This window comes from Bradyrhizobium sp. AZCC 1678 (assembly GCF_036924765.1).
GTDB classification, from domain to species: domain Bacteria; phylum Pseudomonadota; class Alphaproteobacteria; order Rhizobiales; family Xanthobacteraceae; genus Bradyrhizobium; species Bradyrhizobium algeriense.
In genome coordinates, this window is record NZ_JAZHSE010000001.1 from 3526486 (window position 1) to 3580434 (window position 53949).

Below are 53949 nucleotides of genomic sequence, written 5' to 3' on the forward strand. Positions count from 1 at the left end.
GCCGGCGTTCTGCTCGTGGCGGAACGACAGCACGCGAATACCCTCGGCCTGCATCATGCGGCCGAGGTCCGTGATCGGGATGCCCGGCACACCATAGATGGTGTTGATGCCGTTGAGCTTGAGCGCGTCGATGACGAGATGAAAGCCATCCGTCAGCTCTTGCTCGGTGCCCGGTGCTTCGGACTTGGTCGCGGTATTCAGCATGGGCTTCATCTCCCTGATCGTTTTGGTTCGGACGATTTTTCGTCGTCTTCTGGTGCGAAGTTGCGTCTAGGTAAATAGTTCCTGGCCGTGCGCCTCGACGTAGGCGGCAAGGCCCAGCGTGTGGTCGCGTGCGCGTTTCTCGGCGAGTTCGGTGTCGCGTGCTTCCAGCGCTTCGATGATGCCGAGATGCTCGGGCAGGGAGGTCGCGGTGCGATCCTTCCGCCCGATGGTCAATTGCCGGTAGCCGCGCACATGCAGCAGGAGGTCGTTGGTCAAATCGACCAGCACCGGCGATTCGGAAAGCGAGATTAGAGCCTGATGGAACGCGATGTTGGCTTTGGAGTATTCCTCGACATGATCCTGCGGCAGGCGATCTTTGCCAAAATCCTTGAAGAAATCGCGCAGCGCCGTGATGTCCTTCTTGCGCGCGGTGGTCGTGATCAGGCGCGCGGCCATGCTTTCGAGCGCAGCCCAGGCGCGGATCATGTCGACGATCTCGGTCTTGGTGCGGCGAACCACGACGATGCCGCGGCGCGGAACGGTTTTGACGAAGCCATCTTGTTCAAGCATCGCGATGGCTTCGCGAATAGGGGTGCGGCTGACGCCGAGGCGTTCGGACAGCGCGCGCTCGTCGAGCATCACCTGCTCGGGCGTCGCGTAGATGTCCATCTTGAGAATAGCTTCCTTCAAGGCCTCGTAGGCCTTGTTCTTGAAGCTCGTCTCGGGAGCAATCCGGACGATTGCAATATCTGCCTCAGCCATGACAGGCGGCGCCTTGGTTTGTTTTGGTGCGGGCACGACTCGTCTCCTCCCTGTGTTGGAGACGTCTTCTTAGCAGAAGAAACACTCGAATATTTTTGGCATACCAAATACCAGTATGTCAAGATGCCCGTGTTTTCGCTGTTTCTGCGCGATAGTTTGTCTTGACAATCGGATCTCTGGCATACCAAATGCCATAAAATTAGCCCCAGGAGGAAGCCAATGTCAAATTCTGCAGATGCGGCCCGCAAGATCGCCGAGCCCAGCGCCCACCAGGCTGTCCGCCGGGTGCTCGATGCGGTGAAAGCCGACAAGCGCACCAGCCTCACCGCGCCGGAAGGCAAGCTGGTGTGCGACGCCTACGGCATCCCGGTTCCGAAGGAAGGCGTGGCCAAGTCTGCCGCCGAGGCCGCCAAGCTCGCAACGGGCATGGGTTTCCCGGTGGTGATGAAGATCGTCTCGCCGGACATTCTCCACAAGACCGAAGCCGGCGGCGTCGTGGTCGGCGTCAAGACCGCGGCGGATGCGGAAAAGACCTACGAGACCATCCTTGCCAATGCCAAGAAGTATAAGGCTGACGCCAAGATCGAGGGCATCCAGGTCCAGCAGATGCTGGCCGGCGGCACCGAGGTCATCGTCGGCTCCATCACCGACGGCTCGTTCGGCAAGCTGGTGGCGTTCGGCCTCGGCGGCGTGCTGGTCGAAGTGCTGAAGGACATCACCTTCCGTCTCGCACCCGCGACCAGGGACGATGCGCTGTCGATGCTCGACGGCATCCAGGCCCATGACATGCTCAAGGGCGTGCGCGGCGGCGATCCGGTCTCTCGCGAGGCGCTGGCTGATGTCATTGTCAAAGTGTCGCAGCTCGTCAGCGACTTCCCCGAAATCGTCGAACTCGATCTCAACCCGGTGTTCGCCACCAAGAAGGACGCGATTGCCGCCGACGTGCGCATCGTCGTCGACTTCGACTACAAGCCGCGCCCGGCGCCGCGCCCGACCGAAGAAATCGTCACGGCGATGAACCGCATCATGCAGCCGAAGGGCGTTGCCGTGATCGGCGCCTCCGCCGAAGACGGCAAGATCGGCAACTCCGTGATGAAGAACCTGATCAACGGCGGCTACAAGGGCGAGATCTATCCGATCCACCCGAAGGCCGCGGAGATCCTGGGCTACAAGGCCTACAAGAGCGTCAAGGACGTCCCCGGCGTGATCGACACGGCGGTGTTTGCGATCCCCGCGAAGTTCGTCGCCGGTGCGCTGGCCGAATGCGGCGAGAAGAAAATTCCAGGTGCGGTTCTGATTCCGTCGGGCTTTGCCGAAGCGGGCGCGCCTGAATTGCAGGCCGAGATCGTCGAAGTCGGCAAGAAGTACAACATCCGCCTGATGGGGCCGAACATCTACGGCTTCTATTATACGCCGGCCAATCTCTGCGCCACGTTCTGCACCGCCTATGACGTCAAGGGCTCGGCGGCGCTGTCGTCGCAGTCCGGCGGCATCGGCATGGCGATCATCGGCTTCTCGCGCTCGGCCAAGATGGGCGTCTCCGCGATCGTCGGCCTCGGCAACAAGTCCGACATCGACGAGGACGATCTGCTCGCCTTCTTCGAGCAGGATCCGAACACCGCGATCATCGCGCAGCATTGCGAAGACCTGAAGGACGGCCGCGCCTTTGCGGAAGCCGCCAAGCGCGTCTCCAAGAAGAAGCCGGTAGTGGTGCTGAAGGCGGGCCGCACGTCGGCCGGTGCAAAGGCGGCCTCGTCGCATACCGGCGCGCTCGCCGGCAACGACAAGATCTACGAGGACGTGTTCGCCCAGTCCGGCGTGATCCGCGCCCGGTCTTTAAGGCAATTGCTCGAATTCGCGCGCGGCGTGCCGGTGTTGCCGACGCCGAAGGGCGAGAACATCCTGATCATCACCGGCGCCGGCGGCTCGGGCGTGCTGCTGTCGGACTCGGTTGTGGATAACGGCCTGTCGCTGATGACGATGCCGCCGGACCTCGACGCCGCATTCCGCAAATTCATTCCGCCGTTCGGCGCGGCCGGAAATCCCGTGGATATCACCGGCGGCGAGCCGCCGATCACCTACGTCAACACCGTGAAGCTCGGCCTGTCGGACGAGCGGATCCATTCGCTGATCCTTGGCTACTGGCATACGATCGTCACCCCGCCGATGGTGTTCGCCCGCAACATGGTCGAGGTGAAGAAGGAGATGGAGGCCAAGGGCTTCGTGAAGCCGATCGTCGCCTCGCTCGCCGGCGACGTCGAGGTCGAGGAGGCCGCCGAATATCTCTACCAGAACGGCATCCCGGCCTATGCCTATTCGACCGAACTGCCGGTCGAGGTGCTCGGCGCCAAGTACAAGTGGGCGCGCGGCGCGGGCCTGCTCTAACGACGGGTGGGTGAGGGGAGTCTCAGCGTATTCACGTCTTTCGAATTCGCGGAGGCAGCCCCTCACCCCGACCCTCTCCCCGTGAAGAACGGGGAGAGGGAGAACCGGCTAATCACGCGCTAGCACTCTGACTGATTGATGGATGCAGGTCGCGATGAAGCGAAACGTGATCCGGCGCAAACCGGTCGAGCCGAAATCCGGCGCCGACAATGATGCCGATTCCCGGGATGGCGGCGTCCAGTCGGTCGACCGCGCGCTCTCCATCATCGAAGTGCTGGCCGAAGACGACGAGGGCTATCGGCTGACTGATCTCGCGGTTCGCACGGGGTTGTCGACCTCGACCGTGCACCGCCTGCTGGCGACGCTGGAGAAGCGCCGCTTCGTTCAGTTCGACCGCACCGAATCGAAATGGCATGTCGGCGCGCAAAGCTTTGCGGTGGGCGCGACCTTCACCCGCCGCCGCAATTTTACGGCGCAGGCGATGCCGTATTTGCGCAAGCTGCGCGACCTGACCCGCGAAACTGCCAATCTCGCCGTGGTCGACGATGAATCCATCATCGTCCTGACCCGTATGGAGAGCCGCGAGATCATGCGCTCGCTGACCAAGGTCGGGGGACGTGTCGCCATGGTCGCTTCCGGCGTCGGCAAGGCGGTGCTCGCTACCTATTCCGATGCCGACGTCAACGCGATCATTTGCCGCCAGGGTATGCCGCGCCTGACGGAGAAGTCGATCGTCCGGCCCGGCGAGCTGTTCCGGGAGCTTGAGGTGATCCGGCGCCAGGGCTATGCGGTCGACGATGAGGAGGCACGCATGGGGCTGCGCTGTGTTGCCGCCGTCGTCTACAGCGACTGCAGCGAGCCGCTGGCGGCGATTTCCGTCTCCGGCATGACCTCGCGCGTCACCGAAGAGCGTGTGCCCGAGCTCGGAAAAATCGTGCGCGACGTTGCGGCGGAGCTGACGGTCGCGCTCGGTGGCGTGATGCCGGGGGCAAAGTCCGTCTGAGCCGCGTTTGCGGCCACTCGTGCCCGCTGAAAGAAATTTAGGTCTGGTGGCGAGAGCCCGGGCACCGGTATTATCCAGCTATCGCTCGTTCATGCAGCGGCTTCGAGGGGGCGACGTCCTCCGGCTTAACCGCCTGCCGGCGGCCTCGCCGTCTTCCGGGTTCCATTTCCTGTTTTGGGGAAAGTCATGCCTTCCGAACTCCGCTCGCCCCGTCTCGCCGTTCTGATCGATGCCGACAATGCGTCCGCAAAGATTGCGGACGGATTGTTCGAGGAGATTGCCAAGATCGGCGAGGCCAGCGTCCGCCGCATCTACGGCGACTTCTCCAATGCAAGGTCCAAGGGCTGGGCCGACATTCTGTCGAAGCATGCCATCATACCCCAGCAGCAGTTCGCCTATACGACTGGAAAGAATGCGTCCGACATAACCCTGGTCATTGACGCAATGGACCTGCTTCACAGCGGCCGGTTCGACGGATTCTGCCTGGTGTCATCAGACAGCGATTTTACGCGGCTTGCCGCCCGCATCCGGGAGCACGGCGTCGATGTGTTTGGGTTCGGCGCGCAGAAGACGCCGGAAAGCTTCAGGCAGGCCTGCCGAAGATTCTTCTATACCGAGAACCTGCTTGGCGGCACGGCGAACACCCAGGATGCCGCCTCGAAGTCGAATCCGCTCCAATCCCCTGATGAAGCCACCTCTATCATCAAGAAGGTGATCGCCCAGATGGAAAGCGAAGACGGGTGGGTCGATCTTGGGGAAGTCGGAACACGGATTACCAACCTGGCCCCCGATTTCGATTCGAGGACCTTCGGCGCCCGCAAGCTGAGCGACCTCGTGCGAAAGACAAACTCTTTCGAGATCGATCAGCCCAAGGGTGGATCGATGCGAATTCGGATCAAGTCCACCGCCGAATCACTTCCGAAGACGCGAACCGCTCGAAAACCTGCGGGAGGTGAGTAACCGAGGGTTGTTTGAGCCACCGCAACGAGCGCGATCACAAGTCATCCATGATTAACCGCATGGCACGGGCCCCGCTTTTGTGGAAAGTGGACATTAGGCGAGTTGGCGATGTCCACTAGCGGTCATCCTGGCCGACTGCTGCCGATCACTGCGAACGAACGTGCTCAACCGCCAGTTGCGCAGATGACCTAAAAAGGGCTAGCTTCGCCGAATTTAGGAGAGCGCAATGACGCAACCGATTCCAGAAGCGATCCGGGCTGAGCGTCTCACCGCGGCACTCCGCCGAACTGGCGTGCTTGGCGAGGCTCACGTCAGCGATGTCACGGTCGAAAGCTCCCGCGATACCATCCTCTCTCGAATTATTCGGGTACGCTTGACGTACAGTGCACCGACCGACGACGCCCCCCGCTCCCTCATCTTCAAGACTTGTCACCCTGATCGCGTCGGAGATGCGCTGCACGCAGGCCGTCAGGAGGTCGCATTTTATGATCAGATTGCGCCACTGATGGTGACCAACATAGTGCCTCGCTGTTTCGAGGCGTATCACGATGCAGAGACGAGCGCGTGGCATCTCCTCCTTGAGGACCTCACAGAAACCCACGCCGTTCCGACCCAGTGGCCGCTGCCGCCCACAAGGCAGCAATGTGGAGCAATCGTTCGAGCGCACGCTCGCCTCCATGCTTCTTGGTGGGACAGCCCGCGACTCGGTGTCTCCGTAGGGACGTGGCTCGATCCCGAGGCCATGGATCGGCAGATGCAACTTGTCGCGAGCGACTTCCAACGTTTTGCTGATCGCGCGGGTGACCTACTGTCACGCGAGCGGCGCCGGCTCTATGAACAATTGCTCGGCTCTGCACCTCGTCTGCTTCAGCGCTATCACTCACATCGAAACTTTACGATCACCCAAGGCGACGCGCATGTTTGGAATACGTTTTTGCCGCGAGACCATCAGTCCGACGATGCTCGACTGTTCGACTGGGACAGCTGGCGCCTCGATGTCGCATCGCGGGACCTTGCCTACATGATCGCGATGCACTGGTATCCTGACCGTCGACAAGCGATGGAACGTTCACTTCTCGACGAATACCACGAGACGCTGGTTGCTCATGGGATCCAGGGCTACGATCGACATGTGCTCGAAGCCGATTATCGATTGTCGGTGCTTTGGCAAATTACGACGCCCGTGTGGCAAGCTGTAAACAATATCCCCGCCGTGATCTGGTGGAATGGTCTTGAACGCATCATGCTTGCCGTCGATGATCTCGATTGCAGATCGCTACTTACCTGAACCCAAAGTCCGAATTGGGTCAGAAGCTCACCTCTTGGGAATGACCGCATTTTGGTGGCGGGTTGGCAGGGCCTCTCGATCCGCTAGACTGTCCTGCAACGGATGAGCGGACGCGGTTGCGTCGTCTGCCGCAAAAAAATGCAGGGTGGAATCATGGGCCGGAAGATCGCGATCGTCGGAGCGGGCGCTGTCGGCGGGTATGCCGGCGCCCATATGGCGCAGGCGGGCGAGGACGCTACGTTCATCGATCCCTGGCCCGAGCATGTCGAACACATGAGGAAGTACGGGCTGCGCGTCACCCACGCCATGGATGTTGGGGAATTCTCGGTGCCGGTGCGCGCGCTCCACGTCACCGACGCGCAGCAGCTCGCCAAGGAGAAGCCGGTCGAAATCGCCTTCGTCTGCATGAAATCCTACGACACCGCCTGGGCCACCATGCTGATCCGGCAATATCTGGCGCCGGACGGCTATGTCGTGTCGCTGCAGAACTGCATGAACGAGGAGACGATTGCCGGGATCGTCGGCTGGAGCAAGACGCTGGGCTGCATTGCCAGCAGCATCACGGTCAACCTGCCGGAGCCCGGCCATATCCACCGCGGCGCCGGCAAGGGCGGGGCGGCGCACACGGTGTTTCGCGCCGGCGAAGTCCACGGCCGTATCACGCCGCGGGCGGAGGAAATCTGCCGCCTGGTCGGCTACTCCGACAGCGCCAAGGTGACGGACAATCTCTGGGGCGAGCGCTGGTCGAAACTGGTCGCCAACGTCATGGGCAATGGGCTCTCCGCCTGCACCGGGCTGCCGGGCGCGGAAATTCTGCAAAGCGAGCCGCTTCGCCGTTTCTCCACGCGGCTCGGCAGCGAAGCGATCCGCGTTGGCCAGGCGCAGGGCTATCAACTGGAAGAGATTTTGCATCTTGCGCCCGACACGATCGCCCGTGCCGGCGAGGGCGACGAGGCGGCGATGCGCGCCTGCGACGAGCAGCGTTTCAAGGACGGCAAACAGACTTCCTCGCAGCAGCGCTCCTCGATGGGGCAGGACATGCAGAAGGGCCGGCGCACGGAGATCGAATTCCTCAACGGCCTTGTGGTGCGCGAGGGCGAGAAGATCGGCATTTCCTGCGCCGCGAATGCCGCGCTGACCGATATCGTCAAGCGCGTGGAGCGCGGTGAACTGAGCCCGGATCCGCGGCACATTATGGAACTGCGGCTGAACTGAGCTGGTTTGCGTCGTTGCGAGCCACCGGGTCGCGCGAATGCGCGCCCGACGGTGGGGTAATTTGAATATGGCAGCCATCCATACTGGAAACGGGTGAGCGGGAGCGCATATTTCCGAAATGGCGACCATTGTCAGATGTAACAATTGCGGCGCCGAGTATCATCGCACTGACGAGAAGTGCCGCAAACCGGTCACGCATCCTGTACGATCTGCGGTGACACGCTGGAGTATTGGGGTGGAAACCACCCATGTCGCCATGCTCGAGTTGATCGCACGTTCAGACGGAAGCCCTGACACTTCCCAAACGCCCTAGGGACCAACCAACTCGCCAAGTCGGGGCGTGCTCTGACATCGATGCCAGGTGGGTCTGCCGACGCGGAGTCAGGGCTCGTGCCGAGATCATGAAGGGAACAAGCCATGGAGATCAAACGCACTGCATTCGGCGCCATCACGATTGACGGAAAGATCTATGAACACGACGTAATCATTCGTCTCTCGGGCGAAGTGGCTAGGCGCAAGAAAAAGCTGTCGAAGAAGTATTACGGCACCTCGCATGTCCTCTCGAAAGACGAAGCGAAGTTCATCTATGAGGACGGATGCGAGCAGCTAATTCTTGGCTCGGGCCAGATGGGCAATGTGCACCTGTCGCCGGAAGCTCAGACGTATCTTGCGAAAAAGGGTTGCACGGTCCTGTTGCAGCCGACTCCCAAGGCGATTCATACGTTCAACAACTCACATGCGAAGAAGATCGGCCTATTTCACGTTACCTGCTGAACCGGGCCAGGGCAGGGCGCGCTGCGGCGTTACAGCATTCCTTGCCGGACGAGGCGCTAACTATCGTCGCACGCGGGCTTTGGCCGTGAATTCGGCGAGCCGATCGCTCTGCCGAACGGGCGCGATGCCCCCCATGACTTAGGCAGCGCCGCCAATGCGTTTTGAGTTGCGCCGACCGTTAGCCACCGGACCGAAGCAAAAACGGATCTACGGACTGAGCTAAAAGCGTCGCCAATTGGGCGGCGGGAGGCGTGGACTGCTTTTCGGGCGGCAGCGAGCCGACGATCGCCAGTCCAGTACCAGCGGCAACGATCGCAATCGCAGCAAGATATTCAATCCTCATGGTGATGGTTCCTCCATCGGCCCTACGAACCAACCGGATACTCTCTGAAATGGTTCCAGAGCGCTGTTTGACTCTAGCCTTGAACGCCTGCTTGCGCGCCGTTCGGAAGGCATCTCGTCGAGCCCCGATCTGTTCCGCGCAGCAAGTTCCTCAATGCACCGGCTCGGCGCTCCAATTGTTTCCTCTTTCCATACGAACGGCGTCACGATCAGAACTCAGGGAACGAAAGCTCCGGTCAAGACATTAGACGCACGAGACCGTCGCTCGCCGTTAACTACACGGCGCATGTCGCGGATAGCCAAAGGTTCCTACTGCTGGGCCCGCTGTTCTCAAAAACTAGCGCTCGCGCAGATAGCCAAAAGCGGCGGTCTCCAGTTCCGTTCAGAAATTGCCAGCTGTGCTCGCAAGCGGGAGACCTGCGGGAGGGGTGGGCGCCAATGCTGGCGCTTTCTTTACCCGAACGAGGCTTCGTTATGCGAAACCGCATTGAGTTAGACCCCAAACACAGCCGAGCAATCGTTGAAGAGATCGGGGAGAGACTACGCGCGTTCCTGAAAGAAGAGCCGGAACTCCCGGAGAGCCTTAGAACGCAAATCGACCGGCTGCGCGAATTGGAAGAGCAGTCACCATCAATCATTCCGGCGGCTGAGCCTTGGGACAAGCGTCGCCGTTGAGCCGCTTGGGATAGCACAGACGGCTCGGCCGAACATGGACGGGCAATGCCATTGTGAACCGCCGTGCGTCAAAGATTTTGAATGAGTACGGTGCGGCGCGAGCCGAATTGATCGGCAAAACCGTCGTGCTTACCAACGGAAAGGCAGGCAGGGTCGAGAACGTTTGGCTGGATGAATTGCACGGGCTTCGGATTTCCATCGAAGGTCATGATGGCAAATGGCCAGTCTCAACCATCAAACTTGCGGAGTCCTAGACCTCGCATCAGCTGCGCGTTGCCCGGATCGAGCGCTCCTTTCAAAGCATTCCAATCAAAATGAAAAGCCCGACCTCGGTCAAGAAAGTGACGCTCATGATCGCGACCGTAAGGAGCACATCGCTCGCCGAGAAAGGGTTCATGAATGCCTCGCATGTTGCGAAGCCCCGGGAGTAAATCATTCAGCCTAGAAAATGTTTCGGTTCCAAACGCAGACGAAAGCCGTCACTCGATGCCGTATTTGCGCCATGCAGTCTGCCACAGCCGGGCGGATGGCCAGCGCTGTCGCGATATCGGCCTCGCTTCCCGCAATGTCACCCTTCCGCCGTTTGACGAGCGCGCGCGCATACAGCGAGAGGGCTTTTCTTGCGTTGATACGAAGCGCGGCATCATAGTCGGCGAGGGAGTCGTCGAGCGATCCCTTCCTGAGATAGGCGAGCGCGCGGCTATCGAGAAGGCTGGGATCGCGAGGTCATATCTGTAATGTCTCATTGCAATCGGCGAGGGCGCTGTCGAATGCGCCATCCCATTTCCCAGAAGTCGGCTTCGAGCCTCGTGGCTTCCTTGAAGATCGCGATCAGCTCTGCCTCGCGGGCCGGCGTGGCGTAGAGATCGGCGAGACCTTCCAGATGCGCCCGGGCTTTTGCCGCGACTTCCTGATAGGGGCCCCCAGCATACTCGGCGATCCAGACGCTATACGGGTTTGTTGCAGCGAGCGCATTGGGCCGCGCGGCAAGCCGCGTCGCGATCTCGGCGTAGCCGATCACGCAAGGAGCGAGCGCCACCTTCAGCGCCAGCAGGTCGCCGCGCATTCCCGCGTCGAGCACGTAGCGGGTATAGGCCAGCATCTCGACCGCCGGAGGGGCTTGTTCGAGATCGGTGGCCGACAGGCCCCAGCCGGCGCAGAGTTTTACGTGCAGGTTCATCTCGACGTCGAGAATGGCCGAGAGGCCGGACGCCGCTTCGCGCATGTCGGCGAGCGTGGGCGACTTGTAGACGGCGAGCGCGTAGGCGCGGGCAAACTCGATCAGGAACAGGTAATCCTGGACGAGATAGTGACGAAACGCCGCCTCGGTAAGCGAACCGTCTGCCAGCCCCTCCGTGAAGGGGTGCTCGGTATAGGCCCGCCACTCGGCTGATGCCGCTGTCTTCAGTCGCTCGAAGAAACCCATGATCTTTCGCCGGCCTTTCGTTTCAAGGGAGTGCCTTGGCGCACCCCAGAGGAAGGCTATCGCGTTTTTGGGCGAAGTGGATAGCGTGCAGTCTGGAAAATGCCGGGGAATGGACACTGGATCGGATCTGGAGCTTTGGCCTCGCCAAGCCGCGCGTTCGTTGTTTACGATCCAATGAGTCGTATCCGATGAAATTTGGGCATGGGAAATTGCCATGGGGATAAAAAGCCATACCGCTGCGCCCACGGCAGCGCTTGCTCTCGGACTCTGCGCGGTCGCGTCGCTGGTCGCGGCCGTCATCGGCAATCTCGGCTTGATGTCGCCTGCAATGGGCGAGCCGGCCGCACTCACGAAAAAGCAATCGGAGGCGCTCGATACATACAATAATTCACGAAACCACTTTGAGGCGATCCTGGGCCAGCGGCGCACGCAGATCAATTCCAGGCAACCGCTACCGAACCTGCCGGGACAGGCGCTCTACCTTGCACGCAACAGCATGATGAGCGCGTACAAAGACCTCACCGACGCGCTTCCGTCCAAAATTGGCGGGCCCAATAAATATGGAATCCCTCCGGCGTACTTTAGCGCCGACAATGAACCGCTGCTCGACGAGTACAGGAGACTTTTCGACCTGATGCAGGCGCCGCCCGTCAACGCGCAAAACTCAGATACCCCATTCAAGGACGTTGTCGATCTGGGCACGGCCATTGCGCGAGTCAGGGGCCTTGATGCGGCCAATGCCGAAGCGGCAGGACGCATCAGCCTGGGGCTGTTCTTTGCCGAGACAAATGGCAATCAAAACATCGGGAATGCGCGCTCGAATAAATACAAGGGAAGTCTGCAAACAGGCGTACCCGAAGATCAAAATGGGCGAAAGAAATGGGCGGCGATAAAAAAGTCGATAGCAGCCCTTGATCCCGCACTCAGCCTTCGCGACGACAAGGAAGAGGCACGGGTCGGCAACCTGGATCACCGGTACAACCACTGGACCGCCGTGCGCGATGGCCTGATGAACGCGCACGCGGATATTTTCCCGCAAGTCCCGTCGATCGTGAAAACACTACCGGATCCGATCGATCAGATGAAGCTGTTTGAACTGATCCAGATTATTCCGAGTCCAACGAAGTCCGCACTCAAGTCAAGCAACCTGCTCAACTATAGAATTTCTGACCCGACAATCATGGGATACCTGCGAAACAACAGCGTTTTCACCTTTGGACAGGTTGACAGAGCCAGAACATCTGCAACCTTCCGCGAAATTCTCGATGCGATGTGGCTCTTCAACGACAAGTTTGAACGAGCGCTTGCCGAATTCGACAAGATCAAGGCGCGGTCAAAAGGTTGAAGCCGGCAGGCCGGGTTCGGATGCGAGGCGGGCCGCCACCCCGCCATCAGAGCGGACCGAGGATGCCCCATCGCGGCTCGCAGAATTCCTTCACCGCCGCTGTGACGCCGCTGCTGATGATGTCCCGGCGTTCAGGTGAACTCATCTTGAGCTCTTCGTCCCGGTTGATGATCGAGCCCGCCTCCAGCAGGGCCGCAGCCATCTGCGTCTTTCTCAGCACGATGAGCTCATCGTAGCGGTAGACGCCGGTTTCCTTGTTCAGCAGCGGACGCTGGTAGCGGCCCATGATGGCTTGCGTGTATTGCTTGGCATACTCAAGGCCCTGGGCCTTCATTTCCTTGCCGATCAGTTCGGCGAAGGCGAAGCTTGTCTTGAAGTCCGGATTCCTGCGGGAGACGAAGACGGAATATCCGCTGAAGCGGTCGCTGAAACGGCTTTTCTTTCCCTCGAACTCCCAGTCCTCGAGGAACTTGTTGGGCACGGAGTCATGGTGGATCGACAGGAAGAGATCCGCGGCCAGATTGTTGGCGGCGGCGACGCGTTTGACCAGGCTGCGCCTGGCCTTGCCCTCGGTCAGAAGCAATCTGGTCTCGGCAAAACCTTCGGCCTTCAACTTCTCCTCAATCTGCCTCGCAAGGCGCAGATTGAAGGCAAACTCGGAGACGTTGCGGGCGCTGATCGCGCCTTCCGATTCGGCGGTATGTCCCACGTCCAGAACGATCCGGAACTTTGCGGGATCGCAACGGGTCGCGACCGGTTTCAAAGCGGCAGGGGGCAAGCCGATCGGCCCCAGGGCGGCAAGCTTTACGTTGCGGGGCTTTGGCGAGACGGCACGCCTAGCCAAAGCGGCAGGCTTGCGTGAGGTGACGTGCTTTGGCGATTTGGCTTGTCTTGGCGATTTGGCCTGCTTTGACGAGCCTTTGAAGATATCCGACAGCCAGCCGGCATCGCTGACCTCGATCGGCAGAAGCACCATTGCGGCCATCGTGACGGTGATGGTGCGGCGGCGGGGCCAAAATCCCGAAGCGACACTACCGAGAACACAAATGAACCCGCGGCGCTTCATGCTCGCCCCCCTCCCGAAGGCTCACTATAGCAGCTCAGGTCGGGATACCGGAAGGGGTCGGTGACACGAGCTGCGGGCACAGCTCGGGCGCATCGTGTCGCGAGATCGCGACGTCGTACTCAGCCGTCCGCATGTGCGGAGTATGAGGATCTGTCGGCGGGTGCCCGTCAGTTCATCGGCGAAACCCGGCAATTGAATTGTTTCATTGAACGGGTGCCCCAACCATCTGATTTGACGTGCTTTTTCAGCGGTCATTCCACATCGCGGGAAACAAAATCGAGTCCGTTGAGGTCGCTGACAGCAGCCGTGATGATCGCATCAGAGCAACACGGTCAAGCGAGGTTCGAAATGGCGAAGATGCGAGCGATCGATGCAGCCGTACGGATCCTAGAAAAGGAGGGCGTGACCATCGCCTTCGGGGTTCCCGGAGCGGCGATCAATCCGTTGTATTCCGCGCTGAAGAAGCGCGGTTCGATCGGGCACATCCTGGCGCGCCATGTCGAGGGCGCCTCCCACATGGCCGAGGGCTATACCCGTGCCGAGGCGGGCAATATCGGCGTCTGCATCGGCACATCGGGCCCGGCCGGCACCGACATGATCACCGGACTCTATTCGGCGATCGCGGACTCCATTCCGATCCTCTGTATCACCGGGCAGGCGCCGCGCGCACGTCTCTACAAGGAAGACTTTCAGGCCATCGACATCGAATCCATCGCGAAACCCGTGACGAAATGGGCGGTCACCGTGCGCGAGCCGGCGCTGGTGCCGCGTGTGTTCAGCCAGGCGTTTCATATCATGCGCTCCGGGCGCCCGGGCCCGGTCCTGATCGACCTGCCGCTCGACGTGCAGCTTGCGGAAATCGAATTCGACGACGAGACCTATGAGCCGCTGCCGGTCTACAAGCCTGCGGCGACGCGCAAGCAGATCGAAAAGGCGCTCGAGATGCTCAACGCGGCGGAGCGACCGCTGATCGTCGCGGGCGGCGGCGTCATCAATGCCGACGCATCGGAGTTGCTCGTGGCGTTCGCCGAGACCGTCAATGTTCCGGTGGTACCGACGCTGATGGGGTGGGGCGCCATTCCCGATGATCACGTGCTGATGGCGGGCATGGTCGGCCTGCAGACCAGCCACCGCTACGGCAACGCCACCATGCTGCAATCCGACTTCGTGCTTGGGATCGGCAACCGCTGGGCCAACCGGCACACCGGTTCGATCGAGACCTACACCAAGGGTCGGACGTTCGTGCATGTCGATATCGAGCCGACGCAGATCGGGCGCGTCTTCAATCCCGATTTCGGCATCGTGTCCGACGCCAAGGCGGCGCTGGAATTGTTCGTCGCGGTTGCCAGGGAGTGGCGGAAGGCCGGCAAGCTGCGGGAGAGGCAGGCGTGGCCGGCGGCGTGCCAGGACCGCAAGCGCACGATGCTGCGCAAGAGCCATTTCGACGACATGCCGATCAAGCCGCAGCGCGTCTATGAAGAGATGAGCAAGGCGTTCGGACGCGACACCTGCTATGTCAGCGTGATCGGCCTGTCGCAGATCGCCGGCGCGCAGTTCCTCGGCGTCTACGGCCCGCGCAACTGGATCAATGCGGGGCAGGCCGGTCCGCTCGGCTGGACGCTGCCGGCGGCACTTGGCGTGCGCGCGGCCGATCCAAGCCGCAACATCGTCGCGCTATCAGGGGACTACGATTTCCAGTTCCTGATCGAGGAGCTCGCGGTCGGCGCGCAGTTCAAGCTGCCTTACATCCACGTCGTCGTGAACAACTCCTATCTCGGACTGATCCGCCAGGCGCAGCGCGGCTTCGACATGGACTACCATGTCCAGCTTTCCTTCGAGAACATCAACGCGCCCGAGCTCGGGGTCTATGGCGTGGACCACGTCACGGTCGCCGAGGGGCTGGGCTGCAAGGCGATCCGCGTCACCGACCCGAACCATGCGCAGGCGGCGTTCGCGACCGCTCGGGAATGGATGGCGGAGTTCAAGGTGCCTGTTGTGGTCGAGTTCATTCTCGAACGGGTGACCAACATCTCGATGGGCACCGAGATCGACAACATCGTCGAATTCGAGGAGGTGCTCGATCTGCCGCTGGACGACACGCCGGCCAAGTCGAGCGCGCCGCAATCCGGCAAGCTGCTGCCGGCATAAATCGAGGAGAGTAGATCGTGCCAAAATTTGCCGCCAATCTCACCATGCTGTTCGGCGAGTTGCCGTTTCTCGATCGCTTTGCCGCCGCCAAGGCTGCAGGCTTCGGCGGGGTGGAATATCTATTCCCGTATGATTTCGACAAGGCCGAGCTGCGCGAGCAATTGCACCAGCACGGGCTGACCCAGGTGCTGCACAATCTTCCGGCCGGCAACTGGGCGGCGGGCGAGCGCGGCATCGCGATCCTGCCCGACAGGGTCGAGGAGTTTCGCGACGGCGTCGCGCGCGCCATCGATTACGCCAAGGCGCTCGATTGCCGTCAGCTCAACTGCCTGGTCGGTATCGCGCCTGACGGTGTGGACAGGATCGATTTGAACGAGGTGCTGGTGGGGAATCTGCGTTTCGCAGCGGATGCGCTCGCGAGGGAAGGGATCAAGCTTCTGATCGAGCCGATCAACACGATCGACATCCCCGGCTTCTTTCTGAACCGGACCGAGCAGGCGCTTCAGCTCATTGCGGACGTACGTTCGAGCAATCTGTTCGTGCAGTACGACATCTACCACATGCAGGTGATGGAGGGCGACATTGCGCGCACCTTGCAAAAGCACTTGGCCCGCATCGCCCATGTCCAGCTCGCTGATAATCCCGGCCGCAATGAGCCGGGCACCGGCGAGATCAACTATCCTTTCCTGTTCCGCCATCTCGACGCTATTGGTTATCGCGGCTGGGTCGGGTGCGAATACAAGCCGAGGACGACCACAGTCGAGGGCCTCGGTTGGCACGCCGCGCTGACGGCCGATACTTGAACAAGAAGCAAGAAAAGAGGGGAGTTTGAAATGATCGATATCGGCTTTATCGGCCTCGGCACCATGGGGCGCCCGATGGCGGGCCATCTCCAGGCCGCTGACCACCGCCTATTTCTGCACGATGTAGGGCCGATTGCGCCGGATCTGGTCGCGGCGGGCGGCGTGGTCTGCAAGTCCGGCAAGGAAGTCGCCGAGAGGGCCGACGCCGTCATCATCATGGTGCCGGATACGCCGCATGTGGAAGCGGTGTTGTTCGGGCAGGACGGCGTCGCGCCCGGGCTCTCCAAGGGGCAGATCGTCGTCGACATGAGTTCGATCTCGCCGCTGGCCACCAAGGAGTTTGCAAAGAAAATAGAGGCGCTCGGCGCCGATTATCTCGATGCACCGGTTTCGGGCGGCGAGGTCGGCGCCAAGGCGGCGAGCCTGACCATCATGGTGGGAGGGCCGGAGCGCGCGTTCAACACCATGAAGCCGGTGTTCGACAAGATGGGCAAGAACGTCACCCTCGTCGGCGGCAATGGCGACGGGCAGACGACCAAGGTCGCCAACCAGATCATCGTCGCGCTGACGATCGAGGCGGTCGGCGAGGCGCTGCTGTTCGCGTCGAAGGCCGGCGCGGATCCGGCGCTGGTGCGGCAGGCGCTGATGGGCGGCTTTGCGTCGTCGCGGATTCTCGAAGTGCATGGCGAGCGCATGGTGAAGCGCAATTTTGAACCGGGCTTCCGTATCGAACTGCACCAGAAGGATCTCAATCTGGCGCTGGAGGGCGCGCGTGCGCTCGGCATTTCCTTGCCCAGCACGGCGGTGGCTCAGCAATTGTTCAGTTCCTGTACCGCCCATGGCGGCAAGGCGTGGGACCATTCGGGCATGGTGCGTGCACTGGAGATGATGGCGAACCATCAGGTCGCAAAAGGCTGAATCCTTTAGGACTGGAACTCCCCTGTGACTGGAACCGCGTCGAAATTTCGGCGCGGCTCTTTTTTGCTGCCGTATTGGATCCGGAACCTTCTCACGCTTCCAGTGGTTGAGACGCATCGTCAATTTCGCTGGAGGAATGCGATGAATAATCGTTTGGCTGTTTCACTGATTGCCGCCGCGCTGCTGGCGCCTAGCGCAGCTTTTGCTCAGTCGACCACCGCCCAAGGTGCGGCGGAGGGCGCCGCGAGGGGTGGTGAAGCCGCTGGTCCGGTCGGCGCCATCGTCGGTGGTACCGTGGGCGCTGCGGTCGGTGCAGCCGTTGAAATTCCGAACGCCGTGATCACGTCGATCCCGCGCGATCGTTCTGTCGTGGTTCGTGAGGAAGTGGTGGTGGGTCAGCCGCTGCCGCCGACCGTCGCACTGCGTACGGTGCCGCGGCACACTGAATACCGCTATGCGGTCGTCAATGATCGCCGTGTGATCGTGGAGCCGCGCACGCGCAGGGTCGTCAGGATCCTCGACTAACGAAGACCGCGTTTCCAGGATTAATCCTCGCGGGGCGTTGTCCCGCGAGGATTTTTTGTGCGAGGATTTTTTGCGACGGGGGCTAGGGCAGCGATCGCTGGGTTCGCCTGATCGTCCAGTCGAGAGCCGCAGCAGCCACAAGGCCGAGCGATGCCGCCAGCGCGTCGACCACAAAATCTTCCAGGCGTGCGTGCCGGCCGGGCGCCAGGAACTGCAGCACTTCGATCAGACCTGTGAAGGCGATGACGAGAGCGGCCGTGCGCGATGGAGCGCGCGTGTAGGCCAGTCCGAAAGCCAGTCCCAGCAACACGAAGGCAAGCGCGTGCTCTCCGTTTTGTCCCAGGTTTGAATGGGGCCGCTGTTCCGCCGGCCCGAGGGTGGCGAACGCGATGGCTGCGGCAAGGCCCCAGGCGAATAATCGAAGGATGATCGTCATCGGGACCGCATAGCACGAATTATGTGCCGGATATTCCCGCGCATGCGAATTGGCGATGCCTGTGGTTAATTCGCCTCAGAGCGGCTCCCGTACGCCCATACCGTGCATGAAGCGTTCCCGGATCTGCACGGGATCGCGGCGGGTGGTGCCTGTGCCCGGCTTGTCGTCGATGCGCACGCCGATCAGCGTCGGGCCTGCGGCCGACATGGATTGTTCGATCAGCCGCTCGAAATCGTCTTCATCCGCCGCCCAGCTGGAGTGGGTGAGCCCGCTCGCGGTGGCGATGGCGACGATGTCGGCAACAGTGGCGCCTGGCGTCGGTTGCGCGCCGGTGATCTGATAGATGCCATTGTCCATCACCACCATGGTGAGGTTTTTCGGCGCCAACGTCGCAATGGTCGAGAGCGAACCCAGTTGCATCAACAGCGAGCCGTCGCCCTCGAGGGCAAATATGCGCCGATCCGGCTGCGCCAGCGCTACGCCGAGCGCGATCGGGAAGGCGAGGCCCATGCTGCCGAGCATGTAGAAATTCTGCGGCCGGTGGCCGGCGGCCCACAGGTCGAAATTGGTGTTGCCGATGCCACCGATCACGGCTTCCTCGTTCTTCAACTTCGCGATCAGCCGCGAGGTGAGATCGAAGCGGTTCATGACCTTGGTATTGCGGGCGGAGGTGTCGCTGTTCATGGGATCGCTCACTTGTCGAAGACCTTGCCGCCGGTCAGAAGCGGCGAGAGGATCAGCGCCACCGGCGCCTGCGTGGTGATGGCCTGCTTGATCGAGCGGTCGACGATGAATTCGAACTCGTCGAGACGTGTAGCGGTGTGGTGCTCCATCGCGAGCGAATCCAGCACGGGGCGCATGGTGCGGCACACCAGCGACTGGCCGTAATTGAACTCGCCGAGCGTGCCGCGCTCGGACACGAACATGATCAGCGGGATCTGATAGGGGATCGCCAGCGACGCCAGCACGTTCGCGAGCGTGGCAAACCCGGACGTCTGCATCAGCACCGCGCCGCGCATGCCGCCCATCCAGGCGCCGGAGACGATGCCGACCGCTTCCTCCTCGCGCGCGGTGGGGAAGGTCGTGAAAAAGGGATCGGCGTGCAGGTTCCTGATCAGCGTGGTCAGGACGCGGTCGGGCACGTAGGGGACCAGGCGGATATCGTTGCGCTTGAGGCTTTGCAGCACGATGCCATGCCAGCTCTCAGAGATTTCGGGCGAGGTTTTTTCCTCCACAACCGCCATTTTGGTCTCCCTCATCCGCGCCGATTATTCGTCGGCTTTCATTCTTGGAGCGGCGAAACTTGACGCCATCGGCGAGATTGTCAACATGTTCCGATCGTATCCTGCTCTGCGCCGCGCGCCCCTACATCGGGTATGCGGCGATATGAGATAAGCAAGATATGAGATAAGCAAGAAGAGATGCCGGGAGGGGCAATGGCTGGATATATCCGAAATGCTGCCAACGCGGCTGCTGCGCTGCGGGCGCTTCCACTGAGACTTGTTACCTGACCATGGCCGCCAGCGGCCCTCCCGCCAAACCAGTCAAGCCCTACGCTCTTCGAACTGAAAGTTGCCAAGAAAAATGACCGTCAACAACAAGCGCGTGTTCTACGTCAAATATCTCGCTCACGAGATCTACATCGACATCCTGAAAGCGCGCGCCGACGTGCGGCTGGACCGGCTGGAAAACGAAAGCCCCGATACGATTGCAGCGCCAATTTTAGCGGCGGCGCATGCCTATCAGGTCGGAGCGGCGCGCGACGAGATCGCAAAACATTTCCATGTCGGTCGGGATTTGCTGAAGCGGGCGCCGAACCTCCTGATCGTGTCCTCGAACGGCGCGGGCTTCGACCCCGTCGACGTCGATGCCTGCACGGCGGCGGGGGTGCTGGTCGTCAATCAATCCGGCGGCAACGCCAACTCGGTCGCCGAGCATGCGCTCGGCATGCTGCTGACGCTGTCCAAGCGCATTCTCGAGTCCGACCGCGCGCTGCGCCGAGAGGCCAACGTCAATCGCAACGCGCTGATCGGCAACGAGGCGCAGGGCAAGACCATCGGCATCGTCGGCATCGGCAACGTCGGCCGCCGCATCGCGGAGCTGTGCAATGGCCTGCTGCATATGAAGGTGATCGCCTACGATCCCTTTCTGACCGCGGAAGAAATCGCCGCGCGGGGCGGCGAGAAGGTCGAGCTTCACGATCTGATGCGCCGCTCGGATTTCGTCTCGATTTCCTGTCCGCTGACCAAGGACAATCGCCGCATGATCGGCGCCCGCGAATTCGCGCTGATGCAGCCGCACGCCTTTTTCATCACCACGGCGCGCGGCTTCATTCACGATGAGGAAGCGCTGTACGAGGCGTTGCGCGACAAGCGGATTGCGGGCGCAGGCCTCGACGTCTGGGACAAGGAGCCGCCGCCGCCGGAGCATCCGCTGCTGCAGTTCGACAATGTGCTGGCGAGCCCGCATACGGCAGGCGTCACCAAGGAAGCGCGCATGAACATGGGCAAGATCGCTGCCGAGCAGATTCTCGATGCGCTGGATGGCAAGCGGCCGCCGCGCATCGTCAATCCCGAGGTGTGGCCCGACTACGTCAAGCGCTTCGAGCGCGCGTTCGGATTTGCGCCGAAATAGGCCATCACCTCCACGAGAGACGATCCCACGATGGCCGAGCCGGCAGATCGCTTTTATGAGTCCCAGGGTCTGCGGTTGCACTATGTCGACTGGGGTAACGAGACAACGCCGCCGCTGATCCTGATCCACGGCGGGCTCGACCATTGCCGCAACTGGGATGCGATCGCGCGCGAATTGCAGCCGCATTTCCATGTTATCGCGCCGGATCTGCGCGGGCACGGCGATTCCGATTGGGCGAAAGGAAGCAGCTACAGCCTGACCGACAATGTCTATGACCTCACCCGGCTGATGCGTTTTGCGGCGCTGCAGGATGCCGCAATTGTCGGCCACTCGATGGGCGGCATGGTCGCGCTGGCCTATGCCGGGACCTATCCGGAGAGGGTATCGCGCCTTGTCGTGCTGGATGGCGCCTTCCTGTCGGGCTCGCAGCCCGCGCCGATCGCCGAGCAGATGTCGCGCTGGATCGACCAGCTCGACCGTATCTCGGCGTATCAACCGAGCGCGTTCCGGACGATCGACGAGGCGGCGCGACGGCTTTCGGCTCGCAACAAAAGGCTGACACCAGCGCTGGCGCTTCATCTTGCCCGGCACGGCGTTCGCCAGGGCTCCGACGGTCTCTATCGCTGGAAGTTCGACCATTATCAGCGGGCGAGGGCGCCGTATCGGCTGTCATCGGACGAATATGTCGCCTTGTGGTCGCGCATTACCTGTCCAACCCTGCTGATGTGGGGCGATGAAAGCTTTCTGCCCGATCCCGAGGCCGCCGGCCTGCTCGCGCATTTTAAGCAAGCTGAACTGCAGAAGATCGCGGGCGCCGGACACTGGCTTCATCATGACCGGCTCGATGAAGTCCTGGCGTCGTTGCGGCGATTTCTCGGCGCGCCGCAGCCCGCTCACGCAAGGTGAGCACCGGGCTATGAGCCAAAATCCGGGGGAAGAATTTTGTCGCCGGCGGGTCGACCGGGGCAATAATTCCACTGCCGATCAGCCTCCGGACGAAGCGCGCATTGCTATTTTCCCTGACGTCTCGACTAGTTGGCGGCCTGAGACCATTTTCCCTATGCGCCCCGTTCCACCGGCGCCCATGGAAGATGTCAGATGCGACAGGTTCGTTCATTTCTGCGCAGCGCCCCGTCCCGGATCGGGCGCCGGCTGGCCCAGATCGTCGCCATCGCCGCCGCCAGCCTGCCGGCCGCCGGCGCGTAAAAGCGCGCGCCCTTTACTCCCCCGACATCATAGTTGCTTCCGCCAGCGTCTGGTCGAGCGTCTCGACAAGCAGGTCGGCATGCTCGGTGCCGAACACCAGCGGTGGACGGATCTTGAGCACGTTGCCGTGCGGTCCGGCGGAACTGATCAGCACGTGCCGTTCACGCAGGATGTTCACGACACGCGCGGCCTCCGCCGTGGCCGGCGTTCCCGTTTGTCCACCGAGTCGGAGTTCGACGCCGACGAATAGCCCGGCACCGCGGATTTCCGTGATCAATGGATGTTGCGCCCGTAGCTGCCCGAGCAATTTGACCAGGTAGCCACCGGTGTGTTGCGCGTTCTGCATCAATCCTTCGGATTCGATCACGTCGAGCACTGCAATGCCGGCGGCGGCGGAAACCGGGTTGCCGCCGAAGGTGTTGAAGTAGCGCGACCGCCGGCCAAACTCTGCCAGCAGCTCAGGGCGCGCTGCCATCCCGGCAACCGGATGGCCGTTGCCCATCGGCTTACCCATGGTGACGAGATCGGGGACGAGACCGTGGCGGGCAAAGCCCCACATCTGTCCGCCGCAGCGGCCGAAGCCGGGTTGCACCTCGTCGGCGATGAATAGCGCGCCTTCTGCCCGCACGGCTTCGACCGCCCGTCGCAGAAAGCCGGGCGGGTCTGCGAACACGCCGTCACTGGAAAAAATGGTATCGACCAGAAGCGCGGCCGGACGGATGCCGCTCTTCTTCATGTCGTCCAATGCGGCTCGAACGTGATGCGCAAAGACATCACCGGCATCGGCGGCCGAGGAGGGCGCCGGCACGAGGCGCACGTGGCTTCCTTCCGGAAGCGGAAGTCCGAGCGAGGGAGACAGCTCAGCCAGCGCGCTGGTGACGCCGTGATAGGCGTTTGCGGTGACGATGAAGCCGGTGCCGCCGGTGCAGGTTCGCGCCACCCGCAAAGCGAGGTCGTTGGCCTCGCTGCCGGTGCAGGTGAACATCACGTGACCGATCTCGGCCGGAAACGTCGCGAGCAGTTTTTCCGCGAAGTCGAGCACGGTCTCATGCAGGTAGCGCGTATGGGTGTTGAGCAGAGCGGCCTGCCGTGCGATCGCCTGCACGACATGCGGGTGACAGTGCCCGACGGATGCGACGTTGTTGTAGGCGTCCAGATAGCGATGTCCGGCGGCGTCATGGAGCCAGACGCCTTCGCCGCGGACGAACTGGACCGGCTGCTCGTAGAACAGGCGATACGCCGGGCCCAGCAGCCGGTTTCGCCGCGCGATCAGGTCTTGTGCCGAAACGGCCTCATCGGCGGCGGACATCTCTCTACCCCACATGGCATGCGCGTTGGATCTGAAGTGTGGCCTGGTCTCGCGACAGTGTCGCCACGCGCCGCAGCCGCGTCCAGGCCGCGGCATTGTTGCGCAGAATGTAGTTCCGGTGAGCAGGATAACGGGCGGCTCGCCAACTGCTGATCACGATCGTCATGGCCATGCGCGTGGCGATCAGGTCGAACAGCACGCTGAATTCGGCCGGTTCGAGCGGCAGCACGGCATGGTAGGCCGCGATCATCTCGCAAGCCGGCGCAAGGGGATCGTCGTCATCGGCAACCTGATATGCCGCCGTGATCGCAAGGTCGTTGACCCGCGCCGTGCAGGTGAGGTCGCCGAAATCGATGATCCCGGCAACGACGGCATGGGTTTCGGGGTCGACGACGACGTTGTGCGGGTTGAGGTCGTTATGGACGGGCTGGTTCGGCAATTGCGGAAGCATCGGCAGCGCGCAGGTCTCGAAGCCGCCGAGAACGTCCTCGACCAGGCTGCGCCGCTCGCCAGGGACGGCGTCGATCAGCGGCCGGAGTTCGGCGGCATGCTGAAGGTCCCAGAGCAGTTTGTGATTGGCGGCGCTGTGGCTGAAATCGGAAAGACCCCGTGCGAGCCTTGCGGCGCAGCGACCGAGATCGCGCCGCAGCACCGTCGACCCCGCGGCCGCATGCATCGGGGTTCCCGCCAGATACGACAACAGGCGCACGACCCGGCTCGAGCCGTCGTCGAAGGCAACATCAAGCTCCGTCATGCCGTTCCGCGCCGGAAAGATGCGCGGGATCGGCAGGCCGGGGTCCGCGGCAGCGAGGTGGAGCAGCGCCTCTGTCTGCCGGTTGGTCACCGCGCGGTCTTCTGCAGGGTTCGCAATCTTCAGGACATACTCGCGGCCGCTCAGCGAGCGTAGCCGAAAGTTCTGGTCGCGCTCACTGTCGAGCCGGTGCACGGCGGCGATCAGGCCGTAGTGCTCGGCCGCCAGCCTTTGGGCCAGCGCTTCCGGGACGGCGGATGCGGCGCGGAGGGTATCGATCGGGTGAGCGGCAACAGTCGCAGGCGACGGGTCCGGTACGAGAATGTCCATGGCTGTCGCTCAGTAGCCGCGTTCGCGGTCGATGGAGTGCGGTGGTCGCCGGCCGGCGCGTATCGCTTCTGCGGTGGCGCGAAACGTCGCCCCGATCGCTTCCATGCTGACTTCGCAGGCATCATGCGGCGTGACGACGATGTTGGGGTGTCGCCAGAACGGATGCCGCGGCGGCAATGGTTCGGTCGAGAACACATCGAGCGCGGCGCCGGCAAGCTGGCCGTCCTCCAGGGCAGCGAGCAGATCCGCTTCGACCAGATGCTCGCCGCGGCCGACCTGGATCAGGTAGCCGCCGCGATACATTCGGGCAAATGTTCTTTGACTGAGAATACCCTTTGTCTCCGGCGTCAGCGGCAGCAGGTTCACGAGGACCTCGGTCTGGCCGAGCATGGCATCGAGACCTGCGGCGCCGTCGAAGCCGGTGATGCCTTGCGGTGTCGGCTTTGCGGTCCGGCTCCACGCCATCACCGGGAAACCAAGCAACGCCAGATCGGCGGCGACCTTGCGGCCAATCTCGCCAAAGCCGAGAATCCCGACCGGCACATCCTGCGCCCGGCGCAGAGCGAGACGCTGCCAGCGTTCCTCGCGCTGCTGCGCCTGATAGGTCGCAAAGCGCCGCTGATGCCCGATGACGTGCCAGGCAACGAAGCCCGACATCATCTGCGCCTGCGCGGGGTCGACGACACGGATCACGTCGACATCGGGGCGCAGGCTGGGGCACGCCAAAATGTTGTCGACACCGGCGCCGATCGAGCAGACCGCCTGCAGATTTGGATAGCGCTCAAATGCGTCATCCGGCGGATGCCAGGCCACCGCCAGCCGGACGTCCATTGCCGGCCCCTCGTGCGGATGGCTGATGATTTCGATACGGTCGGCGGCGCGCATGAATTGCGGGCCGAGATAGCCGCGAAGATCGAGGCTTTTGCTAACCAGGACACAGCGCATCGTTCGTGGTCCCGTTCATGCCGCCTTGGACGATGACGTCTGACCAGGCACCGCCGAGAGCAATTCGCGCGTGTAGGCATGCTCGGGAGCGGCGAACAGCAGCGACGCGGATTTGAGTTCGACGATCGCGCCATGCTGCATCACAGCGATGCGGTCGCAAATCTGCGCGGCCACGCGCAAATCGTGGGTGATGAACAGCATCGACAAGCCCAGCCGGGCCTTCAGATCCTCCAGCAGGTCGAGCACCTGTGCCTGAACCGACACGTCGAGCGCGGAGACCGCTTCGTCGGCGACCAGGATTTCCGGGTCGAGCGCCAGCGCGCGGGCTATCCCGATGCGCTGCCGCTGTCCGCCGGAGAATTCATGCGGAAAGCGTTCCATCGCGCCGGCATTGAGACCGACGAGGCTAAGCAGCTCGCCGGCGCGCTTTCGCGCCGCCGCCGGATCGACGCCATGCGCAATCGGGCCATCCGTGATGATGTTGCCGACCTTCCGGCGCGGATTGAGCGAGGCGAACGGGTCCTGGAACACCATCTGAATGCGGCGGCGCTGTTCGCGCAGCGCCTTTCCGCTGATCCGGGTGAGATCGACGTCGCCGATACGGACGGTGCCGGCGTCAGGCTCGATCAGCCGCATGACGAGGCGTGCGACAGACGATTTCCCCGAACCGGATTCGCCAACCAGACCGAGCGTCTCGCCGCGGAAAATGTCGAAGCTGACTTCCTTGGCCGCCTCTACGCGCCGTTCGGCGCGAAACCATCCGCCGCCGCTGATGTAGGTCTTGCCGAGGCCGATCACCTCCACCGCCTTGCTGCGGTCGAGCAGGGAAGTCCGCGGCGGTGGCTGCAGGGTGGGGACGGCGGCAAGCAAGGCGCGGGTATAGGGATGCTGTGCGCGCAACAGCACGTCGTCGGCGGTGCCCTGCTCGACCACCTTGCCGTGCTGAAGCACGACCACGCGATCGGCAATCTCGGCGACGACGCCGAAATCATGGGTGATGAACATGACGGCCATGTTGCGGCGGCGTTGCAGGTCGCGGATCAGCTTGAGGATCTGCGCCTGCGTCGTGACATCGAGCGCCGTTGTCGGTTCGTCGGCCACCAGCACGGCGGGGTTCGAGCGCCAGCGCCATGGCGATCATGGCGCGCTGGCGCTGGCCGCCGGATAATTGATGGGGGTAGGCGCGAACGATCCGCTCGGGGTCGGGCAGGCCGACTTCGCCGATCAAGGCGAGGGCCTTTTGACGACGCTCCTTCGGCGTCAAAAGATCATGCGCCTCGAACATTTCGGCGATCTGGTCGCCGATCCGCATCAGCGGATTGAGCGCCGTCATCGGCTCCTGGAAAACCATGGCGATGCGACGGCCCCGCAGCGCGAACCATTCCGTCGGGCTGAGCGTCAGCAGGTTCTTCCCGTCGAAGAGAATCTCGCCGGACTCCGACTTCACCGTATCAGGCAGCAGGCCCATCAGCGCGTGGGCGCACATCGACTTGCCGGACCCGGATTCACCGACCACGCAGAGGATCTTGCCGGCGGCGAGATCGAACGAAACATCGTCCACCGCATGCGCGCGGTCGCCGCCGGGCGGCAACGCCAGCTTCAGGTTCTTGATGACGACGGTCATGTTCAGCGTCCCCCCTTGGCGACGCGGGGGTTGAGCGCGTCGTTGAGGCCTTCACCGATCAGGTTCAGCGCCAGCACCGAAACAAGGATGGCGATGCCGGGGAATACCGTGATCCACCAGGCCTGGCGAATGACGGTGCGGCCCGCGCCGACCATGTAGCCCCACGACATCAGGTTGGGATCGCCGAGGCCCAGGAAGGAGAGCGAGGATTCCAGCAGGATCGCGGTCGCGACCATCAGCGAGGCCAGCACGATGACCGGCGACAGCGCGTTGGGCAGGATCTCGCGCCAGATGATCCACCAGTTGGTCTGGCCGGTCACGATGGCCGCCTGGACATATTCGCGCGTGCGCAGCGACAGCACTTCGCCGCGCACCAGCCGTGCCACCGGTGGCCAGCTCACGATCGCAATGGCGGCCACGATCGAACCGATGGAGGGTTGCATGATCGCGACGAGCACGATCGCCAGCGCAAAACTCGGGACGGTCTGGAAGAATTCAGTGAACCGCATTAGCGCATCGTCGATCTTGCCGCCGAAATATCCGGCCGCGGCGCCGAGCGGGATGCCGACCGCCAGCGAGGCCAGCGTCGAGATCAGGCCGACCAGCAGAGAAACCCGCGCGCCGTAGATGATGCCCGCCATCACGTCGCGGCCGAGCGCATCGGTGCCGAGCGGCAGGTTGGCCATCGTGAACGGCGGCAGGAACGGCCGCTGCACCATGCGCCAGGGCGAAGTCGGAAACAGCAGCGGACCAAACAGCGCAACCGCGATCGCAATCGTCAGGATCGCGACGCCGATCATGCCGCCGGGATTGCGCAACAGCATTCGCCAGACCTGTCTCATGAGGCGAACTCGATGCGGGGATCGACGGAGCGGTAGACGAGGTCCGTGATCAGGTTGAAGGCCAGTACCATCGCCGAGCAGACGACGAAGACGCCGAGCAGCAGATTGTAGTCGCGCTGCAGCAGGGCCTCGTACATCAGGCGGCCGATGCCGGGCCATGCGAACACGGTCTCGGTCAGAACAGCGCCGCCGACCAGCGTGCCGGCCTGCAGTCCGGCGAGCGTCACCACCGGCAGCAGGGCGTTGCGCAGCACGTGGCGGCGCTGGATCACAGAGTCGGATAAGCCCTTGGCGCGCGCGGTCTTGACGAAATCAAGTCTGCTGACCTCAAGCATCGAGGCGCGGGTCATGCGGGCATAGGTGGCCATGAAGAACAGGCCGATGGTCGTCGCCGGCAGGACCAGATGGGCGGCGACGTCGAGCACGTGCGCCAGCCCGGTATAGTTTGCGCCGACCGTCTCGTAGCCGAAGCTCGGCAGCCAATCCATCGTGACCGAAAACAGCAGGATCGCCATCAGCGCGACCCAGAACAGGGGCGTGGCATAGAAGACCAGCGCCAGCACCGTGATCGCGGTGTCGGCCCAGGTGCCGGCAAAGCGCGCCGCCAGCGCGCCGAACAGGATGCCGAACGCCAGCGAGATCGCAAACGCGGTCCCCGTCAGCAACAGCGTCGCCGGCAGCCGCTGCAGGATCAGGGTTGCGACCGGCATCTGCTGGCGAAACGAGAATCCGAGATCGAGGCTGAGAATGCCTTTGACGTAGAGAAACAGTTGCACCGGCAGCGGCTGGTCGAGACCGAACTTCTCGCGCAATTGCGCCAGGAAAACCTGATCGCCCGCGCCGGCTTCGCCCGCCATCACCAGCGCCGGGTCGCCCGGCGCCATCCGGATCAGGAAAAAGTTGAGAACGACGAGCGCAAGAAGGACGACGATGGCCTTCGCGATCCGCTGGGCGATGAAGGAAATCATGTTCTATCGATTGCGTTGGAGGCGCGGTATCCGGACGTCAGACCTGAGGCCTGACGCCCGACGTGGTCAGCGATTACTTCTCGATCCATGCGTCACGGAAACCGTCGTTCACGCCGATGCCGGTCGTGATCAGGTTCTTGACGCTGCAGCGGGTGATGGTCGGGAATTGCAGCTCGAGCATCCACGCGACCGGCACGTCCTCGACGAGGATCTTCTGGGCCCTGGCGTAGATCTCCGCGCGCGCCGCATCGGGGAAGGCGACCGCGCCATCGGCGAACAGCTTGTCGATCTCGGGATTCGAATAGCCTTCGGCATTGTTGAACGGCGAGCCCTTGGCGATCTGGCTGGAGATATAGTTGCGACCGACGCCGAGTGCGGGATCGCCGTACTGATAGAGATAGGTAAAGGCGATGTCGTAGTCCCACTCGCTGACTTTTTGGTTCCAGCCGGGGACGTCGGTCGCGACCATCTCGACGTTGATCCCGACGTCCTGCAGGTTCTGGCGAACCATTTCGGCCCAGCGCTGCCACGTCTCGCCATAGGGCAAGGGCAGCAAGCGAAGCTTCTCGCCGGTGTAGCCGGCTTCCTTGAGCAGCGCCTTTGCCTTGGCCGGATCGTAATCGTATTTCGGCACGGCGCTTGTGTAGTACTTGATCGCCGAACCCGACGGGCCGGTTGCGACCTTGCCGAGGCCGTTCCAGACCACGTCCTTGGCCATGTTGCGATCGATTGCAAACATCAGCGCCTGGCGGAACTTCTTGTTCGCGGTCGGTCCGGAGCGATTGTTGAGCCAGAGCCAGGAATGCGGGCTGAAGAACTCCCAGCCCGCACCGGTGACGCAGGTGTTCTTGAGCTTGCTCAGGCGCGGCACGTCGAAATTTTCCACCGAGCCGCCGGGCAGCACGTCGACCTTGCCGGTTTCGTAGGCCACCGAACGCGCGGCCGCGTCGGGAATCACGTGCCAATAGATCTCATCGATATTGGGTTTGCCCTTGACGTGGTAGTTCGGATTCTTGACCAGGCGGATGAACGAGCCCTTCTGCCATTCCTTGAACATGAAGGGGCCGGTACCAACAGGCGTGTTGTTGGCCGGGTTGGTTTTGAAATCGGTGCCTTCATAGATGTGCTTCGGAATCATCGGCAGCGAGCCGACCTCGAAGATGCCGATGAAGGGGCCGAACGGCTGCTTCAGCGTGAAGACGACCGTCGAGTCATCCGGCGCCTCGACCTTGTCGAGCTGCACCAGATTGCCGCGGGCGCGCGCGTGGGTCTGCTTGAGGAATTCGATCGAGAACAGGACGTCTGCTGCCGTGAACGGCTTGCCGTCATGCCAGGTCACGCCCTTCACCAGTTTGAACGTGTAGGTCTTGCCGTCCTCGCTGACCGTCCAGCTCTCGGCGAGGCCGGGCAGGGGATCCAGCTTGGAACTGTAGCGCAGCAGGCCTTCATAGATGTTGCCGGCCACCATCTGCGTCGGGCCGTTCTGGACCAGGCCGACCATGAGGCTCGGCGGCTCCGGTTGAATCACGGCATTGACAACGCCGCCTGCCTTCGGTCCCTCGGCCACTGCTGCGGTGCTCAGCATGCAAAGGGCGGCAAAGCTCATCAATAATTTTCGTTTGGACATTACTTTACCTCGTTCAAAAAAGCTGGCCGGTGCGCTACCGGGTTGAGCGTTGCGTTTGTCAGTTCGCAAAATCCGGATCGGTACGTTCAAGCATCCGCTTGAAGGCGGCCCATTCGCTGTCGGGCACGCCATTGGTTTCGATTGCGTCGTAGAAGCTGGCGTATTGGCCGGCCGTCTTGCGGGCCACTGCAGCCGACAGCTCGATGATCTCGGCGCCGGACGACTGCACGGCGAGCTGGGCGCGGCAGGAGCGTTCCAGATTGTGCATCAGCTTGAAGGCCTCGGCGACGGAGCGCCCGCAGGTCAGCATGCCGTGGTTGCGCAGCACCATCACGAACTTGTCGCCGAGATCGGCGACAAGGCGCGAACGCTCATCGAGATCGAGCGCGATGCCTTCGTAGTCGTGATAGGCGAGGCAGTCGGTAAATTGCAGCGACCATTGATTGAGCGGCAGCAGGCCCCGCTTCTGGCTGGCAACGGCGATGCCGGCCACTGTGTGCGTGTGCAGGACGCAGATCGCGTCATGCCGCGCGGCATGGATCGCGCTGTGAATCGTGAAGCCGGCCGGGTTGATGCCGAGGCCCATGGGGTCATCGATGACGTTGCCGTCGAGGTCGACCGTCACCAGGTTGGACGCCGTGACTTCCTCGAAGCGAAGGCCGTAGGGGTTGATGAGAAAGCGGTCTTGCCGGCCCGGAAGCCGGGCCGAGATGTGGGTGTAGATGCTGTCGTCGAGACCAAGCCGGTGGATCAGCCGGTAGGCCGCCGCGAGGTCGATCCGGATTTGGAGGGTTTGGTCTTCCACCGCCGCCGGCCATGCCTTTGCGGTGTTTTGCGCTGCACTTGTCATTTCTGCCTTCTGCCCACGTTCAACGTTTTCAGCTTGCGTGGGGTATGACATTAGGGCAAGACTAAACTGTCGACAATCGACGACTAAAAAATATACACAGACTGACGCGGGTTTAGCCAATGCGACCTATGTCTCTTCCTGTTGGATTACCGGCAGTTGCGGACAGCGATCTGGTCGGCCAGGTGGCTCGCATCCTGACCCAGGCCGTCGTTCAGGGCCGCCTGCCGCCCGGTTCAAAAGTGGTGGAAGCGGGCATTGCCCGCGAATTAGGCATCAGCCGCGCGCCGGTACGGGAAGCGGCGCGGCTATTGGAGAAGCAGGGGCTGCTGGTGGCGAAGCCGCGCCACGGCTTTTTCGTGCGCAAGCTCGAAATCAAAAACATCGACGAGATCTATGATCTGCGGCTTTGCATTGAGCGCCACGCCGGCGTGCTGGCGGCGCGGAATCTGACGAACGACGCGCGCGACGCCTTGCGGCGGCAACTCGATATTCTGCACAAGACCGCCGATCTCGACGACCCGGCACGCCAGGTGGAAGAGGATTATCGCTTTCACCGGCTGATCTTCGAAATCGCGGACAACAGTCGCCTGCTACGGCTGTTCGATGATCTCGCGGCGGAGCTGCGCATGGTGATCGGGCTGATCGGCCGCCTGTACGACGATCCGCATGAGATCGCGCGGACGCACGAGCCGCTGCTTGCGGCCATCGAAGCCGGACACCCCGAACGCATCACCGCGCATGTCGATCACCATATCGGTCACGCCTGGCGCGAGGTCGGCAAACTGGTGCGGGAGCTTACGCCGGCCGCCGGCAATGCTGCATCCCCGAGCGGGATTCTAATTCCAACCAACGGAGTAACCGTGTGAAGGCCGTCTATACCGAACTGCATCGCAGCCACGATCCGCAATTCTTCCTGGTGCGCGGCGTGGTCCAGCGCACCACCGAGCAGCCGGAGCGGGCCGATCGTTTGCTGGCCGGATTAAAAGCCGGCAAGCACGATTTGATCGCGCCGACTGTTTTCGGTCAGGGACCTCGAGCGCGAGTACATAGTCCCGAATATCTTCGTTTCCTCGAGGAAGCATGGGATGCTTGGAGCGCGCTCGGCGATTCAGGCCCTGAGATGATTGCCAATGTGCATCCGGTCCGCAATGCCGCCACTTACCCGACGCATATTGTCGGCCGCCTTGGCTGGCACGCGGCCGACACGGCGTGCCCGATCGGTCCCGGCACCTGGGCTGCGGCCTGTGCGGCGACCGATGTTGCCACCACGGCTGCCCAGTTCGTGATGGACGGTGAAGGCGCGGCCTACGCGCTCTGCCGGCCGCCCGGTCATCATGCCTACAGCGATCTCGCGGGCGGATTCTGCTTTCTTAACAACAGTGCAGTCGCGGCGGCTCAACTTAAACTGAAGCACGAGCGAGTCGCGATTCTCGATGTCGATGTGCATCATGGCAACGGCACGCAAGGCATCTTCTACGAACGCCCCGACGTGCTCACGGTTTCGATCCATGCCGATCCCGTCTTCTTCTATCCCTATGTGTGGGGATATGCGCATGAGCGCGGCGCCGGCCCCGGCCTCGGCGCCAATATGAACATTCCGCTGCCGAGGGGCACCGGGGACGACGACTACATAAAGGCGATGGGCGAGGCGGAAAAAACCATCCGCGCGTTTGCGCCCGGCGCCCTCGTGGTGGCGCTCGGTCTCGATGCCTCCGAGCACGATCCGCTCGCCGGCCTTGCGGTGACGACGGCCGGCTTCCGGCGCATCGGCGCCGCGATCGCCCGATTGGGCCTTCCGACTGTTTTCGTCCAGGAGGGCGGTTATCTCTCGGATATCCTCGGCGCCAATCTTACCGCGGCACTCGGCGGCTTCGAAGAGGCCCGTTAGCTCGACATTGGTCAAGGGCCAGACTACGCTGCCTGAGCACGACGCAAGAAAAGAGGTCGCAATGCTCTATGCCTTGCTGGCGCTCATGGCACCGCTCTGGGATCGGACAGCCGCGCAAGGCGAGGCAACTGATACATCGGCCGCGCGATTTCTTGTGGTCGTCGCCACGGCTCTTTTCGCGATCCTGGCGATTCTCGTTGTCGATCTGCACCGCGATGAACTGCACGCGCTTGGGCTTGTCAGCGGCGCCGAGCAGATCAGTGCGATCTTTATGAGCCCATGAGTCGCCGGGCCGCCTCTATTCGATGACGATGCGCGGCGGCGGCCGGTGCGCCGCGCCGGTGACGATCGTGGTCCAGATCTCGCGTGCCATGCCGATATAGTGCTTCGCATGGACGCCGTCGGGCTCAACGGCGACGATCGGACGGCCATCGTCGGAGGTCTGGCGGATCTGGATATCGAGCGGGATCTCGCCGAGATAGGGAATGCCGCGGTTTTCGGCTTCCGTCCGCGCGCCGCCGTGGCCGAAGATCGGTGTGACGTGGTTGCAGGTCGGGCAGCAGAAGCTCGACATGTTTTCGATCAGGCCCAGGATCGGAATGCTGACCTTCTGAAACATCGCGATGCCGCGCCGCGCGTCGATCAGGGCGATGTCCTGCGGCGTCGAGACGATGATCGCGCCGGCCAGCGGCGCCTGCTGCGCCATGGTGAGCTGCGCGTCGCCGGTGCCGGGCGGCAGGTCGACGACGAGAATATCGAGGTCATCCCATGCCACCTCGCGGAGCATCTGTGTGATCGCCGAGATCACCATCGGTCCGCGCCAGATCATGGCGTTGTCTTCCTCGACCAGAAAGCCGATCGACATCACCTTGACGCCAAAACGCTCCATCGGTTCCAGCATGCGCGGGCCGAGCTGCCGCGGTTTGCCGCGCAGTCCGAACAGTTTTTGTTGCGACGGGCCATAAATGTCGGCGTCGAGGATACCGGTCTTCAGTCCCAGCGCAGCAAAGCCGAGCGCGAGGTTGCAGGAGGTGGTGGATTTGCCGACGCCGCCCTTGCCGGAGGCGACCGCGATGACGTGCTTGACGCCGGGAATGCCGGCAGTTTTCGAGGTCGCGCGGGCCTTGAGATCTGGAGAAGTGGCGGACACGGGCTGCTCACGATCCAAGCGGATCGTCCTTCTTCACATTGCGTGCGCGCAGATAATCTTCCGTCGACATCACCGGCGGGCGTTGCGGCGCGGCATGCGGGTCGAAACTTTCGTTCACCACGGCTTCGACGCGGCAATCCGCGCACATCTTGATGACGTCGAGCCGCCTGGCATTGGCGCCCTGGAACATCCAGTGTTTTTCGCCGAGTTTTGCGAGCACGCGGTCGATCGAACTCTTGGTGCCGAACGGTTTGCCGCAGGCGATGCAGTTGAACGGTTCTTCTTCCTTCAGCACGCGCAGCGGCGCATTCCAGGCCTGGAAGTCGAGGCGCGGTTCGATGCTGATGACCTTCTCGGGGCAGGTGGATTCGCAGAGCCCGCATTGCACGCAGAGGCTTTCGGTGAACCGCAGCATCGCGCGGTCAGGGTTGTCGGATAGCGCGCCCGTCGGGCAGGCGGTGACGCAGGCATGGCACAGCGTGCAGCCGTCGACATCCAGCTTCACGGTGCCGAAGGGCGCGCCCGGCGCCAGCGGTACGACATCGACCGGCGTGGGCGCGGCGAGATGAAGCTCGCGAAACGTTGTTTCGAGCACGCCGCGTTTCGCGCCCCGCGGCATGAAGCCGGCCGGCTTTTGTGTGGCGACCCCGCGAGGGGCGGCATCCAGCATGGCGCGCAGTTGGTCCGGATCGTCGGTTTCGATGATCTGAATGATGTTGGTGCCGAAACCCAGCGCGCCAACGATTCGATCCGAAGTCTCGACCGCGCGGCGGAGTGCCGTGATGTCGTGCCGGGGTTTTGCACGCGTGAGCAGCGCGACGCCGCTGCCGCCATAGGCAAAGACGGACGCGAGGAGTTCCGGACCGACCTGGGTTACTTCGTTGACGCGCAGCGGCAGTACATTGGCCGGCAAGCCTTCGCCGAACCGCGCCAGGGCATCAATGATGTCCTCGCCGTGCTCGCCGTCGTGGAACAATACCACGGCGTCGCTTCCGCCAGCCTTGCGGTAAGTCTGCAGCAGCGTCCGCAGCCGGCGCATCAGGGCGTCCGCGCTTGGTAGCGCGTAGGAGGCCGCGCCGGTCGGGCATACGGATGCGCAAGAGCCGCAGCCTGCGCACACATTGGCATCGATCGCGACTGCGTTCCCGTTCGGCGTGATCGCGCCGGTCGGACACAGATCGAGACAGCGTGTGCATCCGGTGATGGACGAGCGCGAATGCGCGCACAGCGACGGCTCAAAATTGACAAAGCGCGGCTTGTCGAAGGTTCCGACCAGGCCGCCGGCATCCGCGATCGCGCGCGCGACGGCGGCTTTGTCGCGCGGATCGGCGCGCAGATAGCCGGGGCGCAGTTCATGCGCGGGAAACAGCGGTGTGCCGCCCGAGAGATCGAGGATGAGATCGCAGGTGGAAGTGGCGCCGTTGCGCGAAGGCCCGAATACGAGCTTTGCGCGCGAAGAGGGAGAGGGCAGCGCGTAATCGTCGATCGCAAGCTCGAAATGCCCGAGATGTCCGCTTGCATTGCGGATCGTGCCCTTGAGCACGGGAAATTCGTTCGTGCGGCGCGGGACGACGTCGCCGGGCCTGGTCAGAAGCACGGTGATGTCCAAGCGGTCGGCGAGACGCTGCGCCGCCTCGATGGCAATCTCGTCGCGGCCATAGATCAGTGCAACGCCGCTGCTCTCGAGCGTCACCAGCGAGATCGGCGGCATGTCTTCGCCCGCGGCAGCAATCAGTGCGGCTGCTTTCGGACCGGCTGCCGCGGCATCCTTCGACCAACCGCCGGTCTCGCGGATGTTGACGAAGGTAAGCTCGGCCTGCGGCGAGTTCTCCGCCACTTCCCGGAACAGCGGGGCTTCCTGGGTGCAGGCAACCGTGATCGGCGCGCCATCGGCGAGCGCTTCCTTGAAGCGGTCGAGGTCGAGGCCGCAGAGCTGGTTAGCCTGCGTGACCTTGGCCGTGCAGCCACGACCGATCGCTGCCGCATCGAGCGGCATGGTCTTCTCGCAACTGCAAATCAGGAGGCGAGACGCCGCCGCACTCATTTTGAAATACCTTGGACCCGGAGCATCAACGGGTTGTTGCTTCATCCTACGGTTCTGCGGTAACCGCTCGGACGGATATCTGCAAGATACAAAGGCCGCTCGCGTGGCCAACCTGCGCGTAATAGCATACACCCGCGGCTCGTGGAGCAATTAGGGATTAGCCGCTCGTGATCGTTCGTCCAACAGATATGGAACAGACGCTCGATTTGCCACCCGGTTATACTTTGGTCGCGTTGCGCGAGCTCGGCGACGCCTTCGCCCATGCTCGCGAGATCGCGGCCGAGGCGGGGGCTGGAACGCTGGTATGGGTGCGCCGCTACGATCTGGTCGAGTTCGCGGTGGTGCTCGAACCCGACGAACCGCTCCGCTCGGCGCGGCGGGCGTTCTTTGCCGGCATGAACGCGCTGGGGGACGCGATTGCCGCCCATTGTCCGCCGGAGCGGGAGGTTACGTTCGACTGGCCTGACGCCATCAGGTTCGACGCGGGGCTGCTCGGTGGCGCAAGGCTGGGCTGGCCGGCCGAATGCACCGAAGACGACATACCCGCATGGCTCGTTTTCGGCGTGATCCTGCGCGCGGCCGACATGGCGCATGTCCCGGAGGTGCAGGCGGCCTCGGGCGTGTCCTTGCTGAGCGAAGGTTTCGAGATGGTCGATACCGATGCGATCATCGAGAGCTTCAGCCGCCACCTGATGACCGCCTTCGACCGCTGGAAAGAGCGCGGCTTCGAGGCGATTGCGCGGGACTATCTGGAACGGCTTCCCAAGCGCAAGGCCGGCGAGCGCCGGGGCATCGACGTCAACGGCGATCTTCTGGTCAGCATGCCGGCCGGTAGCGGAACGCCGGAACGGAGCAGTCTTAAGGATGCGCTTGGACGCGCGGCTTGGTATGATCCGCAGGCGCGCGGTCCGAAATTCGGATGAGGCGGACATGTTGAAATTTCCGCGAACCATCAGGCTGGACCCATCGGATACGTTCGTCTTCGAGCGGGCAGCCGAACCCGGCGAATGGGCGGTTTCCGGCGCGTTCGTGTTCTGGAACCGGGATCCGACGACGCTCGGCCAGAAGCAGCGCGTGGCGCTGCGTTCGGGGTTTCTAGGGATCGACAGTCTCGGTTGGTCGACGCTTGCCATCGTCACCGAAGCCACCGAAGCGGAGCGGGAGGCGATGATCGAGCGGCTCGCAGGGCAGTTGATGGAGAAATTCGGGGCGCCAGACGTCGAGGCAGCGCGCCTTGCCGCCGAGGAGGAGATCGCGTTCGCAGGCTCGCTGTGCGAACATCCGCCGCAGACACTGCTCGCCGTGCAGCGCAGCGTCGAAAACGGCGAAATCCGCGAACGCTTTCGTACCCTCAAGCCGCGCCCGGTTGCCGCAGATGCCGACCGGTTGCACGCGCATGCCAGCGCCTTTACCTTTCATGAGGTCGAAGGCGATCTCGAACCTGCCGAAGAAGTTGATCTTCTCGGGCTGATCAGGACCGACGCCAGGACGACGGATCGCACATGAGAGAATTCTGGGTCGCCTCGGGCCATCACCTCACGCGCCGCGCCGATCACGGCGGGCTGGTGGCGACGCCTGAACTCATCATGGCCTATCTGGCGCGGCCCGAATTGATGCCGCCGGCGGATGCCTGCGAGGCCGAGCGCGATCTGCATGCGAGCCTGATGGCCGATCCGCTGCGCCCGGTGTCGGGCACGGACATCTCCCGGCTTGCCGATGCCGACGCGCGCGAAAACTGGTCCTTCATGATGAATTTCCGCGACCGGCTGATGGCGGCGCCGTCGCTGGAGGCGGTTTATGTCGCGCTGGCCCGAAAAGGGGCCGGCGACCTGCCGCCGATCTTTCTGTCGCAACTGTGCCACCTGATCCTGCGCAACGCACTCGAAGGCTGCGAGGATCCTTATATATTGCGCGCAGCGGAGCTGTTCTATCGCAGCCAACTGGCCGCCGTTCACGACGGCACGCTGCTGCTGGCCGATGCGGAGGTGATCGAGGCGGAGCAGCATGCCCAGCACGACCTGCATTCATCGCCGCTCACGGCCATGCTGCAACAGCCGAAGTCCTTTGGCGAGATGGACGTGATGGACGACGAAAACGCCTGGACCTACTGGTCGCGATCGGACGCGCACGCGATGGCCATGAATCTCGGCGGCAATGCCAAGGCGCGCGCCGGGCTGTGCCGGGTCATCGAGCGATGGATCGGCCACTTGCTCGGCATTACCGTCAGCGTCGAAACCATCGCCTCGATCGAGGATCGCGACTGGCGCTGGTTCGTCGGCCTCGACAGCGACGCGACGCGGATCGGCAATGCGCTGTGGCGCGGCGAGCGGCTGGAGGGCGGCGTTGCCGAGCGGATCGTGGCCTTGATGCGCCTGGGCTTCGAAGATGCGCGGCTGGTGGATGAGCGCGTTGGCGACAAGCCGGTCTATCTCATCCTCGCCATGGGCGCGGACAAGGTGGTGAGATTAAAGCCGCAAAATCTGGTTGCGGGGTTGCCGCTTGCGGCGGCCGCGAATGTCACATGATCCACCGAAGGGAGGATCGGGAATAGCAATGACTGAAGCATCCCGCGAGGTCGGCGTGGTGGTGCGACGCCGTTCGATCGACAATCCCTGGATCGACCAGTTGTGGTCGCCGGCGATGATTTTGGACGAGGTGCCGTCAACGGCGCCGTGGACTGCGCTATCCACCGAGGCCGATGCGACGACCTATTACGCGGGCTCGGCGAGCGTCGATCTGTTCAGCGCGGAAACGGCGAATTATCGCGATAACCTTGCCGATGGCGCGCCGCGCATCTGGGTGGCATTGCGCCGTCAGGACGGCGGCGCCGAGCTAGAGCTGACCAAAGTAACGGCCGACCCGACCGAAGGGGAGGCGATGTTCGAAAGCGGCTGCGACGTGATCGGTACCGTGCCGATGCCGCCCGAGATCGCGTCGTGGATTGCCGCCTTTGTCGATCGGTTCCATGTCGAGCGCGTGTTCCACAAGCGCAAGCGGGATCGCGCGAGCGGCGATCGGCCGCGCGTGCCGGGCGGCCGGCCGGATGAGGGAACGGGACGCACATGAGTGGTCCGGACGAAGCCGATCGTGACAAGGGCTTTCTGGCGCGATGGTCGCAGCGCAAGCAGGAGGCAAAACAGCCGGAGCCGCAGCCGGACGCGCCGGCTGCCGAAAGCGTCGAATCGTCAGGCTCGCCCGCACCGCAAGGCGAAGACGTCACGCCGGAATTCGATCTCTCAACCTTGCCAAAGCTCGAGGACCTGACTGCCAGCACCGACATGTCAGCATTTCTTCGCAAAGGCGTTCCCGAACATTTGCGGAATGCGGCTTTGCAAAAATCCTGGGCGCTGGATCCCGCGATTCGCAATTACGTCAATCCAGCACTCGAATACGCCTATGACTGGAATACCCCGGGCGGGGTGCCCGGCGGCGGCGAACTCGGCGCAGGTGTCGATGTGGCGCGGCTGGTGTCGCAGATCATGGGCGAATCCGCTGCCGAACCGATAAATTTTGACGTAAATTCCGGCGATGAGACGGCACGCTCGCCGGTAGAGCCGGCCGAACGCGATCTGTCGGCAAAAGCGCAGGAAGATCTTGCGGCGCAGCCTCTCGGACGGTCCGATGAGCCGGCGGCGGAAACGGAAGCCGTTTCAAAGGCCGAAGGCGGTACCGCGGAACCCACGCAGACCGACGGGTTCCAACCGGCAAAGCCTGCTGCACCGCAGCAGCCCGTGCGACGTCATGGCACCGCGAAACCGATTGTTTAGACAAAAGTATTTGCGGAAATAGGCAAAGCCTATGATACAGATTCCCAGCTTGGAATAATTCCAGTTCTAAGTTTGTACGCCCGAGGGACACGGGTGGGGCGCGAGTGGGCGGGGGAGAAATCGGTAGCACCATGCGTGACACCGGTCTGGAACTAGCAATCAGGGCAGCGGGTGGCGTTGCATCGCTGGCGCGAGGGATAGGCATTGCGCAGCCCTCCGTCTCGGCGTGGTCGCGCATTCCCGCCGAGCGGGTTCTCGCCGTCGAAGCGCTGACGCGGATCAATCGATTCGTTCTTCGTCCCGATCTCTATGGACAGTCCGAGGACCAGGTGACGTCGAAGCCCGAAATCGACGAGATCGATCAACTGCGCGCCGCGGAATACGGCCTGCTGTCGCTGCTGCTCGGCAAGGCGCCCGATGCCGAGACGCTCAAGCGCGTTGCAACGCTGAAGGGCGACGGTTCCGAACTCGGCATGGCGCATGTGGAACTCGCCGCCGCTGCTGCCGCGACAGACGACCGTGCCGTCAGCAAGGAGTTCTTCGATCTCTTCATCGGGCTCGGCCGCGGCGAACTGCTTCCCTATGCCTCCTACTATCTGACCGGCTTTCTTCACGAGCGTCCACTGGCGCGGGTGCGCGAGGATCTGCGCGAGCTCGGGATCGAGCGCGCGGGCACCTCGCGCGAGCCGGAAGATCACATCGCTATTTTGCTCGAAGTCATGGCCGGCCTCGCACGCGGCGACTTCGAGGCTGAGTTCGCCGAACAGGCGCGCTTTTTCGAACGGCATCTCAAGCCGTGGGCGGCGCGGATGTTCGCCGATCTGGAAATGTCGCAATCGGCGCGCTTCTACCGCGCCGTCGGCCGCGTCGGCCGTGTCTTCATGGAATTGGAATCGGAGGCCTTCACGCTGTCCGAGTGACGGCGATAGGCAACGCGAAAACGGGAGATCGCAATGAGCAAACCATCTGACAGCAAGGGCAAGTCTCGGGCCACCGGGGTGGATCGGCGCAGCCTGTTTCTGATGGGCGGTTCGGCGGTCGCAGCAGCAGCCATTGTGCCGTTGACTGGCGGCGAGGCTGTGGCGGACGAGTCGCAGGCCGAGCGCGTCAAGGCGCGCTACAAGGAAACCGATCACGTCAAGAATTTCTATCGCGTCAACCGCTATTGATGGGACCACGCACATGTTGATGAAGCGAAAAGACGGATCCGCGGGCAGGGCGCGTTTGCAGGGTATCGCCGCCGGCCTCGCGTCAGGCGTTCTCGACCGCCGTACGTTCCTGCGGCGGTCCGGTCTGGCGGCGGGTGCAGGTGCTGCGATCGGCCTGATGCCGCTCGGCTCAGTGCGCAAGGCGCAGGCCGGGCCTGAGAAGGTCGGCGCACCGACGGAAATCAGGAAGAATATCTGCACGCATTGTTCGGTCGGCTGCACCGTGATTGCCGAAGTGCAAAACGGCGTCTGGGTCGGCCAGGAGCCGGCCTGGGACAGCCCGATCAATCGCGGCTCGCATTGCGCCAAGGGCGCTGCGGTGCGTGAACTGGTCCATGGCGACCGCCGGCTGAAATATCCGATGAAGCTGGTCAATGGCGAGTGGCAGAAGATCTCGTGGGATCAGGCGATCAACGAGATCGGCGACAAGATGATGGAAATCCGCGCCAAGTCAGGCGCCGATTCCGTCTATCTGCTCGGCTCCGCGAAATTCTCCAACGAGGGCGGATATCTGTTCCGCAAGTTCGCGGCATTCTGGGGCACCAATTCGATCGATCACCAGGCCCGCATCTGCCATTCCACCACCGTCGCCGGCGTCGCCAATACCTGGGGCTACGGCGCGATGACGAATTCCTACAATGACATGCGCAACTCGAAGACCATCGTCTTCATGGGATCGAACGCCGCCGAGGCGCACCCGGTTTCGCTGCAGCACATCCTCTCCGGCAAGGAGCTCAATCGTGCCAACGTGTTCGTGCTGGACCCGCGCTTCACCCGCACCGCGGCGCATGCCACCGAATATGTGAGGTTCCGTGGCGGCACCGATATCGCCGTCATCTGGGGCATGCTGCACCACATCTTCAACAATGGCTGGGAAGACAAGGAATTCATTAAGCAACGCGTCTACGGCATGGACCAGATCCGCGCCGAAGTCGCGAAGTGGACCCCCGAAGAGGTCGAGCGTGTTACCGGAATTCCCGGCGAGCAGTTGAAGAAGGTCGCCGAGACTTTTGCCAAGCAGAAGCCAGCGGCCTTTGTCTGGTGCATGGGCGGCACCCAGCACACTGTCGGCACCGCAAACGTCCGCGCCTATTGCAACTTATTGCTGGCGACGGGCAACGTTGGCTCCTTCGGCAATGGCGCTAACATCTTCCGTGGCCATTGCAACGTGCAGGGCGCGACCGATATCGGCCTCGATATCGTGACGCTGCCGCTCTATTACGGCCTGGTCGAAGGCGCCTGGAAGCATTGGGCGCGCGTCTGGGAAGTCGAATACGATTATCTGCAGTCGCGCTTCGACGAAGTCCCGGCGAAGGCGGGCCGTCCGGCGCGCACCCGCAAGCAGAACATGGAACTGCCGGGCATCCCGTGGACCCGCTGGTTCGATGCGACGCTTGCCAACCCTGATGACGTCGACCAGCGCGATGCCGTCAAGGGCGTGGTCATCATGGGGCACGGCGGCAATACCGTGCCGCGCATGACGGAGATGGTGAAGGGCCTCGAAAAGCTCGAGCTGCTCGTGGTTGCCGATCCGCATCCGACCACGTTCGCCGCGATCTCGGACCGCAAGAACGGCACCTACCTGTTGCCCGCCTGCACCCAGTTCGAAACCTCCGGCTCGCGCACGGCCTCCAACCGCTCGCTGCAGTGGGGTGAGCAGATCGTCAAGCCGATCTTCGAATCGAAGGACGACTATGAGATCATCTACCGGCTGTCGACGAAGCTCGGCTTCGCCGACAGGATGTTCAAGAACATTAAGGTCGAAAACAACCGTCCGTCGCCGGAAGACTTGCTGCGGGAAATCAATCGCGGCGGCTTCTCGACCGGCTATTCCGGCCAGTCGCCGGAACGGCTGAAGGCGCACATGAAGAACCAGGGCAAGTTCGATCTGGTGACGCTACGCGCCAAGGCCGACGAGCCCGAGATCGGCGGCGACTATTATGGCCTGCCGTGGCCGTGCTGGGGCACGCCGCAGATCAAGCATCCGGGAACGCACACGCTCTACAACACCAACCTTCATGTGAAGGATGGCGGCGGCACGTTCCGCGCCCGCTTCGGCGTGGTCTACGAAGAGAAGCAGCCGGACGGTTCGGTGAAGAACGTCAATCTTTTGGCCGAAGGCTCCTACAGCAAGGGTTCGGAGCTGACCGACGGCTATCCTGAGTTCACCTACGGCGTGCTCAAGAAGCTCGGTTGGGACAAGGATCTCACCGCGGACGAACTGGCCACCATCAACAAGATCGGCGGCAACAATCCCGATGGCGTCGGTTGGGCCGTCGATCTGTCCGGCGGCATCATCCGCGTCACGCTGGAGCGTGGCGTGATGGCGTATGGCAACGGCAAGGCCCGCGCGGTCGCGTGGAATCTGCCTGATCCGGTGCCGGTGCATCGCGAGCCGATCTACACGGCGCGGCCCGATCTCGTCGCGAAGTATCCGACGCGTCCGGACGGGCGCCAGTTCCGCATGCCCAATCTCGGCTTCTCCGTTCAGAAGGCGGCGGTGGACAAGGGGCTGGCCAAGCAATTCCCGATCATCCTGACCTCGGGACGCCTCGTGGAATACGAAGGCGGCGGCGAGGAAACCCGATCGAACAAATGGCTTGCCGAATTGCAGCAGGACATGTTCGTCGAGGTCAACACATCGGATGCCGCCGAGCGCGGCATCAAGGACGGCGGCTGGGTCTGGGTGTTCGGTCCGGAAAACAGCTCGAAGGCCCGCGTCAAGGCGCTCGTCACCGACCGCGTCGGCAAGGGAGTGGCATTCATGCCGTTCCACTTCTCCGGCTGGTTCCAGGGCGTCGACCAGCGCGGCAAGTATCCGAAGGGATCAGACCCGATCGTGCTGGGCGAAAGCGTCAACACGATCACGTCCTACGGCTACGACCCGGTCACCGGCATGCACGAGGGCAAGGTGACCCTGTGCCAGATCCAATCGGCGTGAGAGGAGAATAGACATGGCTCGCGTCAAATTTCTTTGTGATGCTGACCGTTGCATTGAGTGCAACGCCTGCGTGACCGCCTGCAAGAACGAACATGAAGTGCCGTGGGGCATCAATCGCCGCCGCGTCGTCACCATCAATGACGGCAAGCCCGGCGAACGCTCGGTCTCGATGGCCTGCATGCACTGCACCGATGCGCCGTGCGCCGCGGTCTGCCCGGTGTCGTGCTTCTACACCACCGCCGACGGCGTGGTGCTGCACTCCAAGGATCTCTGCATCGGCTGCGGTTACTGCTTCTACGCCTGTCCGTTCGGCGCGCCGCAATATCCGAAAGTCGGCAACTTCGGATCGCGCGGCAAGATGGACAAGTGCACCTATTGCGCGGGCGGGCCGGAAGCCGACTCCACGCCGGCCGAATACGCCAAATACGGCGCCAATCGTCTGGCCGAAGGCAAGCTGCCGATCTGCGCCGAGATGTGCTCGACCAAGTCGCTGCTCGCCGGCGACGGCGCGATCATTGCCGAGATCTACAAGGAGCGGGTGATGAAGCGCGGTTACGGTTCCGGCATGTGGGGCTGGAAGACCGCCTACAGCGATTCACCGACCGGCTGATAGAACGGCTGTCGCGCTCCGGCGCGGCGGCATCAGCGTAATTCCGATAACCGAAAGGGCGTTGTGCAAATGCCAGGCTCACTTTCAATTCTAAAACTCGCCGGCTTCAGGCCTTTGTTCGCCGCGTTCGCGCTGCTGTTCGTCCTTACCTATCCCGCCGCCGCGCAGCTTTCCTTCAGGCCGACGGCCGAAGCCGTCCAGGAAGACCAACTCCTGAATGAGCTGCAGAGGGGCGACAAGATCACCGGCCGGATCACCATTCCGGATGCGAGGGCTGCCAGCCTTATTCAGCCCGCCGGGCGCGACTGGCGCGATTTCCAGCGCAGCAGGTTGCCGATCATTGGCGGCGTCGCCATCATCGGGATGGTAGCCCTGCTGGCGATTTTCCTGATGGTGCGCGGGCGAATCCGCGTCGAGCATGGTTTCTCCGGGGCGAAGATACTGCGCTTCGCCGGCCTCGAGCGCTTCGTCCACTGGCTGACGGCAAGCTGCTTCATTGTGCTGGCGCTATCGGGCCTGAACATCAGCTTCGGCCGCATGCTCATTCTGCCGTTGTTCGGTCCCGAAGTCTTCGCCACCATGTCGACTTACGCAAAATTCGCCCATAACTATCTCGCGTTCCCGTTCATGCTCGGCCTCGTCATCATGTTCCTGATCTGGATCAAGGATAACATTCCAGGCAAGCTCGATCTGGAATGGTTCAAGCAGGGTGGCGGCATCCTGTCGGCCGGCAAGCATCCGCCGGCGAAGCGCTTTAACGCCGGGCAGAAGGGTATTTTCTGGATCGTGATCATCGGCGGCGCGCTGATGTCGGTATCCGGCTGGTTCCTGATATTCCCCTACCTTGCGGCCACTGTGACGGCGCTTCAGTTCTGGACCGTGATCCACGCCGTGATCGCCATGCTCTTCATTGCTGTCATGCTGGCGCATATCTATATCGGCTCCATCGGAATGGAGGGGGCTTTCGACGCCATGGGGACTGGCGAGGTCGATCTCAACTGGGCCAAGGAGCATCACTCGCTCTGGGTCGAGGAAGAACAGAAAAAGGCTGGCGCGCCGTCCGACCGCACGCCGCATGCAGTGCCGGCCGAATAGTCCGGCTCAAGTCAAATGTGAGGAAGTGCCATGAAGGTGTTTATTGCGGCTGTGGCTTTTGCTGTGGTTGCCGCCGTCGGCGTCGCGATGGTGCTTAACTCCATCCAGGAGCCAAGCTCCGTCGCCTTTACGACGAGCGGCGCCAGGGTAAGCGATCCCGGCCACAATTTGGTCGGTTCGAGCTGACGCCGGCGGTGCGCGCGCCTGACGTCACGCTGGCGTGGCCGGTCGAAATTCGCCTGCCGAAGGATCGCCGGACGTTGAGCGTTGCTTTTGACGACGGCCGTACCTTCGATCTCCCCGCCGAGTTGCTCCGGGTAACCAGCCCGTCCGCCGAAGTGCAGGGGCATTCCGAAGCCGAGCGCAAGACGGTCGGCGGCAAACGTAATGTGACCATTCTTTCCGTCGATCCTGTCGGCAATTATGCCATCAGAATCGGGTTCGACGACATGCACTCGACCGGTATCTACTCCTGGGCGTTCCTGCGCGACCTCGGCGTGAATGCCGAACGGCGCTTTCAGGACTACCTCGACGACCTCCAGGCCAAGGGGCTCGACCGCGACAGGCCAGGCGTGCGTTGAGGGCCGACGGGAATGGTACGCAGGGTCTTGGCACAAACTCCACGTCGCAATAGAGGCAGATCGGCGCTCCTGGCCGTGTTGATCGCTCTGCCGATCGGAGCCACCTCAGCCTTCGCGCAACTGCGCGGGCATGGCGGGCCGGTGCGGGCGCTGGCGATATCGGCCGACGGGCAAGTCGCGATCTCCGGCAGCTTCGATGCGACGGCCATCCGCTGGTCGCTGACGCGCAATGCGGCCGAGCAGGTGCTTCGGTTCCATTCCGACGCCGTCAATGCAGTCGCGCTGCTCGGCGAGGGGCGCGCGGCGACCGCCGGCGCCGATGGCCGCATCGCAATCTGGACTTTGGGCAAGACCGAGCCCGACATCGTGCTGGAAGGCCACACGGCGCCGATCGTCGCGCTGGCGGCATCGCCCGATGGCGCTACGCTCGCGTCCGCCTCATGGGACCACACGGTGCGACTCTGGCCGCTCGCAGGCGGCGCGCCGCGCGTGCTCGATGAGCACACGCAGAACGTCAACGGCGTGGCGTTTACCGCCGATGGCCGCGCCCTGGTCAGCGTCAGCTACGACCTCAGCGTTCGCATCTGGCCGCTGTCGGGAGCGCAAACGCCGACGGTCGTTCCGATGCCGACCCCGCTCAACGCCGTAGCCACCGGCACCGATGGTGAAATCGCGGTCGGCGGCGCGGACGGCAAGGTCTACTTCCTGACCGCTGGCGGGGCGCGTGCCGGCGAGGTTGCGGCAGGGCCAAGGCCGGTGATCTCGATTGCGATCTCGCCTGACGGTGCGCTGGTTGCCGCGGCGGGCATCGGTGGATCGGTGGGCGTAATCGATCGCAAGACGCGCACGCTGGCGCGCACTCTGGTCGGTCCGGGCCTGCCGGTCTGGTCAGTGGCATTCCTGCCCGACAGCCGCGCGTTGCTCACGGGCGGCGCGGACAATATCATCCGGCGCTGGAACGCGGCGACGGGTGAGCCGATCGATCCGATTCTGCTGGAGACGGCGGGAGATCCGCTCGCCGCCTATGCCGGCGATCGCGGCGCGGAAATCTTTCGTGCCTGTGTCGCCTGCCATACGCTTGGCTCGGACCAAGCCAACAGGGCAGGCCCGACGCTCGCCGGCATCTTCGGCCGGCGCATCGCCACGGCACCGGGCTACAATTTTTCCGAAGCGCTCAAGCACCTCGATATCGTCTGGACACCGGAGACGGTTTCCAAACTGTTCGAGATCGGGCCGCAGGCCTACACGCCCGGCACCAAGATGCCGGAGCAGCGCATCGGTTCGGAGCAGGACCGCGCCGCGCTCGTGCAATTTCTCGAGCGGGCTACCAAGCGATAGGGCCGATCCTCGGCGGCGACTATCCCGGCTTCGTCAATGCTTCGCTGGAGCCGAAAAGACCAGCGACATATCTTCGAAGTCCTCGATCGGAAGTCTGGTTACGCCCGCGGCGGCCGGAGATTTCTTCGACAACGCCACGCCTGTGGTCACGGTGGGGCGCTCGGCGGAAATGATTGAATGCGAACGAAATGTGGTGGCGACAGCGAGCAGGGCGACTGCCACGAATCCGGAAATCAACAGACGCTTCATGGAAAACTCCGTTGGTTCGATATGCAGTGTGGCTTGCACCATCCGCATTACGGCCAACGGCCACGCGCGAATGTGGCCTGCGTCACCTATCACGATCTTGTTTTCGGCAATGTGAGCCGGTTCCACACGAACGCATAAGGGGCGGCGCCACCACTATAAGTTGAATTGAATCTCTACGCGTTCACTGCGTGCCGCCACTTGATACGTCTGCGTTGTCCGCGCGAATTGCGCGTGAAATTGATTCTGCCTACGGGGTGGGATGGCGGCCAGTCCGTGGATTGAGCGGACCCGTCGGCCGGCGCCTCAGCGCTTCCGGCAGAAACTCCTCGTCCGACGCGGGAAGGGCGCTGGAGCGGACGTCTGCCGCGGACTGGGCGCGTTCGTGGGGCGTCTGGTTGTCGTTGAATCTTCGCTTCACGTCGACGCCATCAACGGGATCGTTGACGCCGTGCTGAATGTCCCTGAAATCGCCCATGAAAATTTTCTCCGACGTTCATTGATCGGCACGCTCGAAAAACGCGAGTTGGCGACCAGGGTTCCCTCTCGGTTCGGCCAGCAGAGCAGCTAAATTGAAGCATCGAGTGGAACCGCAGGTGCCATGCCCGATTGATTCCAGACGAAGATAGCTACCGCATCCTTGAGCCATTTGCGGATGTGGAGGCAATCGCCGACTGTGCAAGCGGATGGCCACGACGAAATGAAACCGTAGTCAGGCACACTAGATGAGTATGGGAGAATGCGATGGGACTCGAAGCCCTGTATTTCCTCGGAGCGCTGGTACTTCTTATCGCGCTCATCTATGGCACCCTGAGCTATCATTATCGCAACAGGGCTGCGACGCGGGCCGGAGGTGAAATCGTTCGTGAACGGTATAGACAGAATCAGGGCTGAGGCGCCGAAAATCCGATACCCTGTTCGACGATTAGTGCACCCGGTAGCTCCGTGAATCGGGTGCAAGAACAAATTCAACCCTGAAACCGAATTCCTGAAAGGCAATCCTGAAACCGCAACGGCGATGCAAGCCGCGTTCGACGAAATCTGCGAGCGCATCGCGCCGAGCCGATTTCAGCACGCAGGTTTGTAGCCCCGCGGCGCGCGTATTGCGTATCACGGCACGCTTTGGGAATCCTTGGCGCCGAGCGCGGTCTTGTTGCCGGCGTCGCGACCGGGGACGCTGACATGGACCTCGTGGCCCTGGCGGATCGCCAGCGACGCAGCCGCGACGGCCGCTTCGAACGCCGCTTCCTTTGTGTCGTAGTTGTGCGGCGCAGTCCCGTCGTGGAGAACCGTCCAGCCTTCCGGCTTGGAAACGATCATGTATTCGGCCAATCCCATCGTTGCCTCCTTGCTATCGGGGGAGAGCAACGTTGAAACACGTTTCCCGGTTCCGATGGTTCACCCGGCGGCGGACGCTTGCGTGCGGCTACGCGCGCGGCTGTGCCCGCAACAATCCTGTTCGAAGGATTGGATCAGGTTTTCGGTGGACGTCCACGTTTGGCGAAGAGCAATCCCTGCATGTCAGCGGCGTTCTGAAGAATACCCGCGCGCTTCAGCGCTTCGCTTCGCGCACGACCGTGAGGCATGGCCCGCGCTTGCTCCAGCGCCGCCAGCGCCTCGATTTGCAGATCCTGCTTGGACCGAATCTCGGATTTCTTCTTGTCCATTCGAAAACACTAGGAGCGGGAACATCAGCCGTCTGTTCGGTGCCGGACGTTGGAACCAAAGTTAAGTGGATATCCAATCCTGGATGGCAGCCTGGTCCAGTCGAGGGGTCGATTCGGCAGGAACCAAATCGCGGGCTCATCGCTTCCAATTCTGGAGGTGCCCCATGAGCAAGGAAAAGCCCACCGATGACCCGCGTGACCGGACGGACTGGGGATCGCACAAGCAGACCGACAAGCCGTGGAAAGGCAATCCGGAGAAGGAGCAACGGCCGGGACCGTCAAAGCCCGATCTGGAAAAGTGGCATGAGACCAACACCCATTAGCCGCGGCGCGATGGATGGAGATATCGCGGATGCTTGAAGAGAAACTGAAGGAGGCGATCGTCGCAGAGCTGAAAAGGCAGGCGGCGAATGATCCGCAGTCGCTTAGTATCGACGACTCCGAAGACCTCATCGTCAAGGGCAAGATCGATTTGGACGATCTGACGATGGTGATCGCAGGCGCCGTTGCAGGAGGACCGTGAAGTTTTCCACGGGGTGTGCCTTCGGCCAACAGGCCGAATCAGGAACAGAGATTGCCGCCGGACGTTCTCCCAAAAATGGTTGGACGTAGACATGACGGAACCGCTACCGCTGCTGATAGAGAGTTCGATTGAGATCGCCTGGGACTATCTCGCGCGTACGGGGGAGTTGGGCGATGCGATGGTGGCCGGCCGTTTCCTCAGCGACACGATAGAGTTGATGGTGCGCCGCGGCGAGCGGCGGCGGTTGATGCTGGCCAACAAGGCAATCTCGGCCTATCAGCAATTCAGGCGGCAGCAGTCCCATCAGCCGGTGCTCGCCTCGGCGTGATGGCCGTTCAGCTGTTTGCGTCGGAACCCTTTGCGTGAACGCTGGTTGAAGAATCGCTTCAATCAAAGGAGTTCCCCTATGAAGAAAACTATCCTGGCTTGCGCATGCGCTCTGTTACTGTCGACTGGGAGCGTGTTCGCACAAGCTCAGCCGGCCCCTGGTGCGTCAAGCGATCAAAAGGTCGGCCAAGGCCAAGGCGCGACCAAGAGCACGACCAAGCACACGAACATGAAAAAGGGAACGACGACGGGGACGGCTACCGGCAAAATGAAGTCCAGTAGCAGTCCTTCCAGCATGGGTAATGTCGGACCCGGTACCAACAACAATGCTGGACCGCAACCGGGCGGTCGTTAAGCGCTTAGCGAATGCCGTTTGCTTGCGGGAGCAACGGCATTCGCCTGTTACGCGCAGCGACGCGGCAGTGCCGTCTCGATGTGAGGTGCCGGCCAGCTAGCTTCGATGCGTCAGGCCTTGGTGTTGCTCCGCGGCTTTCCGCCAAAGTTTCTTCGATCATATGCTGGCGCCCGGACGCGTCGCAGAGACGCTTGAGTTCCTTCCTCTGCTCTTCCGTCATCGGATCGGTATGCGCGTTCAGGACCATAGTGACCTCCGTCGTTCGAACCAACGCGGATGAGGAGGGCGCGTTCCGGTTTATGGATGGCGGCGCTGGTCCTTGCCATGAGCAACAAAATGACAGGGACCAAAGTCTGACCAGCGACGTTTAAAGTCCATGAAGACGAGTGGCGAGACCGTGCACATATGCGACGTCGAGATCATTGCCCACAACAAGGGCAAGCTGGTCAGCGTAAGCTACGAACAGCACAGGCGCGACGGCGAGCAGCAACGTCGCAAGCGCGAGATTTACGACAACGGCAACTCGGCCGTCGTTCTTCCCTATGATTCCGAACGCAGAACCGTGCTGCTCACCAGGCAATTGCGCTTGCCGGTATTTTTGCAGGATGGCATCGAGCGAACCGTGGAGGCGTGCGCCGGCAAGCTCGACGGCGAAGAAGCCGAGCAGCGCATTGTGAAGGAGATGCAGGAGGAGCTTGGTTACCGCATCACGAATGTGCAGCGATTGTTCGAGCTCTATGTGAGTCCCGCCGCCATCATGGAAAAGATTTCCTTCTTTACGTGCGCCTATTCGCCGGCCGACAGGGTTTCCGGTGGTGGCGGGCTGAAGGAGGAGGGGGAAGATATCGACGTGGTCGAGACCACGTTGGAGGAAGCTGCCGCGATGATCGCGAACGGCGAAATTGTTGACGCAAAGACGGTGGTTCTCATTCAGTATTTGAGCAGTCGCATGCAGGCTGCGGCTCGTGGCTAACCCCAACCAGCACCGGCTGTGCTGTGTTCGGCGGGCCTTTGTCCGCTACAGGAACGGCTTTCCGCCGGTAACCGCGATTGTCGCGCCGGATACGCAGGATGGGATTGGGCGCATCCGAATTGATCGATGCGGTATTTATGATGCAGCTTCCAGGCTTCATGTGAGCTACGGCGGCCTTGGTGAGATAGAACATCGCGTGAATATTGACCTTGAAAGTCAGTTCCCATTCCTCGTCGCTGATGTCATCGATCGACTTGAAGCTGGCTTGATGCGCCGCGTTGTTGACGAGGATATCGATGCCGCCGAACTCCGATACGGCTTTGGCAATGACGGCCCGGCAATGATCAGGGCGCTGGATGTCGCCCGAAACCAGAACCGCCTTTCTGCAGGTTTCCGTCACCAGCCGTTCGGTCTCCCGCGCGTCGTCGTGCTCCTCGAGATAGGAGATCAGGACGTCGGCTCCCTCCCTGGCGAACGCAATGGCGACCGCGCGGCCGATACCGCTATCCCCTCCTGTGATGACCGCCTTCTTGCCGTTGAGCCGGCCGCTGCCCTTGTAAGAAGTTTCGATTTGAAGTCCATGGTTTCGGGCGGCGAGTTGAAAATGGCGCTGCCGACTGAGCTCGATAGCTCGCACCAGAGCAAGATCGACAAGTTGAAGTCGCTGAAGGGCGCCGACTTCAGCTCCCGCTATAACATCAATCAGGTCAGCGATCACAAGGACGCAATATCGCTGTTCGAGCGTTACGCCAAGGGCGGCGACCATCCGAAACTGAAGGAGTGGGCGGACAAAATGCTTCCGATGCTGCGCCACCATCTCGAGATGGCGCAGGATCTGGCGGCGGGGAAGACGATCGGAAGGCACTAGAAGGCGCGGCCTTGGCGGCGAGTCTGACACGAATCGCGCGGGAGTGCTGGCGGCGCCGTGCCGGCGCGAACGCTTGAACGCTGAGGAGCGGTAAGATGGCGAAGAAAGCAAAGAAGCGCAGATATTCAAAGGGTGCGGCGAAGAAGGTCGGCCGCGCCATGAAGAAGCGCAAGTCAGGCACGCTGAAGAGTGGCCGATCCGGCAAGAAGGTAAAAAGCAGAAAGCAGGCGATCGCGATCGGCCTGTCCGAAGCCCGAAAGAAGGGCGCCAAGGTGCCCAAGAAGCGTTCGAGGAAGAAATCCTGAAGGGCTCAGTCCGACCGGGTCAGATCGGCGGCCGGATAGCCCACCATCCAGTCGTCAAGTAGTTCATCTCCGAAATCATCGAGCGCGCGAAATCGATAGCGCTCGGAATTTCGGGACGGGAAGATTTTGTGGTTTCGAGGGAACGTGCGTTTGGGTGCCATCGGTCTTCACCGCTCCGTCGGCGTCCCCTGTCCGCATGATGAGCATTAGAACGGCGAGCGGCTGAACGATGTTCCTGGGACCTCGTGAAAAAAGCGTAGGAGGCGTCGCTACGCCAGCGGCGGCTGACCGTTGGAAGCAGAAACGCCGCCGTCCACGGCTACATTTGCCCCCGTGACGAAGCTTGCGTCATCGCTGGCGAGAAACGCAATGACGGCGGCGACTTCATGCGGCTCGCAAACCCGCCCGAGCGGAATCCGCTCCCGGAACTTCGCGAGCAGTTCCTCGTCCTGCATCATATCGGCCGTCAGGCCGGTCCGGGTCAGGCTGGGACAGACGGAATTTACCCGAACGCCTTTCTTGCCGAGGTCCAGCGCCAGCGACCGCGTCAGGTTCACGACGGCGCCCTTGGCGGCGTTGTAGGGGCTGGTCGCCCAGTCGCCGCCGGTTCCGGATACCGAGGCCGTATTGACGATCGAGCCTGACGTCTTCTCAAGATGGGGGAGGGCCGCGCGGCAACCGAAGAAGACGCCGTCAAGATCG

General features: G+C 62.5%; 60 protein-coding genes and 3 pseudogenes (2 of these 63 cut by a window edge). 38 read left to right on the top strand and 25 right to left on the bottom strand.

Going from position 1 to position 53949, the window contains the following annotated elements; genetic code table 11:
- A protein-coding gene (gene oxc / locus V1294_RS16595; RefSeq protein WP_334498645.1) for an oxalyl-CoA decarboxylase crosses the window boundary here: on the bottom strand, positions 1-204 show its 5' portion. It extends 1527 nt beyond the left edge of the window; the window shows 204 of its 1731 coding nt (coding positions 1-204); the start codon lies at positions 202-204; the stop codon falls past the left edge of the window.
- A 66-nt stretch (positions 205-270) separates the two neighbouring features.
- Complete coding sequence (locus V1294_RS16600) at positions 271-966, bottom strand: GntR family transcriptional regulator (protein WP_108513445.1); 696 nt, start codon at positions 964-966, stop codon at positions 271-273.
- A gap of 219 nt (positions 967-1185) precedes the next feature.
- On the opposite strand from V1294_RS16600, the gene V1294_RS16605 reads away from it, so the two are divergent.
- The 6 genes from V1294_RS16605 to V1294_RS16630 all read left to right on the top strand — a co-directional run bounded on the left by V1294_RS16605 (position 1186) and on the right by V1294_RS16630 (position 8591).
- Positions 1186-3351, top strand: a complete 2166-nt coding sequence (locus tag V1294_RS16605) for an acetate--CoA ligase family protein (RefSeq protein ID WP_334498646.1) — start codon at positions 1186-1188, stop codon at positions 3349-3351.
- A 154-nt stretch (positions 3352-3505) separates the two neighbouring features.
- Complete coding sequence (locus V1294_RS16610; protein WP_334498647.1) at positions 3506-4354, top strand: IclR family transcriptional regulator; 849 nt, start codon at positions 3506-3508, stop codon at positions 4352-4354.
- Positions 4355-4540: 186 nt separating this feature from the next.
- Positions 4541-5314, top strand: a complete 774-nt coding sequence (locus V1294_RS16615; protein ID WP_334498649.1) for an NYN domain-containing protein — start codon at positions 4541-4543, stop codon at positions 5312-5314.
- A 226-nt stretch (positions 5315-5540) separates the two neighbouring features.
- Complete coding sequence (locus tag V1294_RS16620; RefSeq protein WP_334498651.1) at positions 5541-6602, top strand: aminoglycoside phosphotransferase; 1062 nt, start codon at positions 5541-5543, stop codon at positions 6600-6602.
- A 153-nt stretch (positions 6603-6755) separates the two neighbouring features.
- The gene (locus V1294_RS16625; RefSeq protein WP_334498654.1) at positions 6756-7817 is read left to right on the top strand and encodes a ketopantoate reductase family protein; all 1062 of its coding nucleotides are present in this window, start codon (positions 6756-6758) and stop codon (positions 7815-7817) included.
- Positions 7818-8234: 417 nt separating this feature from the next.
- Positions 8235-8591, top strand: coding sequence for an Mth938-like domain-containing protein (locus V1294_RS16630; RefSeq protein ID WP_334498656.1), 357 nt, complete (start codon positions 8235-8237; stop codon positions 8589-8591).
- Positions 8592-8769: 178 nt separating this feature from the next.
- On the opposite strand, the gene V1294_RS16635 is transcribed toward V1294_RS16630, so the two are convergent.
- Positions 8770-8934: a hypothetical protein gene (locus V1294_RS16635; RefSeq protein ID WP_334498658.1), complete on the bottom strand. Its 165-nt coding sequence runs from the start codon at positions 8932-8934 to the stop codon at positions 8770-8772.
- A 437-nt stretch (positions 8935-9371) separates the two neighbouring features.
- On the opposite strand from V1294_RS16635, the gene V1294_RS16640 reads away from it, so the two are divergent.
- Positions 9372-9608 (top strand): hypothetical protein, encoded by a 237-nt coding sequence (locus V1294_RS16640; RefSeq protein ID WP_334498660.1) that lies wholly within the window; start codon positions 9372-9374, stop codon positions 9606-9608.
- Positions 9609-9658: 50 nt separating this feature from the next.
- Positions 9659-9862, top strand: coding sequence for a PRC-barrel domain-containing protein (locus V1294_RS16645; protein WP_334504671.1), 204 nt, complete (start codon positions 9659-9661; stop codon positions 9860-9862).
- Positions 9863-10350: 488 nt separating this feature from the next.
- On the opposite strand, the gene tenA is transcribed toward V1294_RS16645, so the two are convergent.
- Entirely contained in the window at positions 10351-11034 is a 684-nt protein-coding gene (tenA, locus tag V1294_RS16650; protein WP_334498662.1) for a thiaminase II, read from the bottom strand.
- A gap of 214 nt (positions 11035-11248) precedes the next feature.
- Here tenA and V1294_RS16655 point away from each other — a divergent pair, with 214 nt between their 5' ends.
- Positions 11249-12379, top strand: coding sequence for a hypothetical protein (locus tag V1294_RS16655; RefSeq protein WP_334498664.1), 1131 nt, complete (start codon positions 11249-11251; stop codon positions 12377-12379).
- A gap of 46 nt (positions 12380-12425) precedes the next feature.
- Here V1294_RS16655 and V1294_RS16660 read toward each other — a convergent pair whose 3' ends face one another.
- Entirely contained in the window at positions 12426-13445 is a 1020-nt protein-coding gene (locus V1294_RS16660; RefSeq protein WP_334498666.1) for an N-acetylmuramoyl-L-alanine amidase family protein, read from the bottom strand.
- Between the two features lie 348 nt (positions 13446-13793).
- Here V1294_RS16660 and gcl point away from each other — a divergent pair, with 348 nt between their 5' ends.
- The 4 genes from gcl (at position 13794) to V1294_RS16680 (ending at position 17839) form a co-directional block, all read left to right on the top strand.
- The gene (gene gcl / locus V1294_RS16665) at positions 13794-15593 is read left to right on the top strand and encodes a glyoxylate carboligase (protein ID WP_334498668.1); all 1800 of its coding nucleotides are present in this window, start codon (positions 13794-13796) and stop codon (positions 15591-15593) included.
- Between the two features lie 17 nt (positions 15594-15610).
- Positions 15611-16396: a hydroxypyruvate isomerase gene (gene hyi / locus V1294_RS16670; protein ID WP_334482038.1), complete on the top strand. Its 786-nt coding sequence runs from the start codon at positions 15611-15613 to the stop codon at positions 16394-16396.
- A gap of 30 nt (positions 16397-16426) precedes the next feature.
- Positions 16427-17314: a 2-hydroxy-3-oxopropionate reductase gene (locus V1294_RS16675; RefSeq protein ID WP_334498671.1), complete on the top strand. Its 888-nt coding sequence runs from the start codon at positions 16427-16429 to the stop codon at positions 17312-17314.
- A gap of 141 nt (positions 17315-17455) precedes the next feature.
- A complete protein-coding gene (locus tag V1294_RS16680) occupies positions 17456-17839 on the top strand; it encodes a DUF1236 domain-containing protein (protein ID WP_334498674.1) in 384 nt (127 codons plus the stop codon).
- A gap of 82 nt (positions 17840-17921) precedes the next feature.
- Here the strand turns inward: V1294_RS16680 and V1294_RS16685 are convergent, their stop codons facing one another.
- The 3 genes from V1294_RS16685 to V1294_RS16695 form a co-directional block, all read right to left on the bottom strand.
- Positions 17922-18275 carry a VanZ family protein gene (locus V1294_RS16685; protein ID WP_334482032.1) on the bottom strand — a complete coding sequence of 118 codons (354 nt, stop codon included), beginning with the start codon at positions 18273-18275 and terminating at the stop codon, positions 17922-17924.
- Positions 18276-18350: 75 nt separating this feature from the next.
- Positions 18351-18959, bottom strand: coding sequence for a thiamine pyrophosphate-dependent enzyme (locus V1294_RS16690; protein WP_334482030.1), 609 nt, complete (start codon positions 18957-18959; stop codon positions 18351-18353).
- Positions 18960-18967: 8 nt separating this feature from the next.
- Positions 18968-19519, bottom strand: a complete 552-nt coding sequence (locus tag V1294_RS16695; protein ID WP_334498676.1) for a decarboxylase — start codon at positions 19517-19519, stop codon at positions 18968-18970.
- Positions 19520-19859: 340 nt separating this feature from the next.
- Between V1294_RS16695 and V1294_RS16700 the strand changes: the two genes are divergently transcribed.
- On the top strand, positions 19860-20909 hold the full coding sequence (locus V1294_RS16700; RefSeq protein WP_334498678.1) for a hydroxyacid dehydrogenase: 1050 nt from the start codon (positions 19860-19862) through the stop codon (positions 20907-20909).
- Between the two features lie 30 nt (positions 20910-20939).
- Positions 20940-21815: an alpha/beta fold hydrolase gene (locus V1294_RS16705; protein ID WP_334498680.1), complete on the top strand. Its 876-nt coding sequence runs from the start codon at positions 20940-20942 to the stop codon at positions 21813-21815.
- 313 nt (positions 21816-22128) lie between these two features.
- Here V1294_RS16705 and V1294_RS16710 read toward each other — a convergent pair whose 3' ends face one another.
- From V1294_RS16710 to V1294_RS16745, 8 genes and pseudogenes are all read right to left on the bottom strand, one after another.
- Positions 22129-23424: an aspartate aminotransferase family protein gene (locus tag V1294_RS16710; protein ID WP_334498682.1), complete on the bottom strand. Its 1296-nt coding sequence runs from the start codon at positions 23422-23424 to the stop codon at positions 22129-22131.
- Positions 23425-23428: 4 nt separating this feature from the next.
- Positions 23429-24505, bottom strand: a complete 1077-nt coding sequence (locus V1294_RS16715; protein WP_334498684.1) for a phosphotransferase — start codon at positions 24503-24505, stop codon at positions 23429-23431.
- Between the two features lie 9 nt (positions 24506-24514).
- Positions 24515-25450, bottom strand: coding sequence for a 2-hydroxyacid dehydrogenase (locus tag V1294_RS16720; RefSeq protein ID WP_334498687.1), 936 nt, complete (start codon positions 25448-25450; stop codon positions 24515-24517).
- Positions 25451-25465: 15 nt separating this feature from the next.
- A pseudogene (locus tag V1294_RS16725) lies at positions 25466-27074 on the bottom strand (ABC transporter ATP-binding protein).
- A 2-nt stretch (positions 27075-27076) separates the two neighbouring features.
- Positions 27077-27916, bottom strand: a complete 840-nt coding sequence (locus V1294_RS16730) for an ABC transporter permease (RefSeq protein WP_334498689.1) — start codon at positions 27914-27916, stop codon at positions 27077-27079.
- Entirely contained in the window at positions 27913-28884 is a 972-nt protein-coding gene (locus V1294_RS16735) for an ABC transporter permease (protein WP_334498691.1), read from the bottom strand. Before V1294_RS16735 ends, V1294_RS16730 begins: the two co-directional genes overlap by 4 nt.
- A gap of 73 nt (positions 28885-28957) precedes the next feature.
- Complete coding sequence (locus V1294_RS16740) at positions 28958-30511, bottom strand: ABC transporter substrate-binding protein (RefSeq protein ID WP_334498692.1); 1554 nt, start codon at positions 30509-30511, stop codon at positions 28958-28960.
- Between the two features lie 58 nt (positions 30512-30569).
- Positions 30570-31361, bottom strand: a complete 792-nt coding sequence (locus V1294_RS16745) for a class II aldolase/adducin family protein (protein WP_108512952.1) — start codon at positions 31359-31361, stop codon at positions 30570-30572.
- 119 nt (positions 31362-31480) lie between these two features.
- On the opposite strand from V1294_RS16745, the gene V1294_RS16750 reads away from it, so the two are divergent.
- The 3 genes from V1294_RS16750 to V1294_RS16760 all read left to right on the top strand — a co-directional run bounded on the left by V1294_RS16750 (position 31481) and on the right by V1294_RS16760 (position 33532).
- Positions 31481-32227 (top strand): GntR family transcriptional regulator, encoded by a 747-nt coding sequence (locus V1294_RS16750; RefSeq protein WP_334498693.1) that lies wholly within the window; start codon positions 31481-31483, stop codon positions 32225-32227.
- Positions 32224-33249 carry a histone deacetylase family protein gene (locus tag V1294_RS16755; protein ID WP_334498696.1) on the top strand — a complete coding sequence of 342 codons (1026 nt, stop codon included), beginning with the start codon at positions 32224-32226 and terminating at the stop codon, positions 33247-33249. Before V1294_RS16750 ends, V1294_RS16755 begins: the two co-directional genes overlap by 4 nt.
- 61 nt (positions 33250-33310) lie before the next feature.
- Positions 33311-33532: a hypothetical protein gene (locus V1294_RS16760; protein WP_334498698.1), complete on the top strand. Its 222-nt coding sequence runs from the start codon at positions 33311-33313 to the stop codon at positions 33530-33532.
- Between the two features lie 15 nt (positions 33533-33547).
- On the opposite strand, the gene V1294_RS16765 is transcribed toward V1294_RS16760, so the two are convergent.
- Positions 33548-34399, bottom strand: a complete 852-nt coding sequence (locus V1294_RS16765; protein WP_442895345.1) for an Mrp/NBP35 family ATP-binding protein — start codon at positions 34397-34399, stop codon at positions 33548-33550.
- Positions 34400-34406: 7 nt separating this feature from the next.
- Complete coding sequence (locus V1294_RS16770; RefSeq protein ID WP_334498700.1) at positions 34407-36443, bottom strand: 4Fe-4S binding protein; 2037 nt, start codon at positions 36441-36443, stop codon at positions 34407-34409.
- A 188-nt stretch (positions 36444-36631) separates the two neighbouring features.
- Between V1294_RS16770 and V1294_RS16775 the strand changes: the two genes are divergently transcribed.
- The 13 genes from V1294_RS16775 (at position 36632) to V1294_RS16835 (ending at position 47983) form a co-directional block, all read left to right on the top strand.
- Positions 36632-37366 carry a biotin/lipoate--protein ligase family protein gene (locus V1294_RS16775; RefSeq protein ID WP_442895450.1) on the top strand — a complete coding sequence of 245 codons (735 nt, stop codon included), beginning with the start codon at positions 36632-36634 and terminating at the stop codon, positions 37364-37366.
- Positions 37367-37373: 7 nt separating this feature from the next.
- Positions 37374-37949 carry a DUF6505 family protein gene (locus V1294_RS16780; protein ID WP_334498705.1) on the top strand — a complete coding sequence of 192 codons (576 nt, stop codon included), beginning with the start codon at positions 37374-37376 and terminating at the stop codon, positions 37947-37949.
- Positions 37946-38968 carry a DUF6352 family protein gene (locus V1294_RS16785; RefSeq protein ID WP_334498707.1) on the top strand — a complete coding sequence of 341 codons (1023 nt, stop codon included), beginning with the start codon at positions 37946-37948 and terminating at the stop codon, positions 38966-38968. Before V1294_RS16780 ends, V1294_RS16785 begins: the two co-directional genes overlap by 4 nt.
- A 28-nt stretch (positions 38969-38996) precedes the next feature.
- Positions 38997-39509: a DUF3305 domain-containing protein gene (locus tag V1294_RS16790; RefSeq protein WP_334498709.1), complete on the top strand. Its 513-nt coding sequence runs from the start codon at positions 38997-38999 to the stop codon at positions 39507-39509.
- On the top strand, positions 39506-40210 hold the full coding sequence (locus V1294_RS16795) for a DUF3306 domain-containing protein (protein ID WP_334498711.1): 705 nt from the start codon (positions 39506-39508) through the stop codon (positions 40208-40210). Before V1294_RS16790 ends, V1294_RS16795 begins: the two co-directional genes overlap by 4 nt.
- A 131-nt stretch (positions 40211-40341) precedes the next feature.
- Positions 40342-41130: a molecular chaperone TorD family protein gene (locus V1294_RS16800; RefSeq protein ID WP_334498712.1), complete on the top strand. Its 789-nt coding sequence runs from the start codon at positions 40342-40344 to the stop codon at positions 41128-41130.
- A gap of 33 nt (positions 41131-41163) precedes the next feature.
- Complete coding sequence (locus V1294_RS16805) at positions 41164-41379, top strand: hypothetical protein (RefSeq protein ID WP_334498714.1); 216 nt, start codon at positions 41164-41166, stop codon at positions 41377-41379.
- Positions 41380-41392: 13 nt separating this feature from the next.
- Positions 41393-44359 (top strand): formate dehydrogenase subunit alpha, encoded by a 2967-nt coding sequence (locus V1294_RS16810; RefSeq protein ID WP_334498716.1) that lies wholly within the window; start codon positions 41393-41395, stop codon positions 44357-44359.
- Positions 44360-44372: 13 nt separating this feature from the next.
- A complete protein-coding gene (fdh3B, locus tag V1294_RS16815; protein ID WP_028348819.1) occupies positions 44373-44969 on the top strand; it encodes a formate dehydrogenase FDH3 subunit beta in 597 nt (198 codons plus the stop codon).
- Positions 44970-45038: 69 nt separating this feature from the next.
- On the top strand, positions 45039-46064 hold the full coding sequence (locus V1294_RS16820; RefSeq protein ID WP_334498719.1) for a formate dehydrogenase subunit gamma: 1026 nt from the start codon (positions 45039-45041) through the stop codon (positions 46062-46064).
- A gap of 30 nt (positions 46065-46094) precedes the next feature.
- Positions 46095-46250: a hypothetical protein gene (locus V1294_RS16825; protein ID WP_334481985.1), complete on the top strand. Its 156-nt coding sequence runs from the start codon at positions 46095-46097 to the stop codon at positions 46248-46250.
- 8 nt (positions 46251-46258) lie between these two features.
- Positions 46259-46645 (top strand): DUF971 domain-containing protein, encoded by a 387-nt coding sequence (locus V1294_RS16830; protein WP_334481984.1) that lies wholly within the window; start codon positions 46259-46261, stop codon positions 46643-46645.
- A 12-nt stretch (positions 46646-46657) separates the two neighbouring features.
- Positions 46658-47983: a c-type cytochrome gene (locus tag V1294_RS16835; RefSeq protein WP_442895346.1), complete on the top strand. Its 1326-nt coding sequence runs from the start codon at positions 46658-46660 to the stop codon at positions 47981-47983.
- A 33-nt stretch (positions 47984-48016) separates the two neighbouring features.
- Here the strand turns inward: V1294_RS16835 and V1294_RS16840 are convergent, their stop codons facing one another.
- A complete protein-coding gene (locus tag V1294_RS16840) occupies positions 48017-48232 on the bottom strand; it encodes a hypothetical protein (RefSeq protein ID WP_334481980.1) in 216 nt (71 codons plus the stop codon).
- A 247-nt stretch (positions 48233-48479) separates the two neighbouring features.
- Positions 48480-48707 (bottom strand): hypothetical protein, encoded by a 228-nt coding sequence (locus V1294_RS16845; protein ID WP_334481979.1) that lies wholly within the window; start codon positions 48705-48707, stop codon positions 48480-48482.
- A gap of 266 nt (positions 48708-48973) precedes the next feature.
- On the opposite strand from V1294_RS16845, the gene V1294_RS16850 reads away from it, so the two are divergent.
- On the top strand, positions 48974-49123 hold the full coding sequence (locus V1294_RS16850; protein ID WP_334498724.1) for a hypothetical protein: 150 nt from the start codon (positions 48974-48976) through the stop codon (positions 49121-49123).
- Between the two features lie 216 nt (positions 49124-49339).
- On the opposite strand, the gene V1294_RS16855 is transcribed toward V1294_RS16850, so the two are convergent.
- Complete coding sequence (locus V1294_RS16855; RefSeq protein WP_334481976.1) at positions 49340-49567, bottom strand: hypothetical protein; 228 nt, start codon at positions 49565-49567, stop codon at positions 49340-49342.
- A 134-nt stretch (positions 49568-49701) separates the two neighbouring features.
- Entirely contained in the window at positions 49702-49896 is a 195-nt protein-coding gene (locus tag V1294_RS16860) for a hypothetical protein (RefSeq protein ID WP_334481974.1), read from the bottom strand.
- Between the two features lie 164 nt (positions 49897-50060).
- Here V1294_RS16860 and V1294_RS16865 point away from each other — a divergent pair, with 164 nt between their 5' ends.
- The 4 genes from V1294_RS16865 (at position 50061) to V1294_RS16880 (ending at position 52074) form a co-directional block, all read left to right on the top strand.
- Positions 50061-50219 (top strand): hypothetical protein, encoded by a 159-nt coding sequence (locus V1294_RS16865; RefSeq protein ID WP_190241665.1) that lies wholly within the window; start codon positions 50061-50063, stop codon positions 50217-50219.
- A gap of 29 nt (positions 50220-50248) precedes the next feature.
- On the top strand, positions 50249-50419 hold the full coding sequence (locus V1294_RS16870; RefSeq protein WP_334481973.1) for a hypothetical protein: 171 nt from the start codon (positions 50249-50251) through the stop codon (positions 50417-50419).
- Between the two features lie 91 nt (positions 50420-50510).
- Entirely contained in the window at positions 50511-50747 is a 237-nt protein-coding gene (locus tag V1294_RS16875; RefSeq protein ID WP_334498727.1) for a hypothetical protein, read from the top strand.
- Positions 50748-51477: 730 nt separating this feature from the next.
- Positions 51478-52074, top strand: a complete 597-nt coding sequence (locus V1294_RS16880) for an NUDIX domain-containing protein (protein ID WP_334498728.1) — start codon at positions 51478-51480, stop codon at positions 52072-52074.
- 70 nt (positions 52075-52144) lie between these two features.
- On the opposite strand, the pseudogene V1294_RS16885 reads toward V1294_RS16880, so the two are convergent.
- Positions 52145-52714: pseudogene (locus V1294_RS16885) on the bottom strand (SDR family NAD(P)-dependent oxidoreductase); the annotation flags it as partial.
- Between V1294_RS16885 and V1294_RS16890 the strand changes: the two are divergent.
- Together V1294_RS16890 and V1294_RS16895 are read left to right on the top strand one after the other, a co-directional pair.
- A pseudogene (locus tag V1294_RS16890) lies at positions 52637-52942 on the top strand (DUF4142 domain-containing protein); the annotation flags it as partial. The pseudogenes V1294_RS16885 and V1294_RS16890 overlap by 78 nt on opposite strands.
- A gap of 95 nt (positions 52943-53037) precedes the next feature.
- Positions 53038-53247, top strand: a complete 210-nt coding sequence (locus tag V1294_RS16895; RefSeq protein ID WP_334481969.1) for a DUF6496 domain-containing protein — start codon at positions 53038-53040, stop codon at positions 53245-53247.
- A 5-nt stretch (positions 53248-53252) separates the two neighbouring features.
- On the opposite strand, the gene V1294_RS16900 is transcribed toward V1294_RS16895, so the two are convergent.
- Both V1294_RS16900 and V1294_RS16905 read right to left on the bottom strand, forming a co-directional pair.
- On the bottom strand, positions 53253-53408 hold the full coding sequence (locus tag V1294_RS16900; RefSeq protein WP_334498729.1) for a hypothetical protein: 156 nt from the start codon (positions 53406-53408) through the stop codon (positions 53253-53255).
- A gap of 108 nt (positions 53409-53516) precedes the next feature.
- Positions 53517-53949, bottom strand: the 3' portion of a protein-coding gene (locus tag V1294_RS16905; protein ID WP_334498730.1) for an SDR family NAD(P)-dependent oxidoreductase. It continues 332 nt past the right edge of the window; only the last 433 of its 765 coding nucleotides appear in the window; the start codon falls outside the window, past its right edge — the gene reads right to left on this strand; it ends in the stop codon at positions 53517-53519.

Excerpts from the sequence above, each read along its gene's own strand:
- V1294_RS16790 (WP_334498709.1), top strand. The coding sequence starts at position 38,997 with ATGACTGAAGCATCCCGCGAGGTCGGCGTGGTGGTGCGACGCCGTTCG.
- V1294_RS16820 (WP_334498719.1), top strand. The coding sequence starts at position 45,039 with ATGCCAGGCTCACTTTCAATTCTAAAACTCGCCGGCTTCAGGCCTTTG.
- V1294_RS16835 (WP_442895346.1), top strand. The coding sequence starts at position 46,658 with ATGGTACGCAGGGTCTTGGCACAAACTCCACGTCGCAATAGAGGCAGA.
- V1294_RS16850 (WP_334498724.1), top strand. The coding sequence starts at position 48,974 with ATGGGACTCGAAGCCCTGTATTTCCTCGGAGCGCTGGTACTTCTTATC.
- V1294_RS16625 (WP_334498654.1), top strand. The coding sequence starts at position 6,756 with ATGGGCCGGAAGATCGCGATCGTCGGAGCGGGCGCTGTCGGCGGGTAT.
- V1294_RS16775 (WP_442895450.1), top strand. The coding sequence starts at position 36,632 with ATGGAACAGACGCTCGATTTGCCACCCGGTTATACTTTGGTCGCGTTG.
- V1294_RS16760 (WP_334498698.1), top strand. The coding sequence starts at position 33,311 with ATGCTCTATGCCTTGCTGGCGCTCATGGCACCGCTCTGGGATCGGACA.
- V1294_RS16875 (WP_334498727.1), top strand. The coding sequence starts at position 50,511 with ATGACGGAACCGCTACCGCTGCTGATAGAGAGTTCGATTGAGATCGCC.
- V1294_RS16730 (WP_334498689.1), bottom strand. The coding sequence starts at position 27,916 with ATGAGACAGGTCTGGCGAATGCTGTTGCGCAATCCCGGCGGCATGATC.
- tenA (WP_334498662.1), bottom strand. The coding sequence starts at position 11,034 with ATGGGTTTCTTCGAGCGACTGAAGACAGCGGCATCAGCCGAGTGGCGG.
- V1294_RS16630 (WP_334498656.1), top strand. The coding sequence starts at position 8,235 with ATGGAGATCAAACGCACTGCATTCGGCGCCATCACGATTGACGGAAAG.
- V1294_RS16715 (WP_334498684.1), bottom strand. The coding sequence starts at position 24,505 with ATGGACATTCTCGTACCGGACCCGTCGCCTGCGACTGTTGCCGCTCAC.
- V1294_RS16655 (WP_334498664.1), top strand. The coding sequence starts at position 11,249 with ATGGGGATAAAAAGCCATACCGCTGCGCCCACGGCAGCGCTTGCTCTC.
- V1294_RS16805 (WP_334498714.1), top strand. The coding sequence starts at position 41,164 with ATGAGCAAACCATCTGACAGCAAGGGCAAGTCTCGGGCCACCGGGGTG.
- fdh3B (WP_028348819.1), top strand. The coding sequence starts at position 44,373 with ATGGCTCGCGTCAAATTTCTTTGTGATGCTGACCGTTGCATTGAGTGC.
- V1294_RS16785 (WP_334498707.1), top strand. The coding sequence starts at position 37,946 with ATGAGAGAATTCTGGGTCGCCTCGGGCCATCACCTCACGCGCCGCGCC.
- V1294_RS16695 (WP_334498676.1), bottom strand. The coding sequence starts at position 19,519 with ATGGCGGTTGTGGAGGAAAAAACCTCGCCCGAAATCTCTGAGAGCTGG.
- V1294_RS16855 (WP_334481976.1), bottom strand. The coding sequence starts at position 49,567 with ATGGGATTGGCCGAATACATGATCGTTTCCAAGCCGGAAGGCTGGACG.
- V1294_RS16810 (WP_334498716.1), top strand. The coding sequence starts at position 41,393 with ATGTTGATGAAGCGAAAAGACGGATCCGCGGGCAGGGCGCGTTTGCAG.
- V1294_RS16870 (WP_334481973.1), top strand. The coding sequence starts at position 50,249 with ATGCTTGAAGAGAAACTGAAGGAGGCGATCGTCGCAGAGCTGAAAAGG.
- V1294_RS16845 (WP_334481979.1), bottom strand. The coding sequence starts at position 48,707 with ATGGGCGATTTCAGGGACATTCAGCACGGCGTCAACGATCCCGTTGAT.
- V1294_RS16660 (WP_334498666.1), bottom strand. The coding sequence starts at position 13,445 with ATGAAGCGCCGCGGGTTCATTTGTGTTCTCGGTAGTGTCGCTTCGGGA.
- V1294_RS16770 (WP_334498700.1), bottom strand. The coding sequence starts at position 36,443 with ATGAGTGCGGCGGCGTCTCGCCTCCTGATTTGCAGTTGCGAGAAGACC.
- V1294_RS16795 (WP_334498711.1), top strand. The coding sequence starts at position 39,506 with ATGAGTGGTCCGGACGAAGCCGATCGTGACAAGGGCTTTCTGGCGCGA.
- V1294_RS16740 (WP_334498692.1), bottom strand. The coding sequence starts at position 30,511 with ATGTCCAAACGAAAATTATTGATGAGCTTTGCCGCCCTTTGCATGCTG.
- V1294_RS16610 (WP_334498647.1), top strand. The coding sequence starts at position 3,506 with ATGAAGCGAAACGTGATCCGGCGCAAACCGGTCGAGCCGAAATCCGGC.
- V1294_RS16860 (WP_334481974.1), bottom strand. The coding sequence starts at position 49,896 with ATGGACAAGAAGAAATCCGAGATTCGGTCCAAGCAGGATCTGCAAATC.
- V1294_RS16675 (WP_334498671.1), top strand. The coding sequence starts at position 16,427 with ATGATCGATATCGGCTTTATCGGCCTCGGCACCATGGGGCGCCCGATG.
- V1294_RS16825 (WP_334481985.1), top strand. The coding sequence starts at position 46,095 with ATGAAGGTGTTTATTGCGGCTGTGGCTTTTGCTGTGGTTGCCGCCGTC.
- V1294_RS16710 (WP_334498682.1), bottom strand. The coding sequence starts at position 23,424 with ATGTCCGCCGCCGATGAGGCCGTTTCGGCACAAGACCTGATCGCGCGG.
- V1294_RS16600 (WP_108513445.1), bottom strand. The coding sequence starts at position 966 with ATGGCTGAGGCAGATATTGCAATCGTCCGGATTGCTCCCGAGACGAGC.
- V1294_RS16865 (WP_190241665.1), top strand. The coding sequence starts at position 50,061 with ATGAGCAAGGAAAAGCCCACCGATGACCCGCGTGACCGGACGGACTGG.
- V1294_RS16705 (WP_334498680.1), top strand. The coding sequence starts at position 20,940 with ATGGCCGAGCCGGCAGATCGCTTTTATGAGTCCCAGGGTCTGCGGTTG.
- V1294_RS16605 (WP_334498646.1), top strand. The coding sequence starts at position 1,186 with ATGTCAAATTCTGCAGATGCGGCCCGCAAGATCGCCGAGCCCAGCGCC.
- V1294_RS16680 (WP_334498674.1), top strand. The coding sequence starts at position 17,456 with ATGAATAATCGTTTGGCTGTTTCACTGATTGCCGCCGCGCTGCTGGCG.
- V1294_RS16690 (WP_334482030.1), bottom strand. The coding sequence starts at position 18,959 with ATGAACAGCGACACCTCCGCCCGCAATACCAAGGTCATGAACCGCTTC.
- V1294_RS16720 (WP_334498687.1), bottom strand. The coding sequence starts at position 25,450 with ATGCGCTGTGTCCTGGTTAGCAAAAGCCTCGATCTTCGCGGCTATCTC.
- V1294_RS16735 (WP_334498691.1), bottom strand. The coding sequence starts at position 28,884 with ATGATTTCCTTCATCGCCCAGCGGATCGCGAAGGCCATCGTCGTCCTT.
- V1294_RS16780 (WP_334498705.1), top strand. The coding sequence starts at position 37,374 with ATGTTGAAATTTCCGCGAACCATCAGGCTGGACCCATCGGATACGTTC.
- V1294_RS16750 (WP_334498693.1), top strand. The coding sequence starts at position 31,481 with ATGCGACCTATGTCTCTTCCTGTTGGATTACCGGCAGTTGCGGACAGC.
- V1294_RS16635 (WP_334498658.1), bottom strand. The coding sequence starts at position 8,934 with ATGAGGATTGAATATCTTGCTGCGATTGCGATCGTTGCCGCTGGTACT.
- V1294_RS16900 (WP_334498729.1), bottom strand. The coding sequence starts at position 53,408 with ATGGCACCCAAACGCACGTTCCCTCGAAACCACAAAATCTTCCCGTCC.
- V1294_RS16745 (WP_108512952.1), bottom strand. The coding sequence starts at position 31,361 with ATGACAAGTGCAGCGCAAAACACCGCAAAGGCATGGCCGGCGGCGGTG.
- V1294_RS16685 (WP_334482032.1), bottom strand. The coding sequence starts at position 18,275 with ATGACGATCATCCTTCGATTATTCGCCTGGGGCCTTGCCGCAGCCATC.
- gcl (WP_334498668.1), top strand. The coding sequence starts at position 13,794 with ATGGCGAAGATGCGAGCGATCGATGCAGCCGTACGGATCCTAGAAAAG.
- V1294_RS16800 (WP_334498712.1), top strand. The coding sequence starts at position 40,342 with ATGCGTGACACCGGTCTGGAACTAGCAATCAGGGCAGCGGGTGGCGTT.
- V1294_RS16700 (WP_334498678.1), top strand. The coding sequence starts at position 19,860 with ATGACCGTCAACAACAAGCGCGTGTTCTACGTCAAATATCTCGCTCAC.
- V1294_RS16880 (WP_334498728.1), top strand. The coding sequence starts at position 51,478 with ATGAAGACGAGTGGCGAGACCGTGCACATATGCGACGTCGAGATCATT.
- V1294_RS16620 (WP_334498651.1), top strand. The coding sequence starts at position 5,541 with ATGACGCAACCGATTCCAGAAGCGATCCGGGCTGAGCGTCTCACCGCG.
- V1294_RS16640 (WP_334498660.1), top strand. The coding sequence starts at position 9,372 with ATGCTGGCGCTTTCTTTACCCGAACGAGGCTTCGTTATGCGAAACCGC.
- V1294_RS16895 (WP_334481969.1), top strand. The coding sequence starts at position 53,038 with ATGGCGAAGAAAGCAAAGAAGCGCAGATATTCAAAGGGTGCGGCGAAG.
- V1294_RS16840 (WP_334481980.1), bottom strand. The coding sequence starts at position 48,232 with ATGAAGCGTCTGTTGATTTCCGGATTCGTGGCAGTCGCCCTGCTCGCT.
- V1294_RS16615 (WP_334498649.1), top strand. The coding sequence starts at position 4,541 with ATGCCTTCCGAACTCCGCTCGCCCCGTCTCGCCGTTCTGATCGATGCC.